Raw genomic sequence first — 54926 nt, forward strand, 5'->3', positions numbered from 1 at the left:
TCGACACAACGTCATCTCAACTCGCCCGGCGCGCTGAAGGTGTTGACCGAGGCGATGACTAATCTTTACGGTATCGATGTTGAACTGACTATCATTGAAGATGATAATCCGGCGACGCGCACGCCGCTGGAGTGGCGGCAGGCTATTTACGAAGAGAAGCTCGCCCAGGCGCGGGAATCAATTATTGCGGATAACAATATCCAGACGCTGCGCCGATTCTTTGACGCAGACCTGGATGAAGAGAGTATCCGCCCCCTTTGACAGACGGCGGCGTCGTCTGTTGTTAACCTCAGTGTCGCTTATCGCGCTTGCGGTGAGACGGCCTTACGCGAAGAGAGAAGAGTATGTTTGGTAAAGGCGGTCTGGGTAACCTGATGAAGCAAGCCCAGCAGATGCAGGACAAAATGCAAAAAGTGCAGGAAGAGATCGCGCAGCTGGAAGTTACCGGTGAATCCGGCGCGGGTCTGGTGAAAGTCACCATCAACGGTGCGCACAACTGCCGTCGCGTGGAGATCGATCCGAGCCTGCTGGAAGACGATAAAGATATGCTCGAAGATCTGGTCGCCGCTGCGTTTAACGACGCTGCGCGCCGCATCGAAGAGACCCAGAAAGAGAAGATGGCGTCCGTCTCCTCCGGCATGCAGCTGCCGCCAGGCTTCAAGATGCCGTTCTGATGCAAACCAGCCCACTGTTAACGCAGTTAATGGAAGCACTGCGCTGTCTGCCGGGCGTTGGCCCGAAGTCAGCGCAGCGCATGGCGTTTACCTTGCTGCAGCGCGATCGCAGCGGCGGTATGCGCCTGGCTCAGGCGCTGACCCGCGCCATGTCCGAGATCGGTCACTGTGCGGACTGCCGCACGTTTACCGAGCAGGAGCTGTGCAACATCTGCACCAACGCACGTCGCCAGGAGAACGGCCAGATTTGCGTGGTGGAGAGCCCGGCGGATATCCACGCCATTGAGCAGACCGGGCAGTTTTCCGGCCGCTACTTTGTGCTGATGGGGCATTTGTCCCCGCTCGACGGCATCGGGCCGGATGACATCGGGCTGGACCGTCTGGAGCAGCGTCTGTCGGCTGAGCCGCTGAAAGAAGTGATCCTCGCCACCAACCCGACGGTGGAAGGGGAGGCGACCGCGAACTATATCGCCGAACTCTGCGCGCAGTACGGCGTGGAAGCCAGCCGCATCGCCCACGGCGTGCCGGTCGGCGGCGAGCTGGAAATGGTCGATGGCACCACGCTGTCGCACTCTCTGGCCGGACGCCACAAGATTAGTTTCTAATCAAACGACGGTGCGCGCTGCGCATCGTCGCTTGAAATTTCCGCCCGCTATCCCCATCTCTCACTCAACCTGTTTTTTACCCCGTAAATGGCATTGTTGAGGTTTATCCACATGAAAGGACAAGAAACACGTGGCTTCCAGTCAGAAGTAAAACAGCTTCTGCACCTGATGATCCATTCTCTCTATTCCAACAAAGAGATCTTCCTGCGCGAGCTTATCTCCAACGCCTCCGATGCGGCAGACAAACTGCGTTTCCGCGCGCTGTCTAACCCGGACCTGTACGAAGGCGACGGCGAGCTGCGCGTGCGCGTCTCGTTTGATAAAGACCAGCGCACCCTGACGATTGCCGATAACGGTATCGGTATGACCCGTGACGACGTGATCGATCACCTGGGCACCATCGCTAAATCCGGTACCAAATCCTTCCTGGAATCCATGGGCTCTGACCAGGCGAAAGACAGCCAGCTTATCGGCCAGTTTGGCGTCGGCTTCTACTCGGCGTTCATCGTGGCGGATAAAGTGACTGTGCGCACCCGTGCCGCCGGCGTCAGTGCGGAAGAAGGGGTTTTCTGGGAATCCGCCGGCGAAGGCGAATACACCGTGGGCGACATCACCAAAGCCGATCGCGGCACCGAAATCACTCTGCATCTGCGCGAAGGCGAAGACGAATTCCTCGACGACTGGCGCGTGCGCTCGGTGATCAGCAAGTACTCTGACCACATCGCGCTGCCGGTTGAGATCGAACAGAAAGAAGAGAAAGACGGCGAAACCGTGGTTTCCTGGGAGAAAATCAACAAGGCTCAGGCGCTGTGGACGCGTAATAAAGCGGAAGTGAAAGAGGACGAGTACAAGGAGTTCTACAAGCACATCGCTCACGACTTCACCGATCCGCTGACCTGGAGCCACAACCGTGTTGAGGGCAAGCAGGAGTACACCAGCCTGCTTTACATCCCGGCCCAGGCACCGTGGGACATGTGGAACCGCGATCACAAGCATGGCCTGAAGCTCTACGTGCAGCGCGTGTTTATCATGGACGACGCCGAGCAGTTCATGCCGAACTACCTGCGCTTCGTTCGTGGCCTGATAGATTCCAACGACCTGCCGCTCAACGTTTCCCGTGAAATCCTGCAGGACAGCACCGTGACCCGCAACCTGCGTAACGCGCTGACCAAACGCGTGCTGCAGATGCTGGAGAAACTGGCGAAAGACGATGCCGAAAAATACCAGACCTTCTGGAAACAGTTTGGCCTGGTGCTGAAAGAGGGGCCGGCGGAAGATCAGGCCAATCAGGAAGCTATCGCTAAACTGCTGCGCTTCGCCACGACCCACACCGACTCCTCCGAGCAGACCGTGTCGCTGGAAGAGTACGTGTCGCGCATGAAAGACGGCCAGGAGAAGATCTACTACATCACCGCCGACAGCTATGCCGCCGCGAAGAGCAGCCCGCACCTTGAGCTGCTGCGTAAGAAGGGCATCGAAGTGCTGCTGCTCTCCGACCGCATCGACGAGTGGATGATGAGCTATCTCACCGCGTTTGACGGCAAATCTTTCCAGTCCGTGGCTAAAGCCGATGAGTCGCTGGATAAGCTGGCGGATGAAGTGGATGAAACCACCAAAGAAGCCGAGAAAGCGCTGGAGCCGTTCGTTGAGCGCGTGAAAACCCTGCTGGGCGAGCGCGTGAAGGAAGTGCGTCTGACGCATCGTCTGACCGACACCCCGGCGATTGTCACCACCGACAACGACGAGATGAGCACCCAGATGGCGAAGCTGTTCGCGGCGGCGGGTCAGGCCGTGCCGGACGTGAAATACATCTTCGAGCTGAACCCGGATCATCCGCTGGTGAAACGCACCGCGGATACCCAGGACGACGCGCAGTTTACCCAGTGGGTAGAGCTGCTGCTCGATCAGGCGCTGTTTGCCGAGCGCGGTACGCTGGAAGATCCAAACCAGTTTATCCGCCGCATGAACCAGCTGCTGGTGTCGTAAGTTAACTGACGGTGTAGTAAAAGGCAGAGGCGTAACGCGCTTCTGCCTTTTTTGTTTCTTATAATGCAGGAAATGGTGGGTGCGCAGGCGCTTACCCACCCTGGAAAACCAGATGTATCAGAGACCCGGGTGACGTAGGGCGGGTAAGCCTGCGCACCCGCCAAAAAGCGAACGTCCTGCCGTACAGATGCCAGGCGCAATCCGAAATGCTGTTTTAAACGTCATGAAACACGCCAAACCGGCCCGTTCCCCGCCGTTTCCTTGTCGTGATACTGCCTTTAGTGGTATGGTTTTCGCCCTAATCGAAGCACTAAAAAATTCACAGGTATGAGGAATTACGCAATGCGTATCATTCTGCTTGGCGCTCCGGGCGCTGGTAAAGGCACTCAGGCACAGTTCATCATGGAGAAATACGGTATTCCGCAGATCTCCACCGGGGACATGCTGCGTGCCGCAGTGAAATCCGGCTCTGAGCTGGGCAAACAAGCAAAAGACATCATGGACGCCGGTAAACTGGTGACTGACGAGCTGGTTATCGCACTGGTGAAAGAACGTATTGCTCAGGAAGACTGCCGTAACGGCTTCCTGCTCGACGGTTTCCCGCGCACCATCCCGCAGGCGGATGCGATGAAAGAAGCCGGTATCAACGTTGATTACGTGCTGGAATTCGATGTGCCGGACGAGCTGATCGTAGACCGCATCATCGGTCGTCGCGTACACGCCGCCTCTGGCCGCGTCTACCACATCAAATTCAATCCGCCTAAGGTGGAAGGTAAAGACGATGTGACCGGTGAAGATCTCTCTACCCGTAAAGACGATCAGGAAGAGACCGTGCGTAAGCGCCTGGTGGAGTACCATCAGATGACCGCGCCGCTGATCGGCTACTACCAGCAGGAAGCGCAGGCAGGCAATACCAGATATGCCAAAGTTGACGGCACCAAAGCCGTGAGCGACGTGCGCGCCGAGCTGGAAAACATCCTCGGCTAAGCTGAGCGAGACAAAAAAACCGGGCAATGCCCGGTTTTTTTATGCCCGAAAGGTACGGGATCAGGTACCGATAATGCCGCCGTCGGCTTTAACAATCACCACCGTTGACGAACGCGGGCGTCCTGCCGGATCGGCGTCAGGCCAGGTCGATACCGCCGTCGGGTTAGCCGGATCGGTGATATCGTCGCCGCCTTCGCCCGGATGCTGGATGTTGATGAACAGCGTGCGGTTATCCGGCGTAAAGGCGATGCCGGTGATCTCGCAGCCGCGCGGCCCGGTCAGGAAGCGGCGATATTCGTTGGTGCCCGGAATGGTCGCCACCATCTGGTTGTTACCCATATCCTGATAGGCTTTCTGGTTGATGGTGCTGGAGGAGACGTCGGTCTGGATCCACAGCACGCCGCGATGGTCAAACGACAGGCCGTCCGGACTGCCGAACGCCGCGCCCTGCATGGAGCCTTTGGCTTTCTCATCCGCACCGTCGGTACGACCGGCCATCACCAGAATGTCCCATTTGAACGCGGTGGCCGCCGGATCGCTATCGGCTTCCAGCCAGTGAATGATGTGCCCGAAGACGTTGTTGGCGCGCGGGTTGGCGGCATCGACCGGCGCTTTGCCCTCTTTACCGCGATCGCTGTTGTTGGTCAGGGTGCAGTAGACGCTGCCCGCGGCGTGCGGATCGACGGCGATCCACTCCGGCCGGTCCATTTTCGTTGCGCCAACCGCATCCGCCGCCAGACGCGTTTTCACCAGCAGGTCGCCCTGGTTTTCGAAGCCCTTGCTGCTGTCGAGGCCGTTCTGACCGTGCACCAGCGGCAGCCATTCGCCGCTGCCATCCTCATTGAATTTCGCCACGTAAAGGGTGCCGGACTCCAGCAGCGCCATATTGGCATCGCGGTTAGCGGCATCGTATTTCTTGTCGGAGACGAACTTATAGATGTACTCGAATTTCTGGTCGTCGCCCATGTAGACCACCGCGCGGTTATCCGCAGCGAGGGTAACGGCGGCGCCTTCATGCTTGAAGCGGCCCAGCGCCGAGTGTTTGCGCGGCGTGGAGTCCGGGTTATAAGGGTCGATCTCTACCACCCAGCCAAAGCGGTTCGGCTCGTTCGGGGTTTTATCGACGCTGAAGCGCTCGTCCACCTCATTCCAGCGGTAGGACTCATCTTCATCGGCGATGCCGTAGCGTTTTTCCAGCGGATTCAGATCGGCTTTCTTAACGAAAATATCTGACCAGTTCTCTTCGCAGGTCAGGTAGGTGCCCCACGGCGTGTGGCCGTTAGCACAGTTCTGCATGGTACCGAGGATGGTTTCACCCTGCGGATCGGCAGCGGTTTTTACCAGCGCATTGTGGCGCGCCGGGCCGGTGAGCTGCATCGGGGTATTCACGGTAATGCGGCGGGCGAAGGTGGACGGACGCACCACTTCCCACTCTTTACCCTGCTTCTTCACTTCGATAACGGAGATCCCCATCGCGTTCTGGCCCTTGCGCGCTTTCTCAAGGTTCCAGTTGGCGGTGCCGTCTTTGAACAGCATACCGTTATCAATGTATTCGTGGTTAAGGGCCAGCAGACCGTGATCAGCGCTGGCACCGCCCTGCGGCAGGCTGAACCAGGCCATACCGTCGTGGTGCATCCCGGCCTGAGCGGCCTGCTCGTCTTTGGTGTTGCTGCCATCTTTTTTAAATTCCGGCAGGTTGCCCTGAATACCGGTGGCATCGCCCCAGCGGTAGAACGGGCGAGCGATATAGCCTTCCGGCACGATCACGCTGTCCTCTGAGGAAACCGGAATGCTTTTGAAGCCCAGCGACACCGCTTTGGCAAGCGTAGACGGCGTCGTCTGCGTCAGCGCGGCAAAAGCCTCTTCCGGCTTCAGCAGCATCGGGAAGGAGACGGCGGTACCGGCTACCACGCCCATCTGCAAAAAGCGGCGGCGGGAGAGAAAAGCGTTGGCCACGCTGGAAAATACCGGGTTATCGCTGCGGTTACTGATGTCGTCGCTATGTTCTTTTTTGAATACGGACTTAAGTGGTCTGCTCATTGCGGCTTCCTGTCGTTTACTTACCAGAGGAGAACGAAAACGACAGCCAGTGTAGGGTGGCTTTGTTACAGTTTTATAACATTAACCGCAACGGCAGACAGCGTTTCCTTTCGCACTAATTGGTTTCGTTTGCACACATTCACGCTACAATTAGCGCCTAATTTTGAGAGAAGGGACGGTAATGAGTCAGGCTAAAACAGGCATTCTGCTGGCGAACCTCGGGACACCCGATGCGCCTACCCCTGCGGCGGTAAAACGCTATCTGCGACAGTTCTTAAGCGACAGACGCGTGGTGGATACGCCGCGTCTGCTGTGGTGGCCGCTGCTGCGTGGCGTCATTCTGCCCATTCGTTCACCCAGGGTTGCGAAACTGTATCAGTCTGTCTGGATGGAAGAGGGCTCGCCGCTGATGGTTTACAGCCGTCGGCAGGAGAAAGCGCTGGCGGCGCGACTGGGCGCTGACGTGCCGGTGGCGCTCGGCATGAGCTACGGCTCGCCGTCGCTTGAGAGCGCGGTGCAGGCGCTGATGGCGCAGGACGTCACCCATATCGTGGTGCTGCCGCTCTATCCGCAGTACTCCTGCTCCACCGTGGCTGCGGTGTGGGACGAACTCGGGCGCATCTTCGCCAAAACCCGCTATATGCCGTCGCTGAGTTTTATCCGCGACTACGCGACCAACAGCGACTACATCGCCGCGCTGGCGAATACCGTGCGCCGCTCGTTTGCCGAGCACGGCGAGCCGGATCTGCTGCTGCTCTCCTATCACGGTATTCCGCAGCGTTACGCCGACGAAGGCGACGACTACCCGCAGCGCTGCCGCGACACTACCCGTGAGCTGGTCAATGCTCTGGGGCTGGATCCGGACAAGGTGATGATGACTTTCCAGTCGCGCTTTGGCCGCGAGCCGTGGCTGACGCCTTATACCGATGAAACCCTGAAAATGCTTGGTGAGAAGGGCGTGAAGCACATTCAGGTAATGAGTCCGGGCTTTGCCGCCGACTGCCTCGAAACTCTGGAAGAGATTGCGGTACAGAACCGTGAATTTTTCCTGGAGGCGGGCGGTGAGAAATATGAATACATACCGGCACTTAACGACAATGACGATCACATCGAGATGATGGTGAACCTGACCCAGCCTTACCGCTAATCGCACGCCGGGCGGGGAGTGTGCTACCATTCTCCGCCTCTTTCCCCATCGTAAAGCAAGACCATGAAATTTCCCGGTAAACGTAAATCCAAACACTATTTCCCCGTGAGTGACCGCGACCCGTTGCTGAAGCAAATTCAGCCGGAGAGCGAAGCCGGCACCTCCTGGGTGGTCGGTATCGACCAGACGCTGGTGGATATTGAAGCCAAAGTCGATGACGAGTTTGTCACGCGCTACGGCCTGAGCCTCGGGCACTCGCTGGTGATTGAAGATGACGTGGCGGAAGCGCTTTACCAGGAGCTGGTTCGCGAAAATCTGATTACCCATCAGTTTGCCGGCGGCACCATCGGCAATACCATGCACAACTACTCGGCGCTGGCCGATGACCGCTCGGTGCTGCTCGGCGTGATGTGCAACAACGTGCAGATCGGCAGCTACGCCTATCGCTATCTGTGCAACACCTCCAGCCGTACCGATCTCAACTATTTACAGGGCGTGGACGGGGCGATTGGCCGCTGCTTTACGCTCATCAGCGAAAACGGCGAGCGTACCTTCGCCATCAGCCCGGGCCAGATGAACCAGCTGCGCCCCGAGAGTATTCCCGAGTCGGTGATTGCCGGCGCATCGGCGCTGGTGCTGACCTCCTATCTGGTGCGCTGCAAGCCGGGCGAACCGATGCCGGATGCCACCATGCAGGCCATCGCTTATGCCAAAAAGCACAACGTGCCGGTAGTGCTGACGCTGGGCACCAAATACGTGATTGCCGATAACCCGCAGTGGTGGCGTGATTTCCTGAAGGAGCACGTCTCGATTCTGGCGATGAACGAAGAAGAGGGCGAGGCGCTGACCGGGGAAAACGACCCGCTGATGGCCGCCAACAAAGCGCTCGACTGGGTGGATCTGGTGCTTTGCACCGCCGGGCCGGTGGGGCTTTATATGGCGGGCTTTACCGAGGAAGAAGCGAAGCGTAAAACCCAGCATCCGCTGCTGCCGGGGGCGATTGCCGAATTCAACCAGTATGAGTTTAGCCGCGCAATGCGTTTCCAGGACTGCGAGAATCCGCTGCGTATCTTCTCGCATATCGCCCCGTACATGGGCGGCCCGGAGAAGATCATGAACACCAACGGTGCCGGCGATGGCGCGCTGGCGGCGCTGCTGCACGACATCACCGCAAATAACTACCACCGCAATAACGTGCCGAATTCCAGCAAGCACCAGTTCACCTGGCTGACTTACTCCTCGCTGGCGCAGGTGTGTAAATACGCTAACCGTGTCAGCTATCAGGTGTTGAATCAGCACTCTCCGCGTCTGACCCGCGGTCTGCCGGAGCGCGAAGACAGCCTCGAAGAGGCGTACTGGGATCGGTGAGTTGAGTGGGGCTTAATGCTGGGTGTCCGGGCTTAATGGTGGGTGCGCTTGCGCTTACCCACCCTACATGTCGGCATCAGCCCTGTAGGGCGGGTAAGCGTAGCGCACCCGCCGTGGTCCCAGGAAGGCGTTACTGCTGCAGCGACGGATGCGGCGTCGGTGCCATGTCGAGCTCGTCCGGGGTCTTTTTATCCAGCAGTGCCAGCATGGTATTGGCGATTTCACGCTCGCCCATCACCACTTCGTTGGCACCGCGCTCGGAAATGTAATCCACTTCATCGTCATAATGCGCCCTCGCGATAATCTCGATGTTCGGGCACTTCTCACGCGCCGACGCCACGATCTCTCCGGCTTCGTAACCGTTGGGGATGGTCAGCAGCAGCCAGCGCGCGCAGTCGAGGTGCGCGAGGTTGAGGATCTCTTCATTCGCCGCATTGCCTAACACTGCACGAATCCCGCGCTCGCGCAGCTCATCCACCCGGCTGCGCGAGGTTTCAATTACTACCAGCGGCACGCCCTGGGCCAGCAGCTTCTCCCCAAGCAGGCTGCCGACGCGGCCAAAGCCCACCAGCAGCGCGTGATTGCAGATATCCACCGGGATCTGCTTCTCTTCTTCGATAGCTTCTTCCAGCGTCTGGGCTTCCAGCGTCTCGGTCTTATCGAGATACTTCTCCAGCAGTGCGAACAGGATCGGATTGAGCATAATCGACAGGATTGCCCCTGCCAGCACCAGGTTCTGACCCTCCTGCGGCAGCAGGTCCAGCGCCATGCCAAGACCGGCCAGAATAAAGGCGAATTCACCAATCTGCGCCAGGCTGGTGGCAATGGTGAGGGCGGTGCGCTGCGAGTGCCCGAACATTTTCACCAGCCCGAACGCCGCCAGCGATTTACCGAAGATAATGATCGCCACGGTGCCCAGCACCGCCAGCGGCTGCTGAATTAACACCAGCGGGTCGAACAGCATCCCCACCGAGACAAAGAACAGCACCGCAAACGCGTCACGCAGCGGCAGGGTATCGTGGGCTGCACGATGGCTTAGTTCGGATTCGTTCAGCACCATCCCGGCGAAGAACGCACCCAGCGCAAAGGAGACGTCAAACAGCTCCACCGCGCCAAAGGCGATGCCCAGCGCCAGCGCCAGCACCGAAAGGGTAAAGAGTTCGCGTGAACCGGTGGCAGCACTGCGCGCGAGGATCCACGGCACCAGGCGGCGGCCTACCAACATCATCAGGGCAATAAAGGCCACCACTTTGCCGATGGTAATGCCCATATCCAGCGCGAGGGTGGCAAAACCGAGGTTGCCTTTTTCCAGCATCCCGGCAATCGCGGGCAGCAGCACCAGCGTCAATACCATCACCAGATCTTCAACAATCAGCCAGCCGATCGCAATCTGGCCGCGCTGGCTGTCGACTAATTGCCGCTCCTCAAGCGCCCGCAGCAGCACCACGGTACTGGCGGTCGAGAGACACAGACCGAACACGATGCCGGTCATCAGCGACCAGTCAAGGAAGGTGGAGAGCGCCACACCCAGCAGCGTCGCCACAGCAATCTGGGCTATCGCGCCGGGGATGGCGATGGACTTTACCGCCATCAAATCCTTAATGGAGAAGTGGAGACCGACACCAAACATCAGCAGGATAACGCCAAGCTCAGCCAGCTCGGGCGCAAGTTTAGTATCCGCAACGAAGCCTGGCGTAAACGGCCCGGCCAGCACGCCAGCTAATAAATATCCGACCAGAGGTGATATGCGAAGCTTGTTCGCCAGCATGCCAAATATAAAGGCAAGTACCAGGGCGCCGACAATGGTGGTAATTAGCGGGGTGGCGTGATGCATTCCGTCTCCTTTCGTAAGTCGTTGATCCACGATGGCCAGCATCCGATCCGGGATGCGAAGCCATAACTCCAGTATTTAGTTTATGACAAATTACTTATCGGCGTTTGTGAATAATTGTTGAATGCTAATGAAAAAAGGCTTTTGAAGGCAAAAAATGTGAATCAGAGGGTTATTAGCAGGTTAATTGGCGGGGAACGACAGAAATAAGGCGTGAGAAAGTGGCCTGTAATATATTACAGGCCAGCGGGAGTCACGGTTTATCGCGGTTTTCAGGCAGGAAGATTGCCAAAATGCCCAACAGAGGCAGAAAAGCGCAGATCTTGTAGACCAGATCAATACTTGTGTGGTCAGCTACCACGCCAAGTACCGCAGCGCCCAGCCCGCCCATACCAAAAGCGAAGCCGAAAAACAGCCCTGACACCATGCCAATCCGCCCCGGCAGCAGCTCCTGGGCGTAGACCAGAATCGCGGAAAACGCCGACGCCAGAATGAAACCAATAATCACGATCAGCACCCCGGTCCACCACAGCGAGGCCCAGGGCAGCAGCAGGGTAAACGGCGTAACGCCGAGGATGGACCCCCAGATCACATACTTGCGCCCAATCTTGTCGCCAATCGGCCCGCCAATCACCGTTCCGGCGGCAACGGCAAACAGAAACGCGAACAGATAAAACTGCGCGGTCTGCACCCCCATGCCGAACTTATCCATCAGGTAGAAGGTGAAGTAGCTGCTGATACTCGCCATATAGAAGTATTTGGAAAAAATCAGCGCCAGCAGAATGCCGATCGCCAGCACCACCTTGTTACGCGGCAGCGGGTTAACCGCTTTCTCCACCGGCTTGCCCTTGTTGACGCGGTGCTGCGCCGCGTACCAGCGGCTGATTTGCGCCAGCACCACGATCGCCAGCAGTGCTGCCAGTACGAACCAGCCGACGTTGCCTTTCCCGTAGGGGGCGATAATCAGCGCGGCCAGCAGCGGGCCAAGCGAGCTGCCGAAGTTACCGCCGACCTGAAACAGCGACTGCGCCAGGCCGTGACGCCCGCCGGAGGCCATGCGCGCCACGCGGGAGGATTCCGGATGAAACACCGACGAGCCGGTGCCGACCAGCGCCGCCGCGATCAGCACGGTGGTGAAGCTGCCTGCCACCGCCAGCAGGATCAGCCCGCACAGGGTGAAGCACATGCCGATCGGCAGCGACCACGGCATCGGGTACTTATCGGTGTAGTAGCCGACGAACGGCTGCAGCAGCGAGGACGCGAGCTGGAAGGTGAGGGTGATCATCCCGATCTGCATAAACGACAGCGAAAAGTCAGCCTGCAGCAGCGGGTACAGCGCCAGGATCAGCGACTGGATCATATCGTTTAATAAATGCGAAAGACTGATAGCGCCCAGAATGCCGAAAGCGGTCCGGGACTGGGGCGACGACGCGGGTTTACCGGGCAACGCCCCGGTTTGTTCACTGATAGCCATAGGATCCAACGTTACGATGATTGCGGAAGCGTACAGGTGAGTAAGCCTGCTGATTATTATTCCGCTAACATACCGTTCCCCGTGATTTGAGGAAAGTCGCAATTCTGAAATCTTATTTGTAGATCATGTCAGCCCACTGTAATTTCTGCCTTTACCGATAATTCAGGGAGAGAGAGATGACGTTTTCACAGAAAAGCCTGGCGCTGGCGTTGTTCACCGCGCTGTCGGCGACCAGCCTGCCGGCCTTCGCCTGGGAGCAGGATAAAACCTATAACATCACCATCCTGCATACCAACGATCACCACGGCCATTTCTGGCGCAATGAGCATGGCGAATATGGCCTTGCCGCGCAAAAAACGCTGGTGGATAAAGTGCGCAAGGAAGTGACGGCCAGCGGCGGCAGTGTGCTGCTGCTCTCCGGCGGCGACATCAACACCGGCGTGCCGGAGTCAGATCTGCAGGACGCCGAGCCGGACTTCCGCGGTATGAACATGATTGGCTACGATGCAATGGCGGTCGGTAATCACGAATTTGATAATCCGCTCACCGTGCTGCGCCAGCAGGAGAAGTGGGCCAAATTCCCGTTCCTCTCGGCCAATATCTATCAAAAAAGCACCAATCAACGCCTGTTCAAACCCTGGGCCATCTTCAAGCCGCAGGACATCAAAATTGCGGTGATGGGCCTCACCACCGATGACACGGCAAAAATCGGTAACCCGGAGTTCTTCACTGACATCGAGTTCCGCAAACCCGCTGACGAAGCGAAGCTGGTGATTCAGGAGCTGCAGCAGAACGAGAAGCCGGACGTCATTATTGCCGTCACCCATATGGGCCACTATGACAACGGCAACCACGGCTCCAACGCGCCGGGCGACGTGGAGCTGGCGCGCAGCCTGCCGGCGGGAGCGCTGGCAATGATTGTGGGTGGTCACTCACAAGATCCGGTGTGCATGGCGTCGGAGAATAAAAAGCAGGCCGACTACGTGCCCGGCACGCCGTGTGCGCCTGACCAGCAGAACGGCACCTGGATCGTGCAGGCTCACGAGTGGGGCAAATACGTGGGCCGCGCCGACTTTACCTTCCGCAACGGCGAAATGAAGCTGGTGCGCTATCAGCTCATCCCCATCAACCTGAAGAAAAAGATCACCTGGGACAACGGCGAGAGTGAGCGCGTACTTTACACCCCGCAGATCCCGGAGAATCAGCCGATGCTGTCACTGCTGACGCCGTTCCAGAATAAAGGGCAGGCGCAGCTTGGCGTGAAGATCGGTAACGTCAACGGCAAGCTGGAGGGCGATCGCAGCAAGGTGCGTTTCGTACAGACCAATATGGGGCGCCTGATCCTCAATGCTCAGATGGCGCGCACCCAGGCGGACTTCGCGGTGATGAGCGGCGGCGGTATCCGCGATTCTATCGAGCCGGGCGATATCACCTATAAAGATGTGCTCAAGGTACAGCCGTTCGGCAACACCGTGGTGTATGTGGATATGACCGGGAAAGAGGTGACGGAATATCTGACCGCCGTGGCGCAGATGAAGCCGGACTCCGGTGCCTATCCGCAGTTCGCTAACGTCAGCTTTACAGCACAGGGCGGTACGCTGCGCGACCTGAAAATCAACGGTGCGCCGGTGGACGCTGCGAAAACCTACCGTATGGCGACGCTGAGCTTTAACGCCACCGGCGGGGATGGCTATCCGCATATCGACAGCAAACCGGGCTACGTGAATACCGGTTTCGTGGATGCCGAAGTGCTCAAGCAGTATATCCAGCAGAGCTCGCCGCTGGATGTCGGCACTCTGGAGCCGAAAGGCGAGGTGGTGTGGCAGTAGCGCATTGCGAAGCAAAAGGTGGGTGCGCTGCGCTTACCCACCCTACGGAATGCAAATGGGTGTTGTGGGGCGGGTAAGTTTACGCACCCGCCGTACTCGCAAAAGGTGAAGGCGCGGTGTTTACCCACCCTACAAGAATGATGGCGTTGCGGCGGAATTACTCTCGCCGCGCGATATCCGCAAACTGCGCGTTGAGCAGCGCGGCGAGATCCTTTGCCGCCAGTTCGATATCCAGCCCGCGCTTGCCGCCGGAGATGTAGATCGCCGGGAAATCCTGCGCCGGGGCGTCAATCAGCGTCGGCAGGCGTTTTTTCTGGCCCAGCGGACTGATGCCGCCCACCAGATAGCCGGTGGTACGCTGGGCTACCATCGGATCGGCCATATCTACCTTTTTCGCACCGAGCGCTTTGGCGACCTTCTTCAGATCGAGCTGAGTCGCCACCGGCGTGACGGCCACCGCCAGCTGTTTTGCATCGCCATTCAGCGTCACCAGCAGGGTTTTATATACCTGCGCCGGATCCAGCCCGAGTTTACGCACCACTTCATCGCCAAAATTGGTTTCAGCCGGATCGTGATCGTAGACGTGAAGCTGAAAGGAGATGCCCTGTTTTTCGAGTAATTTCACTGCGGGTGTCATTGTTATACTCTGCCTTTTTTAGTAACCAGGCCCAGCATACGCTGCGGTCATCGGCAAAAAATAGTATCAGCTTGCTGAATTGTTCTGGTAGTTGCTCCGCGTTTGCGAGACAATTTTTAACCACTGTCGGCTACGGCTGGCGGGATAATCACAATAATAATGACGTTCCTCTTTGACAGGCCAATAGCGATATTGGCCATTTTTTTATCCTGCGCGCAGCAGCGCCGGCAGGTTACCTTCCCCGTAGAGGTGGAGCGCCCCCACGGCCACCACATAGCGCCCTGGCGGCAATGCAAGCAGCAGCTCGCGCCAGCGTCGATTACGCTGATGCATCAGCACATCATAGAGTTCATGCCCAAAAGTGGCGGGCAGCTCAACCACTTTCTGGCGCGGCGGCGCGTCCAGCCACCAGCTCACCATCAGCTGTAGCAACCGCGCATTGGTATGCCAGTGGGTAAGCGTATCCTCCAGCAGCCCCAGCCCTTCGTCAGGCAGCGTCTCCAGCAGCGTCATCTGGCTTTGCGTACCCTCCAGCTCCTGAATCGGCACTGCCGCCGCGTTCGCCGCGTTGATCATCTGATAATCAATGCCAAAATCGGGGCGCAAACCCAGGCGCTGCGCCTGATGGGCCTGCATCACCAGCGCCACCTGCCACGGCGGCTGCTGTTCAAACGTCGCGATGTCCAGACCCAGCTCGGCGGCGCGCTGCTCCAGCTGGTTCCAGAGCGTGGAAGGAATACGTTCGCGCAGCGGCAGGTCGTAGTCGGGGGTATGAAACGGGGCATTGCCGCCGCTGATATCGGCTTCAACAAACAGCGCGTCGGCGGCGGCGATCTTCGCCACCAGCTTTGCCGGCAGCGGGGCCATATCGCGGGTTCCCATATGGATGCTGCCCACCAGATGCAGGTGGCGATTGCCGGGTAAGGTGATATCGATAGCGGGCCAGGGAGAGGTGCCTGCGGTAAGGGCGGACCACCATGCGTGTAAGCGACTGAACAGGCTCATCATTCCTCCGGGGCTAAAAGATCATGCTAGCGCGCCCGGCAGGAAGGTGCAAACTGCGGCTCACCGGTAGCCCGGTGAGCCAGCAGGATTACTGCTTCGGCGTAAAGCGCAGCAGGCGGTTGGCATTGCTCACCACCGTAATGGAGGAGAGCGCCATCGCGGCCCCGGCGACCACCGGATTGAGCAGCGTGCCGGTAAGCGGCCAGAAGATCCCGGCGGCAATCGGGATGCCGAGCGTGTTGTAGATAAATGCCCCCAGCAGGTTCTGCTTCATGTTACGCAGCGTGGCGCGGGAGATCGCCAGCGCATCGGCGACGCCGGTCAGGCTGCGGCGCATCAGGGTGATGGCTGCGGTTTCAATTGCCACATCGCTACCGCCGCCCATCGCGATACCCACATCGGCCTGGGCCAGCGCCGGGGCATCGTTGATGCCGTCGCCCACCATCGCCACTTTGCGGCCTGCGGCCTGCAGTAGTTTGATCGCCTCGGCTTTGCCGTCCGGCAGCACGCCGGCAATCACTTCATCAATACCGGCTTCGCGAGCGATAGCTCGGGCGGTGGTAGGGTTATCGCCAGTTAACATCACCAGCCGGTAACCGGCGCGGTGCAGACGGGCCAGAGCATCGCGGCTGTCATCACGCAGCGGATCGCGGATGGCGAGCAGTGCCCCCAGCGTCCCGTCTACTGCCAGCAGCACCGGCGTACTGCCGCGCTGCGCCTGGTCATCCATTGCCTGCGCCAGCGGCGCGGTATCAATGCCGTTCTCCTGCATCAGCGCGGCATTGCCGAGCAGCAACCGGTGGCCGTCGGCTTCCCCGGCGACGCCCAGACCGCGCAGGGTGCGGAACGCGCTAACCACCGGCAGCGATGCCGTCTCTGCTTTGTCGAGAATAGCGCGCGCCAGCGGATGGCTGGAACCCTGCTCCAGCGCGGCCGCCAGACGCAGAGCATCAGTTGCGCTGACGCCATTTACCGTCTCGACGGCTGTGACCTGCGGTTTGCCCTCGGTCAGGGTGCCGGTTTTGTCAAACACCAGGGTGTCCAGTTCGCTGGCGCGCTGCAGCGCATCGGCATCCCGCACCAGCACTCCAAACTCAGCGGCCCGTCCCACTCCGGAAATAATCGACATCGGCGTTGCCAGACCCAGGGCGCACGGGCAGGCGATGATCAGCACCGTGGTGACAATGACCAGGGTGTAGACGATCTGCGGAGCCGGGCCGAACAGATACCAGATCGCGCCGCTGAACAGCGCAATAGCAACCACCACCGGAACGAACACCGCCGAGATACGGTCAGCCAGCTTGCCGATCTCCGGCTTGCTGCTCTGGGCCTGGCGCACCAGATGAATAATGCGTGCCAGCGTGGTCTGGTTACCGGTGCGGCTGGCGCGGAACAGCACGCTGCCGTCCTGCACCACGGTCCCGGCGTGGATGCCCTCGCCGTCGCTTTTTTGCTGCGGCACCGGTTCGCCGGTGAGCATCGCCTCATCAAACCAGGCTTCGCCCTGGGTAATAGCGCCATCTACCGGCACGCGATCGCCGGTGGTCAGACGCAGGATCATGCCCGCCTGCACCTCGGCCAGCGGCACCGTTTTCTCGCCCCGGTCGGTTACCACCCGCGCGGTGGGCGGGGTGAGGTCGAGCAGGCGCTCCAGCGCTTTTGACGAACGCTGACGTGCGCGGGCTTCCAGCATATGCCCGAGATTAATCAGGCCGATAATCATGGCGCTGGCTTCGTAATAGAGATGGCGCGCTTCCATCGGGAACCACTGCGGCCAGAGGTTAACGCTCATCGAATAGAGCCAGGCCGCGCCGGTGCCGAGAGCTACCAGCGTATCCATCGTGGCAGCGCGATTCTTCAGGCTTTTCCAGGCGCTGCTATAGAAGTGACCGCCCGCGAACACCATCACCGCGAGGGTCACCAGGCCGATAACCAACCACAGGGTGCGGTTGGCGTCGGTGACCATCATGTTGTCGCCGAGCATGCCCCAGATCATCACCGGAATGCCCAGCGCCAGCGCTACGGCAGCCTGCCAGCGAAAACGCTTCATGGCCGCCAGCGCGGTCTGCTGCTGGCGCTCGCGGCGTATATTGTCGTCTTCAATGGCTTCCGCGCTGTAGCCGGCGTCCTCTACTGCGCGCACAAGATCGGTTGCGGAGGCATGGCCCATCACCAGCGCCGTGCGCTCCGCAAGATTGACCCGTGCCTGCGTCACCCCGTCCACGCCGGAAAGCGCTTTCTGGACGCGGGTGACACAGCTGGCGCAGCTCATGCCGCCGATAAGCAGCTGCTGGCTGTCATCGGTCGGCTCGTCTGCCGGAAGCGCATCGGGAACCGCTGTCAGTGCTTCCGACGGGGTTTCTGAGTCCGCCAGCGGTTTAGCCTTTGGGTGGCTGAGGGTCGCGTCGTATCCCGCGTCTTTAACGGTTGCGATTAGCGCGTCCGGGGAAGCGCTGCCGGTCACCTGGGCTGACGTCAGGGTAACTTCTGCCTGCTCGACGTCGGGACGTTTCTCCAGGCTCTCTTTAACGCGTTTGACGCAATGACCGCAGGTCAGGCCATCCAGCGCCAGTTCAATGGTGTGAGACATGATTCGCTCCTTATCTGATTCGTCAGGATAAGGGTAAACCTTCCATTAAGGGGAAGGTCAAGAAAAGTTTGCTGTGCCGGTGGTGATGAGGTTGCTGGGTGCTTTGTCGGGAAATTAGCATTGCGGCCCGGTGAATATATATTTCAGCTTCTTCTGGCCATTATTATTGGAATAAGTAACAGCGGGTAAAAAATAGCGTTAAATAATTTAATGGGGGCAATTCTTAATTTTATGCCCGCTAATGAATAACTAAAAAAGTGTGATCGCTAACGGTTTTAGCGCCAGAAATAGCGTGCCAGGATGTTTGCGCAATTTATTCAAACAAAGAGAAGTTACCTGTAAACGAATTATTGCGCCAGGGCGATCGGGCCATATTCGCCTTTGGCGTTTTTTACCAGGAACCTTTACTAAGGAAAACGCAATGCATAAAAAAATAAAGCTGGCGCTGCTTATCTCCGTTTTACTGGCGCAACCCCTGTTTGCCAAAGACGTCACCATATTTTATACCAACGATCTGCACGCCCATGTTGATCCCTGGATAAATCCGGTGGTGGATAAAGCGCGTCCGGTGGGTGGATTTGCGACTATCGCAGGCGTGGTTAATCAGGCGAAGCAAACCGAAAAGAATGTTTACTTCTTTGATGCCGGTGATTATTTCACCGGGCCTTACCTGAGCCTGTTAACCAAAGGTGAGGCGATTGCCGATATCATGAACACCATGCCCTACGATGCGATTTCCGTAGGTAATCATGAGTTCGATCACGGCGTGCCGAATATGGTCGCGCAGCTGAAAAAAATAAAGTATCCGGTGCTGCTGGGGAACGTCTATTACAAGAAAAGCGGCGAGCGGGTGATTGATAAGCCCTGGACGATTGTGGAGCGCGACGGGCTGAAAATTGGCGTTATTGGTATTCACGGGAAGTTTGCTTTCTATGACACCATCGCCGCCAGCATGATTACCGATGTTGAAGCGCGGGATGAAATCCCGGAAATCAAACAGGCGGTGGCAGCGTTAAAAGGCAAGGTGGACCTGACCGTGCTGCTGATCCACGAGGGCGTTCCGGGACGCCAGTCCAGCTTCGGTAATAAAGACGTGGCGCGCCTGTTGCAGGCTGATATTGATACCGCTAAGGCGGTGAGCGGGATTGACGTTTTGATTACCGGCCATGCCCATGCCGGCACGCCGGAACCGATCAAAGTCGGTAATACGCTTATCGTTTCCACCGATGCCTATGCCACTAACCTCGGTAAACTGGTGCTCGACTTTAACCCGGAAACCAAAAAGATAGACGGCTATAAAGGCGAGCTGATAACCATGTTCGCTGATAGCTATAAAGCCGATGCGAAAGTGCAGCAGGAAATTAATCGCTGGGAAGATAAACTGAAAACCATCACCGCTCAGGTCGTAGGTCATACGCCGGTGACGCTGACCCGCTCTTACGGGGAATCCTCGCCGCTGGGTAATCTGATCATGGATGCCGGTATGGCGCAGGCGCCTGACGCGGTTGCCGCGTTTCAGAACAGCGGCGGTATTCGCGCCGACCTTGAGAAAGGGGATATCACCTATGGCTCGGTGATCAGCGCTTATCCGTTCAACAACGACATTACCACCATGGATCTCACGGGCAGCGATATCACCTCGCTGATGGTGCATGCCACCAACCTTACCAATGGCATACTGCAGGTGTCGAAAAACGTTAAGGTGGTGTATGACAGCCGCAAGCCGCTGAATCAGCGCATTGTTTCTTTCACCATCGACGGCAAAGCAGTAGAGCCGACAAAAACCTATCGCATTATGACCAACTCCTTCTGCGCCACTGGCGGCGACGGCTATGAGGCGTTCCTGCGCGGTAAAAATGTCAAAACGATGTCGGGAACCACCTCCGCCCAGGCGCTGGTGGACTACTTCAAACGCCACGATCCGGTGCAACCGGATAACACCAAACGCGTACTGGATGTCGCAAGCACCCTTAATTGATTACTGATCTCTCCGGCAGGCGTGATAATTCGTGCAGTATTACCTCGCCTGCTTTTTCCACGCTGTAACCTTTTTTATTTTCAGGACGATAATATGACCGTTTACTATGTAAAAACCGAACTGGCTCCGGCAAATAACCAGCTCGCTGCGTATGTATACTTTCAGTCTGATACGGCGGTAAGGTATGATTATAAAGTTTTAAGACGTGCTACCAGTCCCACCAGCGTTGACTTTGTTTACACTTCTGAAGAATTAATGACGGATACCCGCAGCGAAATAAAAATTCCGGTCATCGGACTGTATGCAAATTATGAAAATAACGTGCAGTTTATTTTTTATAATCAGGGCGGGGAAGAGGTCTATAACGCCATCACGGCCATCAGCACCCGCGAGCAGAGTTATCGCGATGCCACCATTTTTCATCTTAATATCGAGCAGACCGATCCAGAACTTTTTACCAGCGTCTGGGGCAACAGCTGGCTGATGACCTCGTACTGCGACGGCTACGACCGCAACGGTGATTTGCGCTGCTACTTCTCCGCGCCGTACCGTAATCAGATGCTGCGTACCCATAACGGCTATTTTTATACCGGCAGCGATGAGGATCTGCGCTGGTATGGTCGCCGCTTCTATAAAATTGATATTCTCGGCAACGTGGTGCTGGAGTTTGATTTAGCCGACAGCGATAACAATCGCTTCACCAACACACACGATCTGGAGTGGGACTCTGCCGGTAATCTTTATATGGTGGGGAGCGATAATCCGGACCGTGCCACCAATACCCTGCGTCAGGATGCCTGGATATTAAAATTCAGTGACCTGACCGGGAAACTCATCTGGGCCAAAAATTACAGCCGCGAATTTGATAATACGCAGATCCTGAATAACAGCGGCACCAATGACGTGCATCTCAATTCGCTGTCGTGGCTCCCGGCTGGCAACGGCACGCCTGAAGCCATTGTGGTGCATTCGCGCTCTGCCAGTCTGACCTTTGGCATCGGCATTAATGATGGCGCGATACTCTGGTCAATTGATACCGGCGGCTATAATCCGACTTTCCTGAGTGGCGCGGGTGCGCCGCGACTGGATACCACCGGCATCACGCAGTTTGAGAACGGCGCGCATACCGTATTCGTCACGCAAAACAGCGCCTTTGCTCAGTACATCGACACCGCTGCAGGCAAGTTTGTGCTGTCGCTGTTTAACAACCACTCCTGCGAAGATGCCACAGGCAAGGCAATGTACCGGCCCATTTCTGAAGATGCGCCTGCTGATACCTTCACCACTGCGCCTGCGCAGGTGCTGTTTTACGCGGTGGATCTGGTGGCAAAAACCGTTACCCAGATTGGCAATCCGCTATCGCTGCCCAACGATCGCGTCCCGCAGATCACCGATTTTATGGGGGCAGTGTTCGATCATCACGACTACTACACCGTTTATACCAATCACGCGCGGTCGTTTTTTATTATGGATGCGTCCGGTGCGGTGGTGGCGACGGTGTATGACGTGATCTGCACGCTGCACGGCTTTCCGCTGTTTCCCGGCGAGTGCTATCGCGCCCGGTTATTTGACGACGCGGTGCTCGCCTCACTGGTTGACAAGGCGCGTAGCGTAGCCGCTGCCTGAAAACGGTATCGATAATCAACGTGCGGAGGCCTGGTGCCTCCGCGTTCGTTTTGTCCTTCCTGACGCACCTTTACGCGCAACGCGTTACACTATCCGTTCAGCGTTTCAGATATGACGGCATCCATATGAACATTAGCGACGTTGCAAAAAAGACCGGCTTAACCAGCAAAGCCATTCGCTTCTATGAAGAGAAGGGGCTGGTGACGCCGCCGCTGCGCGGGGATAACGGCTACCGCAGCTACAGCCAGCAGCACCTCAATGAGCTGACGCTGCTGCGCCAGGCGCGGCAGGTGGGGTTTAATCTGGAAGAGTGCAAAGAGCTGGTACAGCTGTTTAACGATCCGGGGCGGCACAGCGCCGACGTAAAAGCCCGCACGCTGCAAAAGGTGGCGGAGATCGAGCGCCATATCGAGGAGCTGCATGCCATGCGCCAGCAGTTGCTGACGCTGGCGGAAGCCTGCCCGGGCGACGACAGCGCCGACTGCCCGATCATCGACAATCTCTCCGGCTGCTGTCATCGCAACGCCGGAACCTAATCAGTGCGGCGGGGCAGCGCTCAGGGCAAATACCACCGCACCGCGGTAGTATGGCGAGGCGGCCAGGTCGCGCTCATAGCGCCGGTCCCACGCGCCATATTCCACCACGCCAATTTTGAACGGAATACGTAACCCGTGCAGCGCCGGAAGATAGCGCGCGTAGCCCGGTACCGTATGACGCCCCTGGTAGGTCTGCACCACCAGTTCGTCCACCGGCAGGGTGTTGAGCACCGCGATGTTGCCGGTTTTCGCCCAGTCGAGCAGCCCTGTTACGCCGAGGGCAAACCGCGCCGGTAGCCGCTGACGCAGACGCTGCAGGAAAGTGGCATAGTCCGCCAGCTTGTAGGTTGCTGCATCAAAATCGATCTGCAAACCCTGCACTTTATTGCCTGCCTTCTCCCAGCGCTCGGGCAGACGCAGCACGTGTTCCAGCACCTCGTCCGGCATATCCAGCGTGGCGATCCGCACCGTGATCCACACCGACGGCAGGCTAAGTCTGCTCACCGACGCGCCGAGACGCTGAAACACCGCCCGCTGCTGGTGCGTTACCACTTCGCCCTGATGCAGATACATCACGCGCGCCTCACGCATCGCCGGGGTCGCCTTGACCCCCGACCAGAGCCAGAACGCCTGATAATCTGCCGCATCAACCCGGCCTGTGGGATACGCCTGCGCGGGCAGCAGCAGTGCGGCGGTTACCAGTAGTATTTGAGCTTTTGCGCCCATACGCTGCCCGGATAGTTTTTCTTCAGCTTATTGAACCAGCCCTGGCGCGTGGCCTTGCTCACTTCTTTGCCGCCGCAGTGGTTGTAACCCGACGGGGCGTAGCACATCACGGCGCGATAGAGCGCATAGCTTTTATCTTCCGGTTCCGCTTTGGTACTGGCGATAACGCGCTGGTAGAGCGCCTGACGATCGGGGCTGCTGAAGGCTGATTGGGTCTCGGGTGCGTCCCATATCATGTAGTCCAGCAGTTCCGGGGCCGGGCTGATGGTGACATTACTGGCGAAGATAAACTCCCCGAGGCAGTTCAGCGCATGGCTGTCATCGCCGTTTTTCGCCAGTACCGCCACGGTGTTATCCAGCGCCGGGCAAGCGTAGCCTGGCGTGGTCCCGGCTCCGGTCCAGTCAAAGGTGGTTAGCGCCACATCATCAAAAGCGCGCGTGTCGATGGGGCCGGTAATGTGCTGGCGCAACGTTTTATCCTGCAGATAGCCCTGATAGTCACCAGCCATCAGATCGCGGGTCAGCAGCGTATGCAGGGCGATAGTGCGCTCTTCATCGTTCATGCCGTGCTCGGCCTGACGACGCAGCAGCGGCAGCGGCGCGGCCGACTTCAGCGTCAGGGAGCGCCAGTACAGGTTGGTGATCGGGCTGTCGGCAGCAAAAATTGCCTCCGGGTTCCCGCTCTCAGTACGCGTCTGCATCAGGCGTTTTTCCAGCAGCTGTTGCTGCTCGCCCGCCGGACGATCTTTCAGGAGCCGCAGCCACCAGCGATCCGCCTCGGCCCATTGCTTTTTCGCCATCAGCGCATCGCCATACAGAACCTGCTCGCTGAACAGGATCACGTCGGGCTGCGGTGTGGTCTGCGCCGCCGGCGGGGTGGCGAGGAGGGCATCGTAGTCCGCCAGCTGCCAGAACTGCCGGGCGTGATGCAGGTAATTCCACAGCGGCAGCAGCGAGGCGTTTTCATAGGCCGGTTTGAGCGCGTCGAGCTGCTGCTGGCTGATGGTGGCCTTGCTGCCCTCGCGCAGCGCACGCAGAATTTCGCTGGCGGCGAGGCGCGGCGCGTGGTCGGCGCGGGTAAACACCTGGCTCTGCCAGCTCACCATACCGTTCTGCAACTTGCTTTCGGCTTCGCCGATGGTGGCGATCAGCGCGTCGGTGGTGTCGGCGGCTGTCAGCTGCTGCTCCAGATCGCCGGCCAGGGTTGTCCAGTCCTGCTGATACCAGGCGATGCGGCGCAGCATGCCGGTTGCGGAGTCAGCGTATTGCCCTTCAGGCCAGGCGGTAAGATAGGCTTTCGCATCCTCCCGCGCCTGCTGCACCGCGGCGCTATCGATCGCCTGGTTATTAAAGAAACCATACTCATCCGTGGCGTTGTGGGTGCTCTGGTTGAGCGCGTTGCGCATCAGCATGTAGCTGGCGGTTTCCGACACCCAGGGTTGCGGCGCAGCTTTCAGCGCGTTAAACGCGCTGCCTGCCCGGGCATAGTCGCCCTGATAAAACCAGGCGCTGGCCATCAGGTAATCCCGGAACGCTTTTGCGGCGTCGCCGTCAAGCGCGCTGAGAGCATCCAGCGCCGCGTTAGCTGGAGTGGGTGACGCGTGAAGCGCAAGCCGGGCCTGAGCCAGCGCTCGTCGCTCGTCGGGCGTCAGGGTTTTTTCTGCCTGTAACGCGGTGAAAAAGGCCGAGACCGTGGCGAGGTTATTAGAGACAAAACGGTTTTCCCGATCTTCATCGGCTTCGCTATCCAGCGCCGTTACCTCAAGGCCCAGCGCGGTAAGCTGAGCGGTGAGGGTGGTGGTCAGCGCGTCCGGCGCGGTGGTGGTTTCCTGAGGCGTTTCCGGCGCGTCGTACCACTCATCCAGGTGCGTGCCAAAGTAGTAGCTGCGGCTGCGGGTGATGTCCTGCGGGAAGGGTAGTACCGGCAGCGCCAGCGGTTTATCGCGGGTAACCAGCCGGATGAGATTGTCGCGCGTGTCGCTGGCCGGGTCGAGCCAGGGCTCACCTTCCAGATAGCAGTAGGGCACGCCCCACGGGCATGAGCCGCCGTCAGAAGAGGCGATGGCCTGAGTGGCGGTGAGCGACAGCAGGAGCAGCGCGAGCGCCTGAGGTTTCCTTAACATGAGTACTGTTCCGTTAATCAAAAAAGAATGCCGCTGTGAAAGCGGCATCGACAGAGCGCGTTACGCGCGCGCTTTGATACGCAGGGTGATACCGTCTACGGCGATGACTTCCACCAGCGTCGTGGCGGGCAGATCCTCATCGGCCTGCACCGGCCAGCTGCTGTCGCCGATGCGCACGTGTCCACGCCCGTTGACCAGCGGCTGCTCAAGGCGAAAACGCTGGCCGATAAACTGCTGCCCGCGCTGGTTCAGACCGTTATTACCCTCCGGACGCGCTTTGCGTTTCAGCCAGCGCGACCAGAGCACGGCGGCGACCACCGTCAGCAGGGCGAAACATAGCCCCTGCCACTCCCAGCCGACCGGGACGATCCACGTCAGCAGCCCGGTCAGGATGGCCGCGATGCCGCTCCACAGCAGATACCCGCCGGCACCGAGCATCTCGGCCGCCAGCAGCAGGCCGCCGAGCGCCAGCCAGAAAACATGTGCATGTTCGCTAATCAGCTCAATCATCATTTGTGTCGGGCGGTGCCGCTCTCTTTAATCAGTTCGCTAATACCGGCGATGGAACCCATCAGGCTGCTGGCGTCCAGCGGCATCAGCACCACTTTGCTGTTGTTGGCGGAGCCAATCTGTTGCAGCGCTTCAGTATATTTCTGCGCCACGAAGTAATTCACCGCCTGAATGTCACCAGCGGCAATGGCTTCGGATACCATCTTCGTTGCCCGGGCTTCGGCCTCGGCGCTACGCTCGCGCGCTTCTGCTTCAAGGAAGGCCGACTGGCGTTCCCCTTCGGCTTTCAGGATCTTCGACTGCTTCTCGCCCTCGGCTTTGACGATTTCCGCCTGGCGAATCCCCTCGGCTTCCAGAATATAGGCGCGTTTGGTACGTTCGGCCTTCATCTGCGCATTCATCGCATCAATCAGTTCCGCCGGCGGACGCACGTCGCGGATCTCGATACGGGTGATTTTAATGCCCCACGGATTCGTGGCTTCATCTACGATGTGCAGCAGGCGGGTATTGATGTTGTCGCGCTGGGAGAGCATTTCGTCCAGCTCCATCGAGCCGAGCACGGTACGGATGTTGGTCATGGTCAGGTTGATGATGGCAAGCTCCAGATTGCTCACCTCATAGGCGGCTTTCGGCGCGTCAATCACCTGAATAAAACAGACCGCGTCGATGGCGACGTTGGCGTTGTCTTTGGAGATAACTTCCTGGGAAGGGATATCGAGCACCTGCTCCATCATGTTGATCTTGCGACCAATGCGATCCATGAAGGGCACCACCAGGTTCAGGCCCGGTTGCAGGGTCGTGGTATAGCGGCCAAAGCGCTCAACCGTCCACTGGTAGCCCTGCGGCACGATTTTGACACCGGCAAACACCACCACCAGCGCCACGAGAATCAGTACGGGAATAAGAATAAGCATCAAACAACCTCCTCTGTTGGTTTGATGCCAGTGTACCGCGTAATAAAGCCAGGCGCAGCGCCTGGCTTTTGGGGGGGTAAATCTTTAACGCGTTTTGCGATCAGTACAGCAGGGCGTAAAGCTGGCGGCGATAGCGGGAAGCCAGCGCATCGCCGGTGCCGAGTGCGGCGAGGATCTCCTGCAGCGTTTTGCGCGCCTGGCCGTCAGCGGCATTGAGATCGCCTTTCAGATGGCCAAACAGCAGCTCCAGCGCCTCTTCGTTACGCCCGACCTGGTGCAGCTGGAGCGCCAGTTGGGTGGCCAGCGCGGCGTCTGCCGGGTTAGCATCCACCTGCTGCTGAAGCTGCTGAATTTCCGGGGTGTCCGCGGCCTGTTTCAGCAGTTCGATCTGCGCCACCAGGCCCTGATAGCGGGTATCCTGGTCCTGCAGAGGAATGGTTTTCAGCACCGCTTCCGCGTCCTCAGAACGGTTGAGGGCGATCTGCGTCTGTGCCAGCAGCAGGCCGATTTCGCTCTGCTGATTCGACAGTTGCCAGGCTTCTTTCAGCAGCGGCAGCGCTTCCTGATGCTTGCCTTCGCCGATGAGCGCCATCGCCTCCAGGGCTTTCAGCTCCTCTTCACGCGGCAGCACTTTGTCGAGCAGGGCGCGGATCGCCTCTTCCGGCTGTGGCCCCTGGAAGCCGTCCACCGGCTGACCGTTCTGGAACAGGTACACGGTCGGGATGGCGCGCAGGCCGAACTGAGAAGCCACCATCTGCTCGGCGTCGCAGTCCACTTTTGCCAGCACGAACTGGCCTTTGTACTGGGCAGCGAGGGATTCCAGCACCGGCGTCAGCTGCAGGCAGTGCTGGCTGCGCTCGGACCAGAAGTAGAACAGTACCGGCGTAGTCACGGACTGTTCCAGCACCTGTTGCAGGTTCGCTTCGCTGATATTAACAATATTTTCTACAGACATACGTCACTCTCTGTTGTCGGTTTCTTTTTACATGGGGGCAGCGGCAGGCGCTTCAACTTAGCCACGTAAGATTTTATCCATCGCGCGCGTTGGCAGCAGGCGTTTGAGAACGCAGACCGCCCAGGTCACCAGCGTGACCGGATAGCGAATTTTTGGTGCGTTGCTCTCAAAAGCATGGCGCACTTTCGCCACTACCGCCTCCGGGCCGAGGGTGAAGCGCGCTGCGATGCCGGGATTTTCTACCGGCTTGTCGGACTGGGTCTGGTTAACGTTGTCAGTAAAGCGGGTACGGATCGGGCCGGGTTCAATCAGGCTCACCTTGATACCGGTGTGGCGCAGCTCCATGCGCAGCGCGTCCGACCAGGCTTCCAGCGCGTACTTGCTGGCCGCATAGGCACCACGGCCCGGCGTTGAGATAAGCCCCATCACCGAGCTGGTCATGACGATGCGTCCTTCGCCGTGGGGCAGCATCGCGGGCAGCAGCAGCATGGTGAGCTGGTGCGCGCCGAAGAAATTGGCCGAAAACTGCTGCTCCAGCTGGGCACGGTTGATGGTGTGAAGCGGCCCGTAGAGGCCAAACCCCGCATTGTTAAAAATGCCCCACAGGCGATTGCTGGTGTGTTCAATCACCTTTGCTGCGGCCTGTTCTACACTTGCCGGTGAGTCGAGGTCGAGCAGAATGCCGGTAAAGCCAAGATCGTTCATGGCGGCGACGTCGGCTTCCTTGCGGCAGGCGGCCAGCACGTGAAAGCCCTGGCGCTGCAGTTCGCGCGCGCTTTCAAGGCCAATACCGCTCGAACACCCTGTAATTAAGACAGATTTTTGCATAACTTTACCAGACGGGATCCCCGAACATTTATGAGTCGTGGTTAACTAAAGGAGCCAGCCGTGTCGCCATCCAGTCCGCAATGAAGGGCTGTGCGTCAGGGCTGGGGTGAATACCGTCATCCTGCATCCAGCCCGGTTTCAGATACACCTCTTCCATGAAAAACGGAACCAGAGGAATATCGAACTCCTTCGCAAGCTGCGGATAAATCGCGCTAAAGGCCTCAGTATACCGGCGTCCATAGTTGGCCGGCAGACGTATCTGCATCAGCAGCGGCTCGGCGTCGGCGGCTTTCACCGTCGTGATGATGTTACGCAGCGTGGCGGCTACCGCGTCCGGCTGAAAGCCGCGCAGGCCGTCGTTGCCGCCCAGCTCGATCAGGACCCAGCGCGGCTGATGCTGTTTCAGCAGCGCCGGCAGACGCGCCAGCCCCTGCTGCGAGGTATCGCCGCTGATGCTGGCATTGACCACCGTTGTGTCGCGCGACTGCCACTTATCATTCAGCAGCGCAGGCCAGGCGCGGGTTGCCGACATCCGGTAGCCGGCGCTCAGGCTATCACCCAGAACTAACAACGTGTCCGCTGCGGCGGCGCGACAGGTTAACAGAGCCAGTAACAGGAAGGGCAAATGCCAGCGGAAAACATTGTTGAAGTTCATCATCTTAAGAAATCCGTCGGTCAGGGGGAACATGAGCTTTCCATCCTTACCGGAGTTGAGCTGGTTGTCAAACCGGCGCAGACCATCGCCCTTATCGGTGAGTCGGGGTCCGGGAAGTCAACCCTGCTGGCGATCCTCGCCGGGCTGGACGACGGCAGTGAGGGCGAGGTCAACCTGCTTGGCAAGCCGCTGCACCAGATGGACGAAGAGGCGAGGGCACTGCTGCGCGCCCAGCAGGTCGGGTTCGTGTTCCAGTCCTTCATGCTGATCCCGACCCTGAATGCGCTGGAAAACGTCGAGCTGCCGGCGCTACTGCGCGGCGAAAGCAGCAGCGCCAGCCGGGCGAAGGCCAAAGCCAAGCTTGAGCAGTTGGGTCTTGGCAAGCGTCTCGACCATCTCCCGGCCCAGCTCTCCGGCGGCGAGCAGCAGCGCGTGGCGCTGGCCCGCGCGTTTAATGGTCAGCCTGCGGTGCTGTTCGCCGACGAGCCTACCGGCAACCTTGACCGTCAGACCGGCGACAAAATTGCCGATCTGCTGTTCTCCATGAACCGCGACTATGCCACCACGCTGATTCTGGTGACCCACGATCCGCAGCTTGCAGCGCGCTGCGATCGCCGTCTGCGGCTGGTGGATGGCACACTGGTGGAGGAAGCATGATTGCACGCTGGTTCTGGCGCGAATGGCGTTCGCCATCGCTGTTAATTGTCTGGCTGGCGCTGAGCCTGGCGGTGGCCTGTGTGCTGGCGCTGGGCAGCATCAGCGATCGCATGGAAAAAGGGCTGAGCCAGCAGAGCCGGGAGTTTATGGCGGGCGACCGCGTGCTGCGCAGCAGCCATGAAATTCCGCAGGCCTGGCTGGATAAAGCCGCTGCCGACGGGCTGAAGGTCAACCGCCAGCTCTCCTTCCCGACCATGACCTTTGCCGGGGATACGCCGCAGCTGGCGTATGTGAAGGCGGTGGACAGCGGCTATCCGCTCTACGGCACGCTGCAGACGGAGCCGCCGGGCCTGAGCCCGACGCCGGGCAGCGTGTTGCTGGCCCCGCGTTTGATGTCGATGCTGAACCTGAAGCCCGGCGATACCATTGATGTGGGTGATGCCACGCTGAAAGTCGCAGGTGAGGTGATTCAGGAGCCGGACGCGGGCTTCAACCCGTTCCAGATGGCACCGCGTCTGCTGATGAACGTTGAGGATGTCGCGCAGACCGCTGCGGTACAGCCCGGCAGTCGTATCAGCTGGCGCTACAAGTTTGCCGGCGAACCGGGGCAGATTGCCGATTACGAGTCCTGGCTGCTGCCGAAGCTCAAACCGGAACACCGCTGGCTGGGCATGGAAGATGAAGAGGGCGCGCTGGGGAAATCGCTGCAGCGCTCCCAGCAGTTCCTGCTGCTGTCGGCCCTGCTGACGCTGCTGCTGGCGGTGAGCGCGGTGGCGGTGGCGATGAGCCACTACTGCCGCAGCCGCTACGATCTGGTGGCGATCCTGAAAACCCTCGGTGCCGGGCGGCAGGCGCTGCGCAAGCTGATCGTCGGCCAGTGGCTGATGGTGCTGGGACTGGCCACATTGACCGGCGGCGCGGTGGGGTTGCTGTTTGAACGCGTGCTGCTGCTGCTGCTCAAACCGGTGCTGCCGGCAGAACTGCCGGCAGCGAGCGGCTGGCCGTGGCTGTGGGCGGTAGGCTCTGTGGTGGTGATCTCCCTGCTGGTGGGCCTGCGACCCTATCGTCTGCTGCTGGCGACCCAGCCGCTGCGCGTGCTGCGCCGCGATGTGGTCGCCAGCGTCTGGCCGCTGAAAGTGTATCTGCCAGTCATGGTGGCGGTGGTGGTCGCGCTGCTCGCGTGGCTGATGGGCGGACAAACCCTGCTGTGGGCGGTGCTGGCCGGTGCAGTCGTGCTGGCGCTGCTGTGCGGCCTGGTGGGCTGGCTGCTGCTGCGCCTGCTTAAGCGGCTGACCTTCCGCTCGCTGTCGCTGCGCCTGGCGGTCAATCGTCTGCTGCATCAGCCGTGGGCGACCATGAGCCAGCTGGCGGCGTTTTCGCTCTCCTTTATGCTGCTGGCGCTGATGCTGGTGCTGCGCGGCGACCTGCTCTCGCGCTGGCAGCAGCAGCTCCCGCCGGAAAGCCCGAACTACTTCCTGATCAACATCGCGCCGGAAGAGGTCGGGTCGATGAAAGCCTTCCTCGCTGAGCACCAGGTGATCCCGGAGGCGTTCTACCCTATCGTGCGCGCGCGTCTCACCGCCATCGACGGCAAAAGCACCGCGGGTAACAGCGACGAGGCGCTCAACCGCGAGCTGAACCTGACCTGGCAGGAGAATAAGCCGAGCCATAACCCGATCACCGACGGCAGCTGGCCGCCGAAAGCCGGAGAAGTATCGATGGAAGAGGGGCTGGCGAAACGGCTGAATATCGGGCTGGGCGACAGCGTGACCTTTACCGGCGATACCCAGGATTTCACTGCGAAGGTCACCAGCCTGCGTAAGGTGGACTGGGAGAGTCTGCGGCCCAACTTCTACTTTATCTTCCCGCAGGGCGCGCTCGACGGACAGCCGCAGAGCTGGCTGACCAGCTTCCGCTGGGAGCAGGGCAACACCATGCTTACCCAGCTTAATCGCGAATTCCCGACGGTAGGGCTGCTCGATATCGGTGCCATTCTGCGCCAGGCTGGCCAGGTGCTGGAGCAGGTGAGCCGCGCACTGGAGGTGATGGTGGTGCTGGTAACCGCCTGTGGCGTACTGCTGCTGTTAGCCCAGGTACAGGTGGGCATGCGTCAACGGCATCAGGAGCTGGTGGTCTACCGTACGCTGGGTGCCAGCAAGCGCACGCTGCGCGCCACGCTATGGTGGGAATTTGCCCTGCTCGGCGTGGTCTCCGGGCTGGTGGCGGCCATCGGCGCGGAAACGGCGCTCGGCGTGTTGCAGACCCGGGTATTTGATTTCCCGTGGGAGCCGGAGTGGCGGCTGTGGGTGACGTTGCCGCTGTGCGGCGCGGTGCTGCTGTCGCTGTGCGGCGGCTGGCTGGGCGTTCGATTGCTGAAAGGAAAAGCGCTGTTCCGCCAGTTCACCGGTTAATTACGGTTATTAAGTAAACAAAGGCGTCTGATTAATTTTCAGGCGCCTTTTTCTTTTTGTAATACATATTAATAAAATAATTACATTTTAACAGCACAAATCATTAAACCTGCTGAAGAATCGGCCGTTAATAAGCGGTACCATTTTTTTCGCTAATAAAAACGTAGTAACTAAGGATAATTAATGAAGTTTACATTGCGCGCTTTGCCAGTACTGGTTGGGGCAGGTCTGCTCGTGGGAATGACCTCTTTTAACGCCAGTGCAGAAATTACACTGATCAAAGCCGACACACAGCCAGGCGATCCATTAAGCCGTCTTAATTTCACCGTTGGCGGCAGTATCCGTCCGCAGTTTGAAATGATGACCGGCGACAGCGATAAAGGTTCTTATAAGCGTAACGGTTTTGACGGCGGTACCCGTTTCCGTTTCGCTGCCGATTATTATCTGTTCGACGATATCAGCTGGGTAAACTATTACGAGCTGGGCGTGAATATTCCGGCGGTATTTGACTGGGACAACCACTATAAAGAGGGCGCGAACGACACCAGCCGCCGTATGCTGTATACCGGCCTGAAAAGCGACACCTGGGGTATTCTGACATTTGGTCAGCAGAACAGCGCTTATTACGACGTGATCGGTTCAAAAACCGATATCTGGGATTACGACATGAAAGCCCAGGCGTCAGGCAACGGCATCAATGGTGATTACGACGGCTCCTACCGTTCCCGTAAAATGCTGAAGTATAAGAAGACCGCTGGCGATGCGGATATCTATGCCGCGTACCTGTTCAGCGATGACTACAACGCCAATAACGGCTTCCGTTATCACCGTAAAGGCGGCGGCTCGCTGGCACTGGATTACCACCTGACCTCCGACCTGACCTGGGGTGCAGCGTGGAACTACACCCGTGCCGACATCCGCGAGAACGACACCAGCAACAGCAAGACCTGGGATCAGAACATCCTCGGTACCGCGCTGAGCTGGACCCCGGACAACTGGACCTTCTCCTTCGGCGGCGGCTGGTACGAAAACTTCATGGTCACCAAAAAGAAATCAGCGAATGATTACTTCGCCGGTGATGCATGGGGCATTGAGTACTTCGCGGGCTACAAAATCCCGGTGGGCCAGTACGCGCTTAAATCCGTGCAGCCTTACGTGATGGGCGACCGCCTGGAGTTCATCAGTGGCCGTAACTATCAGCGTATCGACAACGGCGTGGGTATCGCCTTCCAGCTCGATTACGGCTTCCGTGTGGATTACGAACACGTATTCACCTCCAGCACCGACAACCTGGGTGACATGAACCTGGTTCGTCTGCGTTACGACTTCTAAGACGTCGTCTCCCCCGGCACCGCTACGCCGGGGGAATTCTCCCTCCGCTTATCTCTTTTCTGCCTGGGTATATGAAATATTTTCAATTACCCGCTGCGGCAGAATGTGCCATCTTACGCTGTCGTGCTGTAACTCTACTTGCGTTACAAGCACTTACTGAGCGACCCGCAAACAGAGGCGCACCACAACATACATCCTTCTTTGGGGAGAAAACGCATGGGAATTCGTCACAGCTGGCGCGTCGCGTCCGGCGTATTACTTCTGGCGTGCGGACTGCAGTTCGCCCAGGCAAACAGCGATCCGCAGACTATCACCTTCGGCGTCGCTCCCGGCCCGTATGGCGATATGGTCAAGCAGGCCATTGCGCCGTCGCTTAAAGAGAAAGGCTATAAGGTCATCGTGCGCGAGTTCAGCGACTACGTGCAGCCAAATATGGCGCTGGCTAACGGCAGCATCGACGCCAACCTGTTCCAGCACTCGCTCTACTTCGATAAATTCACCGCCGATAAAGGTCTCAAACTGACGAAGCTGCTGGCGGTGCCGACGGCCGGTATGGGCCTGTACTCGCACAAAATCAAAAGTCTCGACGCGCTGAAGAAGGGCGACATCGTTACCCTCTCTAATGACCCCACTAACCTGGCGCGCGGGCTGCGTTTCCTGCAGGCGTTAAAACTGATTACCATCAAGCCGAACATCGATCCGACCAAAGCCTCCGAGCGCGACATCGCCAGCAACCCGAAAGGTCTGGTGTTTAAACCGCTGGAAGCCGCACAGCTGCCGCGCACCCTCGACGGGGTTACCGCCTCGCTGGTTAACGGTAACTTTGCCATCGCCGCCGGGATAGATCTTTCCACCGCGCTGGCGCAGGAGCAGCTGGACGAGAACCTGAAAAACATCATCGCCGTGCGCAGTGAAGATGCTGACAAGCCGTTCGCGAAAGACATCGTCAGCGTGGTGAAATCCCCGGCCTACGCGGCAGCGATCAACGATCCGCAGAATGTTTTTATCTCCTTCCAGAAGCCGGAGTGGATGGCGGCTGCGCAGTAAGCCGCAGATTAACGTGGGGAGCGCAGGCTCCCCGTTGAGGTTTTCATGATTGAGCTACAACACGTCTGCGTCGAGTTTCCCGGCGCGGGGTCCAGCGCCACCCGGGCGGTGGACGACGTCAGTCTGCATATTAAGGCGGGCGAGATTTTTGGCATTGTTGGCACCAGCGGTGCCGGAAAAAGTACGCTGCTGCGCACGCTGAATGCCCTGCAACGCCCGAGTACGGGTAGCGTGACGGTTAACGGCACGCGGATTTCCGAGCTGCAGGGCGTGGCCTTGCGCACCGCCCGTCAGCGCATCGGCATGATTTTCCAGCACTTCAACCTGATGCACACCCGCACCGTGGCGCAGAACGTGGCGTTCAGCCTGAAGGCGGCGGGATGGGAGCGGGCGAAAATCGCCCCGCGCGTCGCGGAGATCCTCGATCTGGTCGGGCTGACCGATAAAGCGAACCGCTATCCGGTGCAGCTCTCCGGCGGCCAGAAGCAGCGGGTCGGCATTGCGCGAGCCATCGCTAACCACCCGGACGTACTGCTGTGCGACGAACCGACCTCGGCGCTGGATCTTGAAACCTCCGCCACCATTCTGGCGCTGCTTAAAGAGATTAATGCCCGGCTTGGGATCACCATTGTGCTGATCACCCATGAGATGAACGTGATCAAAACGATCTGCGATCGCGTGGCGGTGATGTCCGGCGGCAAGGTGGTGGAAATGGGTGAGGTGTTCGATATCTTCGCCCACCCGCAGCATGCATTCACCCGCCAGCTGGTGTCGCATACCCTCAACCTGACGCTGCCCGAGCGGCTGAAGGCGCACCTGCAGGGCACGCTGCTGAAGATCCTGTTTATCGGCGACTCGGCGGAGCAGCCGGTGCTCTCCGAGGTAGCGGTGAAGTTCGGCGTGGCGGTGAACATTCTGCACGGCAAAATTGAGTACATCGGCGATCGCGCGCTGGGCGTTCTGGTGGTGCAGCTTACCGCGCCTGACAGCCCGACGGCGGTAGAGGCCGCGGTGGCGCATATCCGTTCCCGTACCGCTCAGGTGGAGGCTTTACATGGATGATTTATTGCCGGATCTGACGCTCGCGTTCAGCGAAACGTTCCAGATGCTCAGCATCTCAACGGTGCTGGCGATCCTCGGCGGCGTGCCGCTCGGTTTTCTTATTTTCGTGACCGATCGCCATCTGTTCTGGCAGAACCGCGCGGTGTACCTCATCAGTTCGGTGCTGGTGAATATTATCCGTTCGGTGCCGTTCGTCATTTTGCTGGTGCTGCTGCTGCCCCTGACGCAGTTTCTGCTCGGCAATACCATCGGGCCGATTGCCGCCTCGGTGCCGCTGTCGGTGGCGGCTATCGCTTTTTATGCCCGTCTGGTGGACGGCGCGCTGCGCGACGTGGACAGAGGCATTATCGAAGCCGCCGAGGCGTTTGGCGCCAGCCCGCTGCGTATCATCTGCACCGTGCTGCTGCCGGAAGCCAGCGCAGGGCTGCTGCGCGGCCTGACCATTACCCTGGTGAGCCTGATTGGCTATTCGGCAATGGCCGGGATTGTCGGCGGTGGCGGGGTAGGGGATCTGGCGATTCGCTACGGTTATTACCGCTACGAAACCGAAGTGATGGTCGTGACGGTGATCGCGTTGATTGTGCTGGTGCAGGTAGTACAGGTGCTGGGCGATTACCTGGCGAAGCGCGCGGATAAACGCGATCGGCATTAATAGTGAAAAGGGGGGTAAACGGTGGGTGCACTTCGTTTACCCACCCTACGCTGCCTCATGACCATCCAGGGGGGTAAGCGCAGCGCACCCACCACAATCTCACTTATCCAGCTTGACCCGCGCCCAGGCGATGCCGCTGGCATATTCAGGCGGCAGCAGCGCCACCAGCGATTCGAGCGTGGCGCTCAGGCGGTCGGTGTCGCTGTCGGTCAGGTTAAGATGCCCGACCTTGCGCCCCGGACGCACCTCTTTGTCGTACCAGTGCAGATGCACCAGCGGCAGCTTCAGCCAGTCATCGTTAAGCGCGGTGCCAATCAGGTTCACCATCACCGACGGGCTGTTTACCACCGGCTGCGGCAGCGGCAGGGAGAGAATGGCGCGCAGGTGCAGCTCAAACTGACTGATGGATGCCCCGTTCTGGGTCCAGTGACCGCTGTTATGTACGCGCGGTGCCAGCTCGTTGATCAGCAGCCCGCCCGGCGTGATAAAGCATTCCATCGCCATGACGCCGACGTAGTTCAGCTCCTGCATAATTGCGGACAACATCGCTTCAGCCTGCGCCTGCTGGCCGGCATTGGCGTGCGGAAACGCCACGCTGGTGCGCAGGATCCCGTCCTGATGCAGGTTGTGGGTCAGGGGATAGAACACCGTCGCGCCGTCGTGGCCGCGTGCGCCTACCAGCGACACCTCGCCGGAGAAGTTAATTCCCTGCTCAACAATACATTCACCGTAGCAGTCGTCAGGCAGCTGCGCGGTATCGCCCGCCCGCAGCCGCCACTGACCGCGACCGTCGTAGCCGCCGGTGCGGCGCTTAACGATCGCCAGCTCGCCCAGGGCATCAAAGACCGCCGGCCACTGCCCGGCAGACGCCAGCAGCTGCCAGGGCGCGGTGGCGAGGCCGAGACGGTCAAACAGCTGCTTCTGCGTCAGGCGGTCGGCGATAACGGGAAACACGTCCCGGTTGACAAATGCCGGGTGACGCGCCAGTTCGCGGGTCAGCGCGGTTTCCGGCCAGCGCTCGATTTCAGCGGTGATCACGCTCTGCTGAAACGGCACCGCCTGCGGCTCCGCGTCCAGTCCTACCGGCCAGACCGCGATGCCCAGCGGTTCACCGGCCTGGCGCAGCATACGCCCCAACTGGCCGTTCCCGAGTACGCATACCTGTTTCATGCCTGATCCCTCGGGTCCGGATTATCCAGCACCTCGTCAGTCTGCGCCTGGCGCCAGGCACCGAGACGCGCCAGCAGTGCCTCATCATGCTGGGCGAGGATCTGCGCGGCCAGCAGGGCTGCGTTCGCCGCTCCCGCTTTACCGATCGCCAGCGTCCCCACCGGAATACCGCGCGGCATCTGCACAATAGAGTAGAGGCTGTCCACACCGCTCAGGGCGGCGCTCTGCACCGGTACGCCGAGCACCGGCACCAGGGTTTTGGCGGCAATCATGCCCGGCAGATGGGCGGCCCCACCGGCACCGGCGATAATCACCTGATAGCCGTTGTGCTGCGCGCCTTCGGCAAAGCTGAACAGCTTGTCCGGCGTGCGGTGGGCGGAAACCACTTCGACATGATGAGGTACTTCAAGGGCATCGAGAATGTCAGCGGCAAACTGCATGGTCGCCCAGTCGCTTTTAGACCCCATAACGATGGCGATACGCGCCGGATGTTGGCTTGAAGACATGCGTCTTAAAACTCCTGTGAGTGTGCGTGGACAAGGTGCTTGTCGTTCAGAAGGGCACAAAGAATAGCATGGAAAAATGGCAAGGAAAACGGTTGCGTCGGCGCGGCAGGCGGAAAAAATCGGTCTGCTGGCACCGGCAAAAGCCGCCTGTCAGAGCGCTTTGGTCAGATAAAAACGTTGCTGCCCGTGATGCGGAAAATCCTCCAGCGTCATTTGCAGCACGAAGCCATTTTTTTCGTAAAAGGGGCGCGCCTGGAAGCTGAAGGTATCGACCAGCGCCAGGGTACAACCGCGCTGGAGTGCGGTGTGCTCGGCGGCGGCCAGCAGCAAACGACCCAGACCGGTGCCGCGCAGTGCCTCATTCACCCAGAGAAAATCAATGCACAGCCAGTTGCCTTTGATGCTGGCGATAAGCCCGCCATCAAGACCGCCTGTCAGGTTGCGCCGCCAGACGCCGAGGCTGCCCGAGGCGTCGCTGGCGATAAACTGCTGGTTATAGCCGTGCAGGCCGTGAAACAGCGCAGCGCGATCGTCGGGTGAAATGGCGTCGGTAATATCCAGTTCCATGGGAAACTTGTCTCGTTTGCGTAAAGCCTTCCGTTTTAACACATTGAGACGACAGGAAAAACGCCAGAAAAAGCAGGGTCAGAATGGGAAATGGATTAGTGCTACGTCGTCGGGCGTGACGCTGACCATTGAGCCTTCGCTGTGCCATGCGCCGAGCACCGCGCGAAACGCTGGCTGACCGTTGGCGGAAAGCTCATGCACCGCCGGGCGATGGGTGTGACCGTGGATCAGCCACTGTACCTGATGCTGTTCCATTGTCGCCACGACCGCCTGCGGATTGACGTCCATGATCTCCAGCGTCTTGGTGCTGTTGGCCGCTTTACTGCCGGCGCGCATCTTAGCGGCAATACGTTTGCGCACGAACAGCGGCAGGGCGAGAAAAAGCGCCTGCAACCAGGGCTGGTGCACTTTCGTGCGAAACGCCTGGTAACCGGCATCATCCGTGCAGAGCGTATCGCCATGCATAATCAGCACGTCGCGCCCGTAGAGCGAGAGCACCTGAGCTTCGGGCAGCAGCGTCATGCCGCTTTGCCGGGCGAAACGCTTGCCGAGCAGGAAGTCACGGTTGCCGTGAATGAAGTAGCAGGGGACGCCATGATCCACCAGCGAGCGGATCGCCCGGGCGATCTCCGCATGCAGCGGAACCGGATCGTCGTCACCAATCCAGGCCTCGAACAGATCGCCTAAAATATAGAGCGCGTCGGCATCGCGAGCCGGACCGGCTAAAAAATGCAGAAAACCGGCGGTGATCGCCGGTTCTTCTGGGCAGAGATGAAGATCTGCAATAAAAAGCGTGGCCACGATTACTCGCTGACGGTAACGTTTTCGATGATCACATCTTCTTTCGGTACGTCCTGATGCATACCGCTGCGGCCGGTAGAAACGCCTTTGATCTTGTCAACCACGTCCATACCTTCAACCACTTCTGCGAATACGCAGTAGCCCCAACCCTGCAGGCTTTCGCCGCTGAAGTTCAGGAAGTCGTTGTCAGCCACGTTGATGAAGAACTGCGCGGTCGCGGAGTGCGGAGCCTGAGTACGCGCCATAGCAAGGGTGCCACGGGTGTTTTTCAGGCCGTTGTTCGCTTCGTTCTGGATCGCGTCTTTGGTGTTTTTCTGCTTCATGCCCGGCTCAAAGCCGCCGCCCTGAATCATGAACCCGTTGATGACGCGATGGAAAATAGTGTTGTTGTAGAAACCTTCACGACAGTAGTCCAGGAAGTTCTTCACTGTAACCGGCGCGTCGTTATCAAAAGTTTTGATGACGATATCGCCATGATTGGTATGAAAAGTAACCATGTTTGCATCCTGTTCCGTTAAGTGGCGCTGCGACCTGTCTTATCAGGTCATTTCAGGCGCCTGTTATAGCACAGGTCGTCCGGTTCGATCACCTTGCAAAGTGTGCTGCTTCGGGTTTGAATTACGGGTAAACTAAGCGGCTGGTCCCGAACCGCTCACTTTCACACACGTCTACATGGAATCATCGATGTTAAAAATCTTTAATACACTGACGCGCCAAAAAGAGGAATTTAAACCTATCCATGCCGGGGAAGTGGGCATGTACGTGTGTGGTATTACCGTGTACGACCTGTGTCATATCGGCCATGGCCGTACCTTTGTAGCCTTTGACGTGGTGGCGCGCTACCTGCGTTTTCTTGGCTATAAGCTGAAGTACGTACGCAACATCACGGATATTGACGACAAGATCATCAAGCGCGCCAATGAAAATGGCGAAGGCTTTGTCGAGCTGGTGGACCGCATGGTCGCCGAGATGCACAAGGACTTTGACGCGCTTAATATTCTGCGTCCGGAAAGCGAACCGCGCGCCACCCAGCATATTCCGGAGATCATTGAGATCGTCCAGCAGCTCATCGCCCGCGATCACGCCTATGTGGCGCAGAACGGCGACGTCATGTTCTCGGTAGAAACCGATCCGCAATATGGCCTGCTGTCGCGTCAGGATCTCGACCAGCTTCAGGCGGGCGCGCGCGTGGAAGTGGCGGACGTGAAGCGTAACCCGATGGACTTCGTGCTGTGGAAGATGTCCAAACCGGGCGAGCCGAGCTGGCCTTCGCCGTGGGGCGAGGGGCGTCCGGGCTGGCACATTGAGTGCTCCGCCATGAACTGCAAGCAGCTGGGCAGCCATTTCGACATCCACGGCGGCGGTTCTGACCTGATGTTCCCGCATCACGAGAACGAAATCGCCCAGTCCACCTGCGCCCACGACGGCGAGTACGTGAACTACTGGATGCACTCCGGGATGGTGATGGTAGACCGCGAGAAGATGTCCAAATCGCTGGGTAACTTCTTCACCGTGCGCGACGTGCTGAAACACTACGATGCCGAAACCATTCGCTACTTCCTGATGTCTGGTCACTACCGCAGCCAGCTGAACTACAGCGAAGACAACCTCAAGCAGGCGCGTGCCTCGCTGGAACGTCTGTACACCGCGCTGCGCGGCACCGATCCCGCTGCGCAGGCCGCAGGCGGCGAGGCGTTTGAAGCGCGCTTTGTTGAAGCGATGAACGACGATTTCAACACGCCGGAAGCCTACTCGGCGCTGTTCGACATGGCGCGTGAAGTTAACCGCCTGAAAGCGGAAGATGCGAACGCGGCAAACCAGCTGGCGGCGCACCTGCGCAAGCTGGCGGCGGTGCTGGGTCTGCTGGAGCAGGCGCCGGAGCAGTTCCTGCAGTCTGGTGCCCAGAGCAACGATAGCGAAGTGGCGGAAATCGAAGCGCTGATCCAGCAGCGTCTGGATGCGCGTAAAGCCAAAGACTGGGCTGCGGCCGATGCGGCACGCGATCGCCTGAACGAGATGGGCATCATCCTTGAAGACGGCCCACAGGGCACCACCTGGCGCCGCAAGTGATTATTCACTAACGCAAAAAAGCCGCCTTCGGGCGGCTTTTTTTATGCGTGCCGCTTTCCATTTCAGAACCAAAATTCACCTTCCGGCGCAAAAATAGTGTTGAATATTTACCCGGTGATGTATAAAATTTAATACACAAGCACGGAGCTGATATGGACTTACAAGGAGCACGCGAGGCAGCAAAACCCATCTACTGGTGCGGGTCGCCGCTTAATGATTTGCGCGCCTTTCCGGAGAGCGTCAGAGCCAGAGCGGGAAAAGAGCTACGCAAGGTGCAGTTCGGGCTTGACCCGACAGATGTAAAACGCGTCAGCACATGGGGCGCGGGCGTTATCGAAATCCGACTGGATGAAGACGCAAATACCTGGCGGGTCGCCTGCGTGGCAAAATTCGAGGAAGCGGTGTACGTCCTGCACAGCTTCAGTAAAAAAGAGCGGAAGACGAGGCTGAGTGATGCCTGGGTCATCCGTCAGCGGTATCACGAGATTGTTAATCAGCGAAGGAGTAGCAGATGACCCATAACAGCGAGAACGGCGTGCGCCACATCACACGTCCTGAGGACAACATTTTCACCGACCTCGGTTTTGACGACGCGCAGGCGGCGGCGTTACAGCAGGAGTCAGACCGTGAAATTGCCCTGCTCATCGGTATGAAAAAGCAGGTGATGGCGGAGATTGCCAGCTGGATCAAGGCGGAAAACCTTAAGCAGGTTAACGCCGCGCAGATCCTGCAGGTGACGCGCCCGCGGGTGTCTGATGTAGTGAATCAGAAAACGGAAAAGTTTACCCTTGATGCGCTGATTTCGATGGCGAGTCTCATCGGCAAGACCTGCAAGCTGGTAATCAAATAGCCGCTTTCAGGCGGAGTCGCGCTGCACCAGCTGCCCGGAAAGCGTGATGTACTGCGCAGGCAGCCCAGGCTCCTTCAGCTTGCGGATCATCAGCATCGCTGCCTGACGCCCGCTCTCTTCGCTCGCCGAGGAGACGTAGGTAAACGACGGCGAGGTGAGGTTAATCTGCAGCATATCTTCAAAGCCAATCAGCGACACCTGCTGGGTAAGAAACACGTCTTTCCCTACCGTGCGCCCGACGTGATGAATGCCGCCCAAACTGCCGATAATGGCATGGGGAGAGTGGCAGAGCAGGGCGGTGATGGTGTTGTGCTTCTCAAGCAGTTGACGGGTGACGAGGCTGGCGGCGTGCGTGTCCTCCGCGCACACCGGCGCTAACTCGGCGCGAAACGGCAGACCGTACTGCTCCAGCGCGGCGCGATAGCCGAGCAGGCGCTGTTGCCGCAACAGGCAGTTAGCCTCGCCGCCAATCCAGGCGATGTTGCGGTGCCCGCGTTCAATCAGATAGCGCGTGGCGAGGCTCGCGGCCTGGCGATTGTCGCGCATCACAATATCCACGCTGCCCTGCAGCGGCGTCTGGGATACCGCCACCAGCGGCAGCGGCGAATGCAGTAGCGGGGCGGGAAGGCTGTCGCGCTGATGATCGCCGCACAGCCAGATGACGCCGGCGACCCCCTGGCGGGTGAAGGAGAGCAGCGTGCGCTTAAGGTGCTCATCGTCCTGCGGCTGGGCGAGAAACACCATATAGCCCTGCTGCTCCAGCGTCTGCACCAGGCTGGCTGCTACCTTCATGCTGAAGGTATCGCCAAAGTCGCGCAGGATCAGGCCAATCAGGTTGGAGGTGCTGGCGCGCAGGTTAGCCGCAGCCACGTTATGCACGTAGCCCAGCGTTGAGATAGCGGCCTGCACTTTTTCAATGGTGGCCTGCGAAATTTTCCCTTTCTGGCGCAGCACCAGCGACACGGTTGAGACCGAGACGCCCGCTGCTTTTGCCACATCGATAATGCTGACCTTTTTCATTCCCTGCCTTCACAAAACGCGCCAGTAAACAACGTGATACCACAACGCCGCCCGGGATGATACAGGCGGCGTGGTGCGGCTTATTTACCCAGCATGCCGGACATCTCCTGGGCGATAAACTGCGCTCTGGCACCGAAAATCACCTGAATGCCGTTATCACCGACGAACACCACACCGCGTGCTCCCACGTTGTTCAGCCCGTCACGATCTACCGCTTTGCCGTTTTCCACTTCCAGGCGCAGACGGGTAATACACGAACCCACGGACCCAACGTTCTGCGCACCGCCCAGCAGCGCCAGAATCTCACTGGCCAGTTCGGCATCGCTTTTATTGGTGGCGGTGGTGGTCACATCGGTACGCCCCGGCGTTTTAACGTCGAAACGGCGGATCACGAAGCGGAAGGTGAAGTAGTAGATGATGGCCATCGGCACGCCAACGATAATCGCGCTGAGGTAGTGCGTTTCGAAGCCGTTGAACGACGGCAGAATACCGAAGGAGATATAGTCGATAAGCCCGGCGGAGAAGGACTTGGCAATGTGCGCATCCAGCAGGTACATGCACATGTAGGAGAGCCCGGCCATGATGGCGTTGAACACGTACAGCACCGGTGCCACAAAGATAAAGGTGAACTCAACCGGCTCGGTAATCCCCGTCAGGAAACAGGTCAGCGCGGCGGAGAACAGAATGCCCGAGGCAATCTTTTTATTTTTGGTATTGGCTTCGTGATACATCGCGAGGCAGGCCGCCGGCAGCGCGAAAAGCATCAGCGGGAATTCGCCCTGCATGAATTTACCCGCGTTGTGGTAGGTATCGCTGCTGAACGACTTCACGCCTTCTTCCAGCATTTTGAACCAGATCGTCTGATCGCCGTGGATCACCTGGCCTGCCTGAGTGGTGTAGTCGCCAAACGAGTACCAGAACGACGGATACCAGATATGATGCAGGCCGAGCGGGATAAGCGCGCGCTCCACCAGCCCGAAGATAAAGGTTGAAGCTGCCTGGTTATCGCCGTTGACCACCAGCGAGAGCGCATCAATGCCCGCCTGGATGTGCTGCCAGACGTACGGCAACAGCAGCCCGAGAATAAAGGACAGGAACGCGGTAGCGATAGCGACAAAGCGTTTTCCCGAGAAGAAACCGAGGAACTCAGGTAGCTGCAGGGTATGGAAACGGTTGTAACACCACGCCGCCAGAATGCCGCAGATAAGCCCGCCAAACACGCCCATCTGCAACGTGGGAATGCCGACCACCATCGCGTATTTGCCACCCTGTGCGGCCATTTCCGGTGTAATGCTTAACACCGTGCCGATGGTGACGTTTGTCACGAACACCGAGACCGCAGCGGAGAGCGCTGCAATACCCGACTCGGACGCCAGCCCCACCGCAGAGCCAATGGCGAACAGCAGCGGCAGGTTATCGAAGATAACCCCGCCCGCGTTCATCATCAGCGGCAGATGGAACTTATCGCCGAACGCCAGCAGCAGGCCTGCCGCCGGCAGCAATGAGATTGGCAGCATTAACGCGCGGCCAATCATCGACAGTTTAGACAACGATTTTACTAACCCTGATACCAGACTCATGCTGATTTCCCCCGAAGAGAACGCTGTGCGCGTCTTGCTTGTTATTGTAAGTAGAACGTTTTAGTAGAACGTTCTACTCATCGTCTTTGAACGGTGATATTCGCGCAACAAATACTTAATCGCCAGCCAGACGAATTTCTGATTATTTGAAGTGCAACGCCAACAGGCCTGGTTTTCATACGGGTATAACTGTTGCAGGCATATGTGTGTCCGATCACATTTTTTAAGATTTTTTATTTGCCGCTAACTCAGTCACTTATGTGCAGTTTTCCGGTGACGCGCTTGCGATACGCGTGAGGAGTGCCAGTCTTTAAAGGGTCGATTACACAGTGACTCACTGAGAAAACAGGAGGTTAAATGGAACGCTTTCATAACAAAGTGGTAGTGATTACCGGTGCGGGTTCAGGTATTGGCGCTGCGGCTGCCCAACGTTTTGCGAAAGAGGGCGCGAGCGTGGTGCTGGTAGGGCGCACTCAGGAGAAACTGGAAAAAGTCGCCGCCACGCTGCCGCAGGGCAAGCATCTGGTGGCCCCTTGTGACGTATCAGTCGCGGAAGAGGTAGCAGCGCTCGCCCGCCGGGTTGAGGATGAGTATGGTCGCGCGGACGTGCTGGTGAACAATGCCGGGATGATCGTCCAAGGCCGCATCCATGAGATCGACCTGCAGGACTGGGACCGCCTGATGAAAACCGACCTTAACGGCGTGTTTTACGGCGTGCACTACTTCATGCCAGCGCTGCTCAAAACCAAAGGCAACGTGATTAACATTTCCTCGGTGTCCGGCCTTGGCGGCGACTGGGGGATGAGCGTGTACAACGCGGCGAAAGGCGCGATCACTAACTTTACCCGTGCGCTGGCGATGGACTATGGTCGCGACGGGGTGCGCGTGAACGCTGTTTGTCCGGGCTTTACCTTTACCGACCTGACGGAAGAGATGAAAGACAACCAGCCGCTGCTGGAGAAATTCTATGAGCGCATTCCGCTGGGCCGCGCCGGTGAAGCCGAGGATATTGCCGATGCCATTGCCTTTATGGCAAGCGACGATGCGCGCTATATCACCGGTGTAAACCTGGCTGTCGACGGGGGTATCACCGCCTCGAACGGTCAGCCGCCGCAGGCATAAGCGGCAATAAAAAACCCGCCGACCGGCGGGTTTTTTGCGTCAGGCAACGACGGTAATGCTCTGGCCGTGGAAGCTGACCGTCTGACCGGCCACTATCTTGCAGCGCTTACGCGTCTCGACGTTGCCGTCCACGGTAACCAGCCCGTCGGCGATGAAAATTTTGGCCTGCGCGCCGCTTTCGCTCCAGCCTTCCAGCTTCAGCAGGTCGCACAGCTCTACGTGCGGGTGTTTACCCAGGGAAAATGTTGCCATCTTAGTTCTCTTCCAGATCGTGATACTCTTCGCACGCCTGTAGCGTGTTCTGAATCAGGGTTGCTACGGTCATCGGGCCTACGCCGCCCGGCACCGGAGTGATATAGCCCGCGCGCGCTGCCGCGTCGTCAAATACCACATCGCCTACCACCTTGCCGCTTTCCAGCCGGTTGATGCCAACATCAATCACGATGGCACCTTCTTTGATCCATTCTCCCGGAATAAAGCCCGGTTTACCCACCGCGACCACCAGCAGGTCGGCGTTCTCGACGTGCTGACGCAGGTTTTTGGTAAAACGATGGGTAACGGTAGTGGTGCAACCCGCCAGCAGCAGCTCCATGCTCATCGGGCGGCCAACAATGTTGGATGCACCAATCACCACCGCGTTCAGGCCGTAGGTATCAATGTTATAGCGCTCCAGCAGCGTGACGATACCGCGCGGCGTACAGGGGCGCAGGCACGGTGCGCGCTGGCACAGGCGACCGATATTGTAGGGATGAAAGCCGTCGACGTCTTTATCTGGCGCGATGCGCTCCAGGACTTTGACGTTGTCGATACCCGCCGGCAGCGGCAGCTGCACCAGAATGCCGTCGATCTCGCGATCGCGATTCAGGGTATCGATCAGCGCCAGCAGCTCGGCTTCGCTGGTGGTGTCGGGCAGATCGTAAGAGCGGGACAGGAACCCGACCTCTTCACAGGCTTTGCGTTTGCTGCCGACATAAATTTGTGAAGCCGGGTTATCACCGACCAGCACAACTGCCAGACCAGGGGCACGTTTTCCGGCGGCGACGCGGGCCTGAACTTTTGCGGCAACCTCAGAGCGGACCTGCTGCGCAATCGTTTTACCGTCAATTATCTTTGCTACCATCAGAGAGAGGATTCCATCTGTCGTCATAGGGAAGGGGGATGCATATATTTTGTCAGAAGCGCGCCGTGCTGTCAGTCACAGAAACGGTTTTATGCTCAATAAGCGCGCAGGCAGCGGAAAAGCCATTGACTCACCCGACCCTGACCGTATAATTCCACGCGTTTCGCCCTCCCTGAGCCGGGCGAAATCCTTTCAGTTACGCGCCCTTAGCTCAGTCGGATAGAGCAACGGCCTTCTAAGCCGTGGGTCGCAGGTTCGAATCCTGCAGGGCGCACCATGTAAAATCAAGCACTTACGCCTCTTTCAAATCCTCCTGATTTTCCATGTGGGACATGTTTGGGACACAAACACCTAAAATAGAGTCAATTTGCCGTGCATGTTCGGTCAGGTGGTTAGGTGCGAGGTGTGCATACCTGCGTACCATTTCAATCGACTCCCAGCCTCCCATTTCCTGCAGAACAGAAAGTGGCACTCCGGCCTGAATAAGCCAGCTCGCCCATGTGTGCCTTAGGTCATGGAAACGGAAATCCTCTATGCCTGCTCTACGGCAAGCTGAATTCCATGCTCTCTGATCGTCAACCCTCATCTTTCTTACCGATTCGGTAATTGACCCATCCGGTCGGTTACCTGCTTTGGTGTGTACAAAGACCCATTTATGATGCCGTCCGATCTGTTCACGAAGCACCCGGCAAGCGGTATCATTCAGTGCTACGCCAATAGCCCTGTTTGATTTACTGTCTTCCGGATTAACCCAGGCAACGCGACGCTGCATGTCGATTTGTTGCCACTCTAGATTGATGATGTTCGACCGCCTTAATCCAGTAGCCAGCGCAAACCTGACAACCGATTTAAGCGGCTCCGGGCATTCATCAATCAACCTTCCAGCTTCTTCAGGCTCGAGCCAGCGAACGCGTTTGTTTCTCACCTGCGGTATTTTTATTACAGGCGCCTTTTCGAGCCATTTCCAGTCACGTTCTGCCGCGCGAAGTATTGCCTTCATCAGAGCAAGATGCTTTGCTTTAGTTGAAGTCGTTACCGGTCTGGATTCGAATGCCGGAACTTCCTTTCCTTTCCTTTCTGCTGCAGCGCATTTCTGCGTCCAGATTTCCTTTGCTTTCCTGTTCTGCATCTTACTGACAGCTGTGTAAATCTTTGCCTCAGTAATATCCTTCAACTTCATCCCTTCAAAATGCTCAAGCCAGAATCCCATCCGGCCTTTATCAGTATCGAGCGATTTCTTATCAGCCTTTTCCTCAAGCCAGCGAAGACAAGCTTCTTCGAACGTCACGTCAGGGAAATCACCAAGGCGATCTACTCGCCAGAGTTCTGATTTCCTGCGGTCATGAAGCTCTTGCGCTTGCCGTTTGTCCGCTGTGCCAAGAGATTCCTTAATTCGCTTCCCGCCCGGGAGCGAGTACGATGCGTACCAGATTTCACCTCTGCGGAAGAGTGACATTTTCGATCCTCTGTTATGCCATCACCCGCGCTCACCGCGACAGTATGCATCGGAGACCGCAGCGCGGCAATGCATGCCTGGCGAGTCGTAAGATAGGGTGATTTTGGTTTTGCGGGGTCTTTGCGTGTGGCCTGCAGTCTTCCTGACCGTATCCAGTTAGTTGCGGTGGGGCGAGATATGCCGAGCATGGCGCAGGCCTCATCGAGTGTGAGGCTGTATTGTTCCATCTGTCACTCCAGTATCAATTTTATGGCTTTGATCATCCCGTTAATTTCATGCATCAACTTCGTCCTTTCTGCAGATCCAAATGGCAGCGTTTGCTTCAAATGATTCATGGCTTCTGCTTCGAGTCGTAGCTTGTTGGCGATTTCATCGCGCACATTCAAATCAGCCATAAAATTCCTCCGGATAAAAATAAACCGCCCTCAGGCGGATTCGGTAGATTCGCTGTTCACGATGTCGTAAAACTGGCCGTAAGTTAGCTTTTGGAAGTTTTCAGGAATTATCACTTCTCCATGGCCCTCTTCTTTGTTGTTGGGAATGGCAAATACCAGACAGTCATCGCGCGATGGATGTTTTCCGCCATTAGTTGAGAGCATGGCAAAACCGAAACCACGACCTGACTGTCCTCCGATGCCAGTGCGCATAATGCCGTAGTGGTTAATGATGTAATCTTTCCATTCAGGAAGGGATTTCAGCTGCTTATTGGCTTCCTGCATTACTGCGTCGAGTTCCTTGTTGAAAGCGCGGCCTTCCTTTGTATTTCCTTTACCCCGGCCAAGAACCACACGCTTACCATCAAACACTTCCTCACGCTTAATTGTCATGGGGCAGGGGAATTCATAACCCTTTTCCCACACAAAACCGTTGAGCAACCCACCGCCGCCGCCCCAGCCGCTGGAAGTTGTCCAGGCAATGGCTCCAACCTTTTTGGCAGCCTCCGGTAAAATGGCATTACGCTGCTCTCTAATGGGGTCGTAACCTGCAATGAGAGCTTTCACATCTTCGCCTTCAACCATGTAGTAATCGAAATATTTACTCTGATCTGACATATTTCCTCCGGGCAAAAAGAAGCCGGCACAGTGGCCGGCAAAGGAATTACGAGGTGTTGGTTTGTAGTGACTCACTCAAAGCAGTAATGCGAGCCACGATGTTTAGTTAAAGAAGGCGCTTCGGCTTTGAGCTTGTAATAGGCTCGCTGAAAGCCTATCTCGCTTCTCCAGTACCTGAATCGCTCCCAGTTGAGATGAAGGCCATTGCGCCATTTATTCATGAGCATTCAGCTTATCTTCCTGCATCATGAGGAAGACGATCATTGCGGCGCGTAGTGGCTTTTCATAAGCGACACTTACTATCCGATCGTCGCAGTCAAATAAGTCCCTAGCGTTAGAAGTAGCACATGGCATGGACGGGTTATCCAGAATAATGCTTATGTTGTTTTCGGTGATAATGGGCCATGCGTCTGCCGGATTGTTACAGGGGTCAAACTTCGCATAGACCTCTTCCCGCTCGACATGCTCCCCAAACTCAACGGTGTTGATCTGGTGTAGCAACTCGATTGCGGATCCATCCCCGCCTCGGTAGGCTTGATTGCCATCAGAAATAGAATCCATTACCAAGCCATTTACTTCTTGGTCACTCAACTTGCTGTAATCCATCATCCTCTCCCTTGCTTCATGCGTAATTCTTCGTCAGCCTGGCAACTCGCGCAGCGCTGGCATCCCGGCACCTTCAGCCGGCGCAACTCAGGTATATCCTCACCACACTCGACGCAATGTTCAGCTGATACGGCGTTGCGGTCGATGCGGTGAGCGGCGATAGCCTGTTCGCGGAGCATTTCTTCAAGCTCGCTGGCTTGGTCGATAATTTCTGCGGTCATATTCTCACCCAGCCTTTACCTTTCAGGTTACGTATAGCCCCGCTTTTACGTAATGCCTGTAAGCGATTATCGACGAAGCGGAAGGGATATGATTTCCCTTCTGCAGCTGCAAGACGCTCTGATTCAGTAGCGACATCTCTGACGTAAATCTTATGGAATGGCGTAGGATGCCCGCCGATTTTGTTCATGATGAGCCTGTCTAGTTCTGTGTATTTGCTCATAGTCAATGCTCCCGGAACTGTCGGTTAATTCGGTTAAGGGTGAACGCCATCAATAAAAAAGGCCGATTTAGCGACCTGGTGATTCGTTGGGGTAGGGTCATGGTGAATCTTCTCCCTGACAGATGACCTTCAATTCAAGTTTCTCCGCAAGGGCTTTCTCTGCCCTTGCTCCGGGTGATTCCTCCCATCCGCTAAGCAGGTAGATAACATCAGCACAGCGCAGCATCGCCAGGCAGATATCCATATATTCGGCCTGTGAAAGGCCGTCAGGAAGAATTGCCGGATTGAGAGCTACATGTCCATTTCGATGATGCCTTGCCGCAGCCAGATTGAATTCAAAGCGATTAAAATCCTGAATTCCGCTCATAGGCCCGGCGATATAAATCTTCATGCCGCCTCCTGCCTTTCCTGATATTCCTCAGCGAGCCGCTGCGCCTTTAAAGGATTGCTGACCTCTTCACCCCATGGCATTAACCAGCCGTTACCAATGAAGGGAAGGCACATTGTGCCAACCCTGATGTCGTCTTGAGCATGTTTCATATCGCTGACTCCAGCTCGTCGAAGTAGAGGCCGGCTTTGATGAAGCCAGCTCGCTTAGATGCCTTATCGATGCATGCCTGTCGCTTGTCCGGGTCAACGTTGAGCAGCGTCTGACGTGTGAACACCTGAGACCTGCCGCGAGGCACCACCACCTTTGCCTTCTTCTCAACCTGATAGATTCGGTCGCGTGTGCCATCGTCACGGATAAACCACTCGGTGGCAGAGATGCTCACCACTTTCCCAACACCGATGTATTTACCAACAACCTTGTTAAATTCAGCGATGGTGTAGCCGAAAATTGCGCACAGCTCCGTTCCGGTTAGCGGGCCTTTAGATAGCTGCCATACCATGCGCTCTTTGAGGCCTGTGAACTTACCGACCCTGCCGGGTCGGCGATAGAAGGGGAGTTTTTTCATGATGACTCACTTAATTATCAGCGCAGGCTTGCCTAATTTAATTACGGCGCCAGGCACATCAACGCCAGCTTCAAGTTGGTGCTTGATTGCCAGCTTGTCAGGCTTGATGACGGTGTCGTATTCGACGAACCGGGGCGGGAGAGAAGAGGCGTCGATAATGTCTACCGACTTCGAAGGTGCACGTACCGTTACCTGATGGATACCCGCCTTAAGTGATTTTTTCCCTGCGGTATCGAGGGAAGTGGCAACATACTCCTTCATGCTCGCCACGCGGTTCTCTGCTGCTTTAGCTCGTTCAGCAAGGCGCTTACTCTCCTCCTTCAGTGCCTCGGCATACGCGGATTCGTTTTTGCAAATAGCGAGAATCTGCTCAACCTTTGCTTCCAGCTCCCATTCAATGCCATCGAGAGTATCGGCGATAATTTCCGGCTCCATGCCAGAATCAGTCAGCTTGGCGAAATCATTCGCGATTTGATAAAGGGCTGTCATTGAGTCACCTCGTCAAACTTCATTTTGCATTCGCTATAAATGGCCTGAACGTTCTGCTGCAGCTTCATGCCTGCTGTCATCTTGTAGGCCGACTGGAAGTTAATCTTCAAATCGTGCATGGTTTCAGCGCGCTCCATCTCATCACACAGAGCCGATACCCTTTCATGCAGCTCCTGCTTTCGCTGTTCTTCCGACAGGATTACTTCGCTTTCTGGCGTATGAGCCATAACCGGCTCCTGATGAATTCCCTCATCTTCATTGATGACGTGGATTGCGTTATCCAGGCGTTCTGCGCGGGGCCAGTACTTACTGGCGCGCTTAACGATGGTCTTCCGCGCCATCTCCTCCCAGAAGTTCTTCCAGGGGCCATTCTTGGCTTTGCTGGTTGCTTCGGTAGCCTTAATCTCTGCCAGGCTCATCTCTTCCGTCAGATAATCACCATCCGGGGTTTTCACCGTGCAGTAGCCGCCAACCACCTCGCCGCGGTCACCGAAAGCGTTATATTTGTGAGTGGGCGCAGTATCGAGTCCGTTCGATTCGTATGTGTCGTTTGAGTAGACCAGCTTGCACTGGCCCCACTTGATTGAACCGGTAGCCTGAGCCAGATGAAGAAGGCCCATATAGCTGATATCGAGACACACCATGCCATCACGAGGAACCAAATAGGCCAGTTTGCTTGCCGGGTTAAGCGTGATACCGATGGCGGCCACGTTGATGATTGCGTTCTGTGCACTGATGGGATTGTTGATTGCCGTCTTCGCCAGGAAGTCATTTTTCTGGAAGAGCTGAATGGCAAACTGGCTTTCTTTAGCCCAGGTAATACTCTGGTCAGTAAGAGCGCCGCAAAATAGCGGCTCTTGCTGACGCACGAATTCGATAATGTTGGCGCTCATAAATGAACCTTGTTGAATCAGAAAGGGCAGGCGGGATACAGGCGATCCCATTCTTTCTCTGCGCGGATATAAGCGATGGCGGACACATAGTCGTTATAGGCCTCTTTGGCCTCGTCACCATGCATCGCTGAAAGTGCCTCGCGAGGTAATGTGGAACATCCCATACGCGTGGGCTCATCCGGGAACAGCGCGATAATTTCTTGCGCCCGGTTATCTATCCACGCATCGCGCTCAACAGTCGCCTGGTGATTGCTCCAGCGCTGTGCTTCGATGCGTTCCTGAACGAGATATGCAGACATGCATCCTCCTGAATTTGAATGTGCAGAGGCCGCCGCGTAATGGCTGCCGGTGTTAATGTGGGGTAGGGGTTTACTTGCCGAGGGCTTTGGAGATGGCTGACGTGGCAAGCATCAACGGATGCTCTTTATCGCAATCTTCAGGTGAGACGCAGCAAACATCTTCCACGTAGTCACGCAATTGACGCAGCGCTTCAAAAAGATCTGGCGCGGCCTGGATGAGCCTTTTATCGGCATCGTTAAATGTCCATCCATCACCACCGACAATGACCGAGTTATTGCAAAGGACTTTATCTTCCCAGTGCCATGGTCCCGGCTTAAATTTTGGTCCTTCCATCATCATCTCCTCAATGACTTAACCCGTTCCCACGCCCATCGAGATAGACGACAACAAGCAGCTCTCTGGTGTATGTGCGTTCAACGCCGCGATGCAGAAACAGCTTGCCGCGAGCGTTAGCTGAGGCTGTCCAGGTAGCATCTTTGTGCTTGACGAGCATTCCGGGCTGAACCGCACCGCGATTAACCTCCTGCGTACCGTAATGGTGAGCTGTCATGCTGCTTTCTCCACGATGTGAGCGAAGCCGGCCAAAATCATCTGCTGGCGATTCAGAGTTAGCTTGCTGCGGGGCGCAGCGACTTCTACCAGTTGCCACTGATAGCCAGAGGCGAGCTGAGTGACTGTGTACTGCTTGCCGTTGTGGGTTACTGTCATGATGCCTCCCGGGCGCGGAGCATTGCGTCAGCAATTTTATATGCGTGGTTAGCGAACAATTCCGGACTATGACCTACGTCGACAATTGCTTGCATAGCCTTAGCTGCGAAGTAATCACGAAGCGTCATGCCGGGGTCTGAGTAGTCTTTAAAGTGATTGGCTTCAATCGTAGGGAATGCCGGTTTTGTATGGTTGTTTTCCATAATCATCTCCTGCGCTTCAGGCCGCGCCGCCGAACGTTGATAAAACCTGAACATCGCGCTCATGCTCGCAATAATGCGGTGGATAGCCGCGTCATAACTGACCGCACTCGTAAATGCGGTGAGGTATGGGCGATAAAAAACCCGCCGGAGCGGGTCTATTCGATGAATTTGGCTTTGGACGTCTCCAATCTGGTTATCTGTTTTTCTAAAGACGCTATTTTTTTCGCTCTTCTTGCATAAAAATCTCTTTCCGCGTCATCTTTACTTGAAAAGACCTCGCTACTTTTGCAGAAATAGCTCCCAGAAACTCCGCTTCTCTTACCTGAAAAATACTTTCCGTCATCCGTGTAGTTTCCATCAATCTGAAACAATCCGACTGAAAGTGCATATTTTGTTAACCAAACCACCATACCCTTACCCTCTGTAGTTACCCGCAAAAAAGGCCGCCTAAGCGACCTATTCGATATGTTCCAGAATCTTGTTGGCGAACAATATGGCTTGTTCCTTTGTGAGAACCATACATCCGCTCGCGCTGTAGATACTCAGTTCAAACAACCCTGCATCACCATCTGCATTTTCGTAAAACTGCATGCAGCAGGTGTCACCATCCCTGTCATCAAATTCAAATGTCGGCCAATCTGGCGAACGTAATGTCGTTCGATCTTGAAACATTGCCTCACCTCAATAAGTTGTTATCCCCACCAGGAACCATTTTCATCTATCCATTCACACCATTGGTCAACCGTCCATTTAGATGAATCGGCATCAGGAACACGGCATGAGTAAAGCCCCTCCCTGTAAAGTCGGCGCTTAGTTTTTTTCAGCATATT

General features: G+C 57.6%; 59 protein-coding genes, 1 tRNA gene and 1 pseudogene (1 of these 61 cut by a window edge). 22 read left to right on the forward strand and 39 right to left on the reverse strand.

All coding sequences use genetic code 11. The features are described from left to right. The 5 genes from dnaX to adk all read left to right on the forward strand — a co-directional run. A protein-coding gene (dnaX, locus tag ET34_RS0117925) for a DNA polymerase III subunit gamma/tau (protein ID WP_031524372.1) crosses the window boundary here: on the forward strand, nt 1-261 show its end. 1680 nt of this gene lie to the left of the window's left edge; only the last 261 of its 1941 coding nucleotides appear in the window; its start codon lies beyond the left edge, outside the window; the stop codon is at nt 259-261. An 83-nt stretch (nt 262-344) separates the two neighbouring features. After that, nucleotides 345-674, forward strand: a complete 330-nt coding sequence (locus ET34_RS0117930) for a YbaB/EbfC family nucleoid-associated protein (RefSeq protein WP_024550997.1) — start codon at nt 345-347, stop codon at nt 672-674. Further along, nucleotides 674-1279 (forward strand): recombination mediator RecR, encoded by a 606-nt coding sequence (gene recR, locus ET34_RS0117935; RefSeq protein WP_031524373.1) that lies wholly within the window; start codon nt 674-676, stop codon nt 1277-1279. The genes ET34_RS0117930 and recR overlap by 1 nt, the downstream gene beginning before the upstream one ends. A gap of 111 nt (nt 1280-1390) precedes the next feature. Next, complete coding sequence (htpG, locus tag ET34_RS0117940; protein ID WP_031524375.1) at nt 1391-3265, forward strand: molecular chaperone HtpG; 1875 nt, start codon at nt 1391-1393, stop codon at nt 3263-3265. 342 nt (nt 3266-3607) lie between these two features. Further along, a complete protein-coding gene (gene adk / locus ET34_RS0117945) occupies nt 3608-4252 on the forward strand; it encodes an adenylate kinase (RefSeq protein WP_031524377.1) in 645 nt (214 codons plus the stop codon). A 60-nt stretch (nt 4253-4312) separates the two neighbouring features. Here the strand turns inward: adk and ET34_RS0117950 are convergent, their stop codons facing one another. Then, entirely contained in the window at nt 4313-6292 is a 1980-nt protein-coding gene (locus tag ET34_RS0117950) for a PhoX family protein (RefSeq protein WP_031524378.1), read from the reverse strand. 181 nt (nt 6293-6473) lie between these two features. Between ET34_RS0117950 and hemH the strand changes: the two genes are divergently transcribed. Next, on the forward strand, nt 6474-7439 hold the full coding sequence (gene hemH, locus ET34_RS0117955) for a ferrochelatase (protein WP_031524380.1): 966 nt from the start codon (nt 6474-6476) through the stop codon (nt 7437-7439). Between the two features lie 63 nt (nt 7440-7502). Next, nucleotides 7503-8807: an inosine/guanosine kinase gene (locus tag ET34_RS0117960; RefSeq protein WP_031524381.1), complete on the forward strand. Its 1305-nt coding sequence runs from the start codon at nt 7503-7505 to the stop codon at nt 8805-8807. Between the two features lie 130 nt (nt 8808-8937). Here the strand turns inward: ET34_RS0117960 and ybaL are convergent, their stop codons facing one another. Both ybaL and ET34_RS0117970 read right to left on the reverse strand, forming a co-directional pair. After that, the gene (gene ybaL, locus ET34_RS0117965; RefSeq protein WP_031524383.1) at nt 8938-10641 is read right to left on the reverse strand and encodes a YbaL family putative K(+) efflux transporter; all 1704 of its coding nucleotides are present in this window, start codon (nt 10639-10641) and stop codon (nt 8938-8940) included. A gap of 250 nt (nt 10642-10891) precedes the next feature. Beyond that, nucleotides 10892-12112 (reverse strand): MFS transporter, encoded by a 1221-nt coding sequence (locus ET34_RS0117970; protein WP_031524385.1) that lies wholly within the window; start codon nt 12110-12112, stop codon nt 10892-10894. Between the two features lie 176 nt (nt 12113-12288). Between ET34_RS0117970 and ushA the strand changes: the two genes are divergently transcribed. Then, nucleotides 12289-13941 (forward strand): bifunctional UDP-sugar hydrolase/5'-nucleotidase UshA, encoded by a 1653-nt coding sequence (gene ushA / locus ET34_RS0117975; RefSeq protein ID WP_031524386.1) that lies wholly within the window; start codon nt 12289-12291, stop codon nt 13939-13941. 157 nt (nt 13942-14098) lie between these two features. Here ushA and ybaK read toward each other — a convergent pair whose 3' ends face one another. From ybaK to copA, 3 genes are all read right to left on the reverse strand, one after another. Then, nucleotides 14099-14578, reverse strand: coding sequence for a Cys-tRNA(Pro)/Cys-tRNA(Cys) deacylase YbaK (gene ybaK / locus ET34_RS0117980; protein WP_031524388.1), 480 nt, complete (start codon nt 14576-14578; stop codon nt 14099-14101). A gap of 204 nt (nt 14579-14782) precedes the next feature. Beyond that, nucleotides 14783-15583, reverse strand: a complete 801-nt coding sequence (locus ET34_RS0117990; RefSeq protein ID WP_031524390.1) for a TraB/GumN family protein — start codon at nt 15581-15583, stop codon at nt 14783-14785. 88 nt (nt 15584-15671) lie between these two features. Then, nucleotides 15672-18173 (reverse strand): copper-exporting P-type ATPase CopA, encoded by a 2502-nt coding sequence (gene copA / locus ET34_RS0117995; RefSeq protein WP_031524392.1) that lies wholly within the window; start codon nt 18171-18173, stop codon nt 15672-15674. 421 nt (nt 18174-18594) lie between these two features. Here copA and ET34_RS0118000 point away from each other — a divergent pair, with 421 nt between their 5' ends. From ET34_RS0118000 to cueR, 3 genes are all read left to right on the forward strand, one after another. Beyond that, the gene (locus tag ET34_RS0118000) at nt 18595-20151 is read left to right on the forward strand and encodes a bifunctional metallophosphatase/5'-nucleotidase (RefSeq protein ID WP_031524394.1); all 1557 of its coding nucleotides are present in this window, start codon (nt 18595-18597) and stop codon (nt 20149-20151) included. A 93-nt stretch (nt 20152-20244) separates the two neighbouring features. Then, the gene (locus ET34_RS0118005) at nt 20245-21777 is read left to right on the forward strand and encodes an aryl-sulfate sulfotransferase (RefSeq protein WP_031524395.1); all 1533 of its coding nucleotides are present in this window, start codon (nt 20245-20247) and stop codon (nt 21775-21777) included. 125 nt (nt 21778-21902) lie between these two features. Further along, nucleotides 21903-22313 carry a Cu(I)-responsive transcriptional regulator gene (cueR, locus tag ET34_RS0118010; protein ID WP_031524397.1) on the forward strand — a complete coding sequence of 137 codons (411 nt, stop codon included), beginning with the start codon at nt 21903-21905 and terminating at the stop codon, nt 22311-22313. On the opposite strand, the gene ET34_RS0118015 is transcribed toward cueR, so the two are convergent. From ET34_RS0118015 to tesA, 7 genes are all read right to left on the reverse strand, one after another. Next, nucleotides 22314-23039, reverse strand: a complete 726-nt coding sequence (locus ET34_RS0118015; RefSeq protein ID WP_031524398.1) for a DUF3142 domain-containing protein — start codon at nt 23037-23039, stop codon at nt 22314-22316. It abuts the gene before it with no gap. Next, a complete protein-coding gene (locus tag ET34_RS0118020) occupies nt 23009-25162 on the reverse strand; it encodes a hypothetical protein (RefSeq protein ID WP_031524400.1) in 2154 nt (717 codons plus the stop codon). The genes ET34_RS0118015 and ET34_RS0118020 overlap by 31 nt, the downstream gene beginning before the upstream one ends. A 60-nt stretch (nt 25163-25222) precedes the next feature. After that, nucleotides 25223-25672, reverse strand: a complete 450-nt coding sequence (locus ET34_RS0118025) for an NfeD family protein (protein WP_031524401.1) — start codon at nt 25670-25672, stop codon at nt 25223-25225. Next, a complete protein-coding gene (locus tag ET34_RS0118030) occupies nt 25672-26586 on the reverse strand; it encodes an SPFH domain-containing protein (protein ID WP_024550725.1) in 915 nt (304 codons plus the stop codon). Before ET34_RS0118030 ends, ET34_RS0118025 begins: the two co-directional genes overlap by 1 nt. 100 nt (nt 26587-26686) lie before the next feature. Next, entirely contained in the window at nt 26687-27541 is an 855-nt protein-coding gene (locus ET34_RS0118035) for a co-chaperone YbbN (RefSeq protein ID WP_031524403.1), read from the reverse strand. 57 nt (nt 27542-27598) lie between these two features. Then, the gene (locus ET34_RS0118040; RefSeq protein ID WP_031524404.1) at nt 27599-28369 is read right to left on the reverse strand and encodes an SDR family oxidoreductase; all 771 of its coding nucleotides are present in this window, start codon (nt 28367-28369) and stop codon (nt 27599-27601) included. 28 nt (nt 28370-28397) lie between these two features. Beyond that, a complete protein-coding gene (gene tesA, locus ET34_RS0118045) occupies nt 28398-29027 on the reverse strand; it encodes a multifunctional acyl-CoA thioesterase I/protease I/lysophospholipase L1 (protein ID WP_035891732.1) in 630 nt (209 codons plus the stop codon). Between tesA and ybbA the strand changes: the two genes are divergently transcribed. From ybbA to ET34_RS0118075, 6 genes are all read left to right on the forward strand, one after another. Next, nucleotides 28995-29681: a putative ABC transporter ATP-binding protein YbbA gene (gene ybbA / locus ET34_RS0118050; RefSeq protein WP_031524407.1), complete on the forward strand. Its 687-nt coding sequence runs from the start codon at nt 28995-28997 to the stop codon at nt 29679-29681. The genes tesA and ybbA overlap by 33 nt on opposite strands. Beyond that, the gene (gene ybbP, locus ET34_RS0118055) at nt 29678-32092 is read left to right on the forward strand and encodes a putative ABC transporter permease subunit YbbP (protein WP_031524409.1); all 2415 of its coding nucleotides are present in this window, start codon (nt 29678-29680) and stop codon (nt 32090-32092) included. Before ybbA ends, ybbP begins: the two co-directional genes overlap by 4 nt. Nucleotides 32093-32275: 183 nt before the next feature. Continuing rightward, the gene (locus ET34_RS0118060) at nt 32276-33424 is read left to right on the forward strand and encodes a porin (protein ID WP_031524410.1); all 1149 of its coding nucleotides are present in this window, start codon (nt 32276-32278) and stop codon (nt 33422-33424) included. 216 nt (nt 33425-33640) lie between these two features. Continuing rightward, a complete protein-coding gene (locus ET34_RS0118065) occupies nt 33641-34471 on the forward strand; it encodes a MetQ/NlpA family ABC transporter substrate-binding protein (protein WP_031524412.1) in 831 nt (276 codons plus the stop codon). 45 nt (nt 34472-34516) lie between these two features. Continuing rightward, nucleotides 34517-35533 carry a virulence-associated ABC transporter ATP-binding protein SfbB gene (gene sfbB, locus ET34_RS0118070; RefSeq protein ID WP_031524414.1) on the forward strand — a complete coding sequence of 339 codons (1017 nt, stop codon included), beginning with the start codon at nt 34517-34519 and terminating at the stop codon, nt 35531-35533. Further along, nucleotides 35526-36185 carry a methionine ABC transporter permease gene (locus ET34_RS0118075; protein ID WP_031524416.1) on the forward strand — a complete coding sequence of 220 codons (660 nt, stop codon included), beginning with the start codon at nt 35526-35528 and terminating at the stop codon, nt 36183-36185. The genes sfbB and ET34_RS0118075 overlap by 8 nt, the downstream gene beginning before the upstream one ends. Before the next feature lie 99 nt (nt 36186-36284). Here the strand turns inward: ET34_RS0118075 and purK are convergent, their stop codons facing one another. The 5 genes from purK to ppiB form a co-directional block, all read right to left on the reverse strand. Next, nucleotides 36285-37355, reverse strand: coding sequence for a 5-(carboxyamino)imidazole ribonucleotide synthase (purK, locus tag ET34_RS0118080; protein WP_031524418.1), 1071 nt, complete (start codon nt 37353-37355; stop codon nt 36285-36287). Then, nucleotides 37352-37861 carry a 5-(carboxyamino)imidazole ribonucleotide mutase gene (gene purE, locus ET34_RS0118085; RefSeq protein ID WP_031524420.1) on the reverse strand — a complete coding sequence of 170 codons (510 nt, stop codon included), beginning with the start codon at nt 37859-37861 and terminating at the stop codon, nt 37352-37354. The genes purK and purE overlap by 4 nt, the downstream gene beginning before the upstream one ends. Nucleotides 37862-38011: 150 nt before the next feature. Beyond that, nucleotides 38012-38428 carry a GNAT family N-acetyltransferase gene (locus tag ET34_RS0118090; RefSeq protein WP_031524422.1) on the reverse strand — a complete coding sequence of 139 codons (417 nt, stop codon included), beginning with the start codon at nt 38426-38428 and terminating at the stop codon, nt 38012-38014. A gap of 78 nt (nt 38429-38506) precedes the next feature. Continuing rightward, complete coding sequence (gene lpxH / locus ET34_RS0118095; protein WP_031524424.1) at nt 38507-39229, reverse strand: UDP-2,3-diacylglucosamine diphosphatase; 723 nt, start codon at nt 39227-39229, stop codon at nt 38507-38509. A 2-nt stretch (nt 39230-39231) separates the two neighbouring features. Beyond that, nucleotides 39232-39726: a peptidylprolyl isomerase B gene (gene ppiB / locus ET34_RS0118100; RefSeq protein WP_031524426.1), complete on the reverse strand. Its 495-nt coding sequence runs from the start codon at nt 39724-39726 to the stop codon at nt 39232-39234. A 187-nt stretch (nt 39727-39913) separates the two neighbouring features. On the opposite strand from ppiB, the gene cysS reads away from it, so the two are divergent. From cysS to ET34_RS0118115, 3 genes are all read left to right on the forward strand, one after another. After that, a complete protein-coding gene (cysS, locus tag ET34_RS0118105; RefSeq protein WP_031524428.1) occupies nt 39914-41299 on the forward strand; it encodes a cysteine--tRNA ligase in 1386 nt (461 codons plus the stop codon). 152 nt (nt 41300-41451) lie between these two features. Beyond that, a complete protein-coding gene (locus tag ET34_RS0118110; protein ID WP_031524430.1) occupies nt 41452-41814 on the forward strand; it encodes a type II toxin-antitoxin system RelE/ParE family toxin in 363 nt (120 codons plus the stop codon). Next, on the forward strand, nt 41811-42149 hold the full coding sequence (locus tag ET34_RS0118115; RefSeq protein WP_031524432.1) for a helix-turn-helix domain-containing protein: 339 nt from the start codon (nt 41811-41813) through the stop codon (nt 42147-42149). The genes ET34_RS0118110 and ET34_RS0118115 overlap by 4 nt, the downstream gene beginning before the upstream one ends. 6 nt (nt 42150-42155) lie before the next feature. On the opposite strand, the gene malI is transcribed toward ET34_RS0118115, so the two are convergent. Both malI and ET34_RS0118125 read right to left on the reverse strand, forming a co-directional pair. Next, nucleotides 42156-43169 carry a Mal regulon transcriptional regulator MalI gene (gene malI, locus ET34_RS0118120; RefSeq protein WP_031524433.1) on the reverse strand — a complete coding sequence of 338 codons (1014 nt, stop codon included), beginning with the start codon at nt 43167-43169 and terminating at the stop codon, nt 42156-42158. A gap of 80 nt (nt 43170-43249) precedes the next feature. Beyond that, nucleotides 43250-44749 (reverse strand): PTS transporter subunit EIIC, encoded by a 1500-nt coding sequence (locus ET34_RS0118125; RefSeq protein ID WP_031524434.1) that lies wholly within the window; start codon nt 44747-44749, stop codon nt 43250-43252. 357 nt (nt 44750-45106) lie between these two features. Here ET34_RS0118125 and budC point away from each other — a divergent pair, with 357 nt between their 5' ends. Then, nucleotides 45107-45871 carry a meso-2,3-butanediol dehydrogenase gene (gene budC / locus ET34_RS0118130; protein WP_031524435.1) on the forward strand — a complete coding sequence of 255 codons (765 nt, stop codon included), beginning with the start codon at nt 45107-45109 and terminating at the stop codon, nt 45869-45871. A gap of 39 nt (nt 45872-45910) precedes the next feature. Here budC and ybcJ read toward each other — a convergent pair whose 3' ends face one another. Beyond that, nucleotides 45911-46123: a ribosome-associated protein YbcJ gene (gene ybcJ, locus ET34_RS0118135; protein ID WP_031524436.1), complete on the reverse strand. Its 213-nt coding sequence runs from the start codon at nt 46121-46123 to the stop codon at nt 45911-45913. 1 nt (nt 46124) lies between these two features. Next, nucleotides 46125-46991 (reverse strand): bifunctional methylenetetrahydrofolate dehydrogenase/methenyltetrahydrofolate cyclohydrolase FolD, encoded by an 867-nt coding sequence (gene folD, locus ET34_RS0118140; RefSeq protein WP_031524438.1) that lies wholly within the window; start codon nt 46989-46991, stop codon nt 46125-46127. 200 nt (nt 46992-47191) lie between these two features. Between folD and ET34_RS0118145 the strand changes: the two genes are divergently transcribed. Continuing rightward, nucleotides 47192-47268 (forward strand) — tRNA-Arg (locus tag ET34_RS0118145). A gap of 15 nt (nt 47269-47283) precedes the next feature. Here the strand turns inward: ET34_RS0118145 and ET34_RS0118150 are convergent. From ET34_RS0118150 to ET34_RS22620, 17 genes and pseudogenes are all read right to left on the reverse strand, one after another. Beyond that, entirely contained in the window at nt 47284-48447 is a 1164-nt protein-coding gene (locus tag ET34_RS0118150; protein WP_031524441.1) for a tyrosine-type recombinase/integrase, read from the reverse strand. A 131-nt stretch (nt 48448-48578) separates the two neighbouring features. Beyond that, nucleotides 48579-48674, reverse strand: a pseudogene (locus ET34_RS23095) (helix-turn-helix domain-containing protein); the annotation flags it as partial. Nucleotides 48675-48677: 3 nt separating this feature from the next. Further along, nucleotides 48678-48842, reverse strand: a complete 165-nt coding sequence (locus ET34_RS22705; RefSeq protein ID WP_160165456.1) for a hypothetical protein — start codon at nt 48840-48842, stop codon at nt 48678-48680. Nucleotides 48843-48872: 30 nt separating this feature from the next. Next, nucleotides 48873-49499: a hypothetical protein gene (locus ET34_RS0118160; RefSeq protein ID WP_031524443.1), complete on the reverse strand. Its 627-nt coding sequence runs from the start codon at nt 49497-49499 to the stop codon at nt 48873-48875. Nucleotides 49500-49712: 213 nt separating this feature from the next. Beyond that, nucleotides 49713-50105, reverse strand: a complete 393-nt coding sequence (locus ET34_RS0118165) for a phage protein NinX family protein (protein ID WP_031524445.1) — start codon at nt 50103-50105, stop codon at nt 49713-49715. Beyond that, entirely contained in the window at nt 50105-50326 is a 222-nt protein-coding gene (locus tag ET34_RS0118170) for a TraR/DksA family transcriptional regulator (protein WP_031524447.1), read from the reverse strand. Before ET34_RS0118170 ends, ET34_RS0118165 begins: the two co-directional genes overlap by 1 nt. Continuing rightward, complete coding sequence (locus ET34_RS22145) at nt 50323-50547, reverse strand: hypothetical protein (protein ID WP_035891710.1); 225 nt, start codon at nt 50545-50547, stop codon at nt 50323-50325. The genes ET34_RS0118170 and ET34_RS22145 overlap by 4 nt, the downstream gene beginning before the upstream one ends. A gap of 97 nt (nt 50548-50644) precedes the next feature. Further along, complete coding sequence (locus tag ET34_RS0118175; protein WP_031524449.1) at nt 50645-50938, reverse strand: DUF4406 domain-containing protein; 294 nt, start codon at nt 50936-50938, stop codon at nt 50645-50647. Next, nucleotides 50935-51087 (reverse strand): DUF1317 family protein, encoded by a 153-nt coding sequence (locus tag ET34_RS0118180; RefSeq protein ID WP_031524451.1) that lies wholly within the window; start codon nt 51085-51087, stop codon nt 50935-50937. Before ET34_RS0118180 ends, ET34_RS0118175 begins: the two co-directional genes overlap by 4 nt. After that, on the reverse strand, nt 51084-51503 hold the full coding sequence (locus ET34_RS0118185) for a hypothetical protein (RefSeq protein WP_031524453.1): 420 nt from the start codon (nt 51501-51503) through the stop codon (nt 51084-51086). The genes ET34_RS0118180 and ET34_RS0118185 overlap by 4 nt, the downstream gene beginning before the upstream one ends. 6 nt (nt 51504-51509) lie before the next feature. After that, nucleotides 51510-51992 (reverse strand): siphovirus Gp157 family protein, encoded by a 483-nt coding sequence (locus tag ET34_RS0118190; RefSeq protein ID WP_031524455.1) that lies wholly within the window; start codon nt 51990-51992, stop codon nt 51510-51512. Then, a complete protein-coding gene (locus ET34_RS0118195) occupies nt 51989-52885 on the reverse strand; it encodes a RecT family recombinase (protein WP_031524457.1) in 897 nt (298 codons plus the stop codon). Before ET34_RS0118195 ends, ET34_RS0118190 begins: the two co-directional genes overlap by 4 nt. Nucleotides 52886-52902: 17 nt before the next feature. Then, entirely contained in the window at nt 52903-53184 is a 282-nt protein-coding gene (gamL, locus tag ET34_RS0118200; protein WP_031524458.1) for a host nuclease inhibitor GamL, read from the reverse strand. Nucleotides 53185-53254: 70 nt separating this feature from the next. Next, a complete protein-coding gene (locus ET34_RS0118205) occupies nt 53255-53518 on the reverse strand; it encodes a hypothetical protein (protein ID WP_031524460.1) in 264 nt (87 codons plus the stop codon). A gap of 213 nt (nt 53519-53731) precedes the next feature. Further along, the gene (locus ET34_RS22780) at nt 53732-53893 is read right to left on the reverse strand and encodes a hypothetical protein (RefSeq protein WP_169738127.1); all 162 of its coding nucleotides are present in this window, start codon (nt 53891-53893) and stop codon (nt 53732-53734) included. After that, nucleotides 53890-54096, reverse strand: a complete 207-nt coding sequence (locus ET34_RS0118220) for a hypothetical protein (protein WP_031524463.1) — start codon at nt 54094-54096, stop codon at nt 53890-53892. The genes ET34_RS22780 and ET34_RS0118220 overlap by 4 nt, the downstream gene beginning before the upstream one ends. Nucleotides 54097-54552: 456 nt before the next feature. Beyond that, nucleotides 54553-54768 (reverse strand): hypothetical protein, encoded by a 216-nt coding sequence (locus ET34_RS22620; RefSeq protein WP_152548416.1) that lies wholly within the window; start codon nt 54766-54768, stop codon nt 54553-54555. Nucleotides 54769-54926: the final 158 nt, after the last annotated feature.

This window comes from Siccibacter colletis, assembly GCF_000696575.1.
In the GTDB taxonomy this organism is placed as follows: domain Bacteria; phylum Pseudomonadota; class Gammaproteobacteria; order Enterobacterales; family Enterobacteriaceae; genus Siccibacter; species Siccibacter colletis.

Bases quoted from the DNA above. Each gene is read 5' to 3' on its own strand.
- ET34_RS0118040 (WP_031524404.1), bottom strand. From the start codon at position 28,369: ATGCAAAAATCTGTCTTAATTACAGGGTGTTCGAGCGGTATTGGCCTT.
- ET34_RS0118125 (WP_031524434.1), bottom strand. From the start codon at position 44,749: ATGAGTCTGGTATCAGGGTTAGTAAAATCGTTGTCTAAACTGTCGATG.
- copA (WP_031524392.1), bottom strand. From the start codon at position 18,173: ATGTCTCACACCATTGAACTGGCGCTGGATGGCCTGACCTGCGGTCAT.
- recR (WP_031524373.1), top strand. From the start codon at position 674: ATGCAAACCAGCCCACTGTTAACGCAGTTAATGGAAGCACTGCGCTGT.
- ET34_RS0118220 (WP_031524463.1), bottom strand. From the start codon at position 54,096: ATGGAAAACAACCATACAAAACCGGCATTCCCTACGATTGAAGCCAAT.
- ET34_RS0118025 (WP_031524401.1), bottom strand. From the start codon at position 25,672: ATGATTGAGCTGATTAGCGAACATGCACATGTTTTCTGGCTGGCGCTC.
- ET34_RS0118175 (WP_031524449.1), bottom strand. From the start codon at position 50,938: ATGAAGATTTATATCGCCGGGCCTATGAGCGGAATTCAGGATTTTAAT.
- ybaL (WP_031524383.1), bottom strand. From the start codon at position 10,641: ATGCATCACGCCACCCCGCTAATTACCACCATTGTCGGCGCCCTGGTA.
- tesA (WP_035891732.1), bottom strand. From the start codon at position 29,027: ATGATGAACTTCAACAATGTTTTCCGCTGGCATTTGCCCTTCCTGTTA.
- hemH (WP_031524380.1), top strand. From the start codon at position 6,474: ATGAGTCAGGCTAAAACAGGCATTCTGCTGGCGAACCTCGGGACACCC.
- ET34_RS0117950 (WP_031524378.1), bottom strand. From the start codon at position 6,292: ATGAGCAGACCACTTAAGTCCGTATTCAAAAAAGAACATAGCGACGAC.
- ET34_RS0118160 (WP_031524443.1), bottom strand. From the start codon at position 49,499: ATGTCAGATCAGAGTAAATATTTCGATTACTACATGGTTGAAGGCGAA.
- ET34_RS0118030 (WP_024550725.1), bottom strand. From the start codon at position 26,586: ATGCTTATTCTTATTCCCGTACTGATTCTCGTGGCGCTGGTGGTGGTG.
- ET34_RS0118165 (WP_031524445.1), bottom strand. From the start codon at position 50,105: ATGGATTACAGCAAGTTGAGTGACCAAGAAGTAAATGGCTTGGTAATG.
- ET34_RS0118110 (WP_031524430.1), top strand. From the start codon at position 41,452: ATGGACTTACAAGGAGCACGCGAGGCAGCAAAACCCATCTACTGGTGC.
- ET34_RS0118170 (WP_031524447.1), bottom strand. From the start codon at position 50,326: ATGACCGCAGAAATTATCGACCAAGCCAGCGAGCTTGAAGAAATGCTC.
- ybaK (WP_031524388.1), bottom strand. From the start codon at position 14,578: ATGACACCCGCAGTGAAATTACTCGAAAAACAGGGCATCTCCTTTCAG.
- ET34_RS22145 (WP_035891710.1), bottom strand. From the start codon at position 50,547: ATGAGCAAATACACAGAACTAGACAGGCTCATCATGAACAAAATCGGC.
- htpG (WP_031524375.1), top strand. From the start codon at position 1,391: ATGAAAGGACAAGAAACACGTGGCTTCCAGTCAGAAGTAAAACAGCTT.
- ET34_RS0118075 (WP_031524416.1), top strand. From the start codon at position 35,526: ATGGATGATTTATTGCCGGATCTGACGCTCGCGTTCAGCGAAACGTTC.
- ET34_RS0118065 (WP_031524412.1), top strand. From the start codon at position 33,641: ATGGGAATTCGTCACAGCTGGCGCGTCGCGTCCGGCGTATTACTTCTG.
- ET34_RS0118180 (WP_031524451.1), bottom strand. From the start codon at position 51,087: ATGAAACATGCTCAAGACGACATCAGGGTTGGCACAATGTGCCTTCCC.
- budC (WP_031524435.1), top strand. From the start codon at position 45,107: ATGGAACGCTTTCATAACAAAGTGGTAGTGATTACCGGTGCGGGTTCA.
- ET34_RS0118205 (WP_031524460.1), bottom strand. From the start codon at position 53,518: ATGGAAGGACCAAAATTTAAGCCGGGACCATGGCACTGGGAAGATAAA.
- ybbA (WP_031524407.1), top strand. From the start codon at position 28,995: ATGCCAGCGGAAAACATTGTTGAAGTTCATCATCTTAAGAAATCCGTC.
- ybbP (WP_031524409.1), top strand. From the start codon at position 29,678: ATGATTGCACGCTGGTTCTGGCGCGAATGGCGTTCGCCATCGCTGTTA.
- purK (WP_031524418.1), bottom strand. From the start codon at position 37,355: ATGAAACAGGTATGCGTACTCGGGAACGGCCAGTTGGGGCGTATGCTG.
- adk (WP_031524377.1), top strand. From the start codon at position 3,608: ATGCGTATCATTCTGCTTGGCGCTCCGGGCGCTGGTAAAGGCACTCAG.
- gamL (WP_031524458.1), bottom strand. From the start codon at position 53,184: ATGTCTGCATATCTCGTTCAGGAACGCATCGAAGCACAGCGCTGGAGC.
- ppiB (WP_031524426.1), bottom strand. From the start codon at position 39,726: ATGGTTACTTTTCATACCAATCATGGCGATATCGTCATCAAAACTTTT.
- ET34_RS0118150 (WP_031524441.1), bottom strand. From the start codon at position 48,447: ATGTCACTCTTCCGCAGAGGTGAAATCTGGTACGCATCGTACTCGCTC.
- ET34_RS22705 (WP_160165456.1), bottom strand. From the start codon at position 48,842: ATGGCTGATTTGAATGTGCGCGATGAAATCGCCAACAAGCTACGACTC.
- ET34_RS0118195 (WP_031524457.1), bottom strand. From the start codon at position 52,885: ATGAGCGCCAACATTATCGAATTCGTGCGTCAGCAAGAGCCGCTATTT.
- ET34_RS0118190 (WP_031524455.1), bottom strand. From the start codon at position 51,992: ATGACAGCCCTTTATCAAATCGCGAATGATTTCGCCAAGCTGACTGAT.
- ushA (WP_031524386.1), top strand. From the start codon at position 12,289: ATGACGTTTTCACAGAAAAGCCTGGCGCTGGCGTTGTTCACCGCGCTG.
- ET34_RS0118015 (WP_031524398.1), bottom strand. From the start codon at position 23,039: ATGGGCGCAAAAGCTCAAATACTACTGGTAACCGCCGCACTGCTGCTG.
- ET34_RS22620 (WP_152548416.1), bottom strand. From the start codon at position 54,768: ATGTTTCAAGATCGAACGACATTACGTTCGCCAGATTGGCCGACATTT.
- ET34_RS0118005 (WP_031524395.1), top strand. From the start codon at position 20,245: ATGACCGTTTACTATGTAAAAACCGAACTGGCTCCGGCAAATAACCAG.
- ET34_RS0118060 (WP_031524410.1), top strand. From the start codon at position 32,276: ATGAAGTTTACATTGCGCGCTTTGCCAGTACTGGTTGGGGCAGGTCTG.
- ET34_RS0118115 (WP_031524432.1), top strand. From the start codon at position 41,811: ATGACCCATAACAGCGAGAACGGCGTGCGCCACATCACACGTCCTGAG.
- purE (WP_031524420.1), bottom strand. From the start codon at position 37,861: ATGTCTTCAAGCCAACATCCGGCGCGTATCGCCATCGTTATGGGGTCT.
- ET34_RS0118000 (WP_031524394.1), top strand. From the start codon at position 18,595: ATGCATAAAAAAATAAAGCTGGCGCTGCTTATCTCCGTTTTACTGGCG.
- ET34_RS0118020 (WP_031524400.1), bottom strand. From the start codon at position 25,162: ATGTTAAGGAAACCTCAGGCGCTCGCGCTGCTCCTGCTGTCGCTCACC.
- ET34_RS22780 (WP_169738127.1), bottom strand. From the start codon at position 53,893: ATGACAGTAACCCACAACGGCAAGCAGTACACAGTCACTCAGCTCGCC.
- sfbB (WP_031524414.1), top strand. From the start codon at position 34,517: ATGATTGAGCTACAACACGTCTGCGTCGAGTTTCCCGGCGCGGGGTCC.
- ET34_RS0117960 (WP_031524381.1), top strand. From the start codon at position 7,503: ATGAAATTTCCCGGTAAACGTAAATCCAAACACTATTTCCCCGTGAGT.
- ET34_RS0118185 (WP_031524453.1), bottom strand. From the start codon at position 51,503: ATGAAAAAACTCCCCTTCTATCGCCGACCCGGCAGGGTCGGTAAGTTC.
- ET34_RS0118090 (WP_031524422.1), bottom strand. From the start codon at position 38,428: ATGGAACTGGATATTACCGACGCCATTTCACCCGACGATCGCGCTGCG.
- cueR (WP_031524397.1), top strand. From the start codon at position 21,903: ATGAACATTAGCGACGTTGCAAAAAAGACCGGCTTAACCAGCAAAGCC.
- ybcJ (WP_031524436.1), bottom strand. From the start codon at position 46,123: ATGGCAACATTTTCCCTGGGTAAACACCCGCACGTAGAGCTGTGCGAC.
- cysS (WP_031524428.1), top strand. From the start codon at position 39,914: ATGTTAAAAATCTTTAATACACTGACGCGCCAAAAAGAGGAATTTAAA.
- ET34_RS0117970 (WP_031524385.1), bottom strand. From the start codon at position 12,112: ATGGCTATCAGTGAACAAACCGGGGCGTTGCCCGGTAAACCCGCGTCG.
- folD (WP_031524438.1), bottom strand. From the start codon at position 46,991: ATGGTAGCAAAGATAATTGACGGTAAAACGATTGCGCAGCAGGTCCGC.
- ET34_RS0117930 (WP_024550997.1), top strand. From the start codon at position 345: ATGTTTGGTAAAGGCGGTCTGGGTAACCTGATGAAGCAAGCCCAGCAG.
- ET34_RS0117990 (WP_031524390.1), bottom strand. From the start codon at position 15,583: ATGAGCCTGTTCAGTCGCTTACACGCATGGTGGTCCGCCCTTACCGCA.
- ET34_RS0118035 (WP_031524403.1), bottom strand. From the start codon at position 27,541: ATGTCTGTAGAAAATATTGTTAATATCAGCGAAGCGAACCTGCAACAG.
- malI (WP_031524433.1), bottom strand. From the start codon at position 43,169: ATGAAAAAGGTCAGCATTATCGATGTGGCAAAAGCAGCGGGCGTCTCG.